The 56,614-nt window shown below is 66.7% G+C and carries 50 protein-coding genes (2 of these 50 only partly in view); 30 read left to right on the plus strand and 20 right to left on the minus strand.

Annotated features, from left to right (window positions below; translation table 11 throughout):
• The 7 genes from C8D03_RS13775 to lpdA form a co-directional block, all read left to right on the plus strand.
• A protein-coding gene (locus C8D03_RS13775) for a TetR/AcrR family transcriptional regulator (protein ID WP_248308463.1) crosses the window boundary here: on the plus strand, positions 1-278 show its 3' end. The gene continues 322 nt to the left of window position 1, outside the view; the window shows 278 of its 600 coding nt (coding positions 323-600); its start codon lies off the left edge, out of view; it ends in the stop codon at positions 276-278.
• Between the two features lie 261 nt (positions 279-539).
• Entirely contained in the window at positions 540-1,502 is a 963-nt protein-coding gene (gene mdh / locus C8D03_RS13780) for a malate dehydrogenase (RefSeq protein ID WP_108046867.1), read from the plus strand.
• A gap of 94 nt (positions 1,503-1,596) precedes the next feature.
• Positions 1,597-2,793 carry an ADP-forming succinate--CoA ligase subunit beta gene (sucC, locus tag C8D03_RS13785; protein WP_108046869.1) on the plus strand — a complete coding sequence of 399 codons (1,197 nt, stop codon included), beginning with the start codon at positions 1,597-1,599 and terminating at the stop codon, positions 2,791-2,793.
• A gap of 9 nt (positions 2,794-2,802) precedes the next feature.
• The gene (gene sucD, locus C8D03_RS13790) at positions 2,803-3,687 is read left to right on the plus strand and encodes a succinate--CoA ligase subunit alpha (RefSeq protein WP_108046871.1); all 885 of its coding nucleotides are present in this window, start codon (positions 2,803-2,805) and stop codon (positions 3,685-3,687) included.
• A gap of 130 nt (positions 3,688-3,817) precedes the next feature.
• Positions 3,818-6,775 carry a 2-oxoglutarate dehydrogenase E1 component gene (locus tag C8D03_RS13795; protein ID WP_108046873.1) on the plus strand — a complete coding sequence of 986 codons (2,958 nt, stop codon included), beginning with the start codon at positions 3,818-3,820 and terminating at the stop codon, positions 6,773-6,775.
• A gap of 48 nt (positions 6,776-6,823) precedes the next feature.
• Positions 6,824-8,116, plus strand: coding sequence for a 2-oxoglutarate dehydrogenase complex dihydrolipoyllysine-residue succinyltransferase (gene odhB, locus C8D03_RS13800; RefSeq protein WP_108046875.1), 1,293 nt, complete (start codon positions 6,824-6,826; stop codon positions 8,114-8,116).
• A 136-nt stretch (positions 8,117-8,252) separates the two neighbouring features.
• Positions 8,253-9,650, plus strand: a complete 1,398-nt coding sequence (gene lpdA / locus C8D03_RS13805) for a dihydrolipoyl dehydrogenase (RefSeq protein ID WP_108046877.1) — start codon at positions 8,253-8,255, stop codon at positions 9,648-9,650.
• A gap of 110 nt (positions 9,651-9,760) precedes the next feature.
• Here lpdA and folD read toward each other — a convergent pair whose 3' ends face one another.
• The gene (gene folD / locus C8D03_RS13810) at positions 9,761-10,633 is read right to left on the minus strand and encodes a bifunctional methylenetetrahydrofolate dehydrogenase/methenyltetrahydrofolate cyclohydrolase FolD (RefSeq protein ID WP_108046879.1); all 873 of its coding nucleotides are present in this window, start codon (positions 10,631-10,633) and stop codon (positions 9,761-9,763) included.
• A gap of 175 nt (positions 10,634-10,808) precedes the next feature.
• On the opposite strand from folD, the gene C8D03_RS13815 reads away from it, so the two are divergent.
• The 5 genes from C8D03_RS13815 to C8D03_RS13835 all read left to right on the plus strand — a co-directional run bounded on the left by C8D03_RS13815 (position 10,809) and on the right by C8D03_RS13835 (position 15,920).
• On the plus strand, positions 10,809-12,137 hold the full coding sequence (locus C8D03_RS13815) for a cytosine deaminase (protein WP_248308464.1): 1,329 nt from the start codon (positions 10,809-10,811) through the stop codon (positions 12,135-12,137).
• A gap of 136 nt (positions 12,138-12,273) precedes the next feature.
• Positions 12,274-13,698 (plus strand): FAD-binding oxidoreductase, encoded by a 1,425-nt coding sequence (locus C8D03_RS13820; protein ID WP_108046884.1) that lies wholly within the window; start codon positions 12,274-12,276, stop codon positions 13,696-13,698.
• 2 nt (positions 13,699-13,700) lie between these two features.
• Positions 13,701-14,282 carry an NAD(P)H-dependent oxidoreductase gene (locus C8D03_RS13825; protein ID WP_108046886.1) on the plus strand — a complete coding sequence of 194 codons (582 nt, stop codon included), beginning with the start codon at positions 13,701-13,703 and terminating at the stop codon, positions 14,280-14,282.
• Between the two features lie 117 nt (positions 14,283-14,399).
• Positions 14,400-14,882 carry a MarR family winged helix-turn-helix transcriptional regulator gene (locus C8D03_RS13830; protein ID WP_108046888.1) on the plus strand — a complete coding sequence of 161 codons (483 nt, stop codon included), beginning with the start codon at positions 14,400-14,402 and terminating at the stop codon, positions 14,880-14,882.
• A 120-nt stretch (positions 14,883-15,002) separates the two neighbouring features.
• A complete protein-coding gene (locus tag C8D03_RS13835; RefSeq protein ID WP_248308465.1) occupies positions 15,003-15,920 on the plus strand; it encodes a DMT family transporter in 918 nt (305 codons plus the stop codon).
• A 68-nt stretch (positions 15,921-15,988) separates the two neighbouring features.
• On the opposite strand, the gene C8D03_RS13840 is transcribed toward C8D03_RS13835, so the two are convergent.
• From C8D03_RS13840 to C8D03_RS13850, 3 genes are all read right to left on the minus strand, one after another.
• Positions 15,989-17,986: a potassium transporter Kup gene (locus C8D03_RS13840; protein WP_108046892.1), complete on the minus strand. Its 1,998-nt coding sequence runs from the start codon at positions 17,984-17,986 to the stop codon at positions 15,989-15,991.
• Positions 17,987-18,092: 106 nt separating this feature from the next.
• The gene (gene ispG, locus C8D03_RS13845) at positions 18,093-19,367 is read right to left on the minus strand and encodes a flavodoxin-dependent (E)-4-hydroxy-3-methylbut-2-enyl-diphosphate synthase (RefSeq protein ID WP_108046894.1); all 1,275 of its coding nucleotides are present in this window, start codon (positions 19,365-19,367) and stop codon (positions 18,093-18,095) included.
• 25 nt (positions 19,368-19,392) lie between these two features.
• Positions 19,393-19,908, minus strand: a complete 516-nt coding sequence (locus tag C8D03_RS13850; RefSeq protein WP_248308466.1) for a Fur family transcriptional regulator — start codon at positions 19,906-19,908, stop codon at positions 19,393-19,395.
• Between the two features lie 145 nt (positions 19,909-20,053).
• Here C8D03_RS13850 and C8D03_RS13855 point away from each other — a divergent pair, with 145 nt between their 5' ends.
• From C8D03_RS13855 to C8D03_RS13865, 3 genes are all read left to right on the plus strand, one after another.
• Positions 20,054-20,839: a 3-hydroxybutyrate dehydrogenase gene (locus C8D03_RS13855; RefSeq protein WP_108046898.1), complete on the plus strand. Its 786-nt coding sequence runs from the start codon at positions 20,054-20,056 to the stop codon at positions 20,837-20,839.
• On the plus strand, positions 20,836-21,906 hold the full coding sequence (locus C8D03_RS13860) for a patatin-like phospholipase family protein (protein WP_108046900.1): 1,071 nt from the start codon (positions 20,836-20,838) through the stop codon (positions 21,904-21,906). The genes C8D03_RS13855 and C8D03_RS13860 overlap by 4 nt, the downstream gene beginning before the upstream one ends.
• A gap of 96 nt (positions 21,907-22,002) precedes the next feature.
• The gene (locus C8D03_RS13865) at positions 22,003-22,416 is read left to right on the plus strand and encodes a DUF3830 family protein (RefSeq protein ID WP_108046902.1); all 414 of its coding nucleotides are present in this window, start codon (positions 22,003-22,005) and stop codon (positions 22,414-22,416) included.
• 145 nt (positions 22,417-22,561) lie between these two features.
• On the opposite strand, the gene ybaL is transcribed toward C8D03_RS13865, so the two are convergent.
• From ybaL to C8D03_RS26170, 3 genes are all read right to left on the minus strand, one after another.
• Positions 22,562-24,286, minus strand: coding sequence for a YbaL family putative K(+) efflux transporter (ybaL, locus tag C8D03_RS13870; protein ID WP_108046904.1), 1,725 nt, complete (start codon positions 24,284-24,286; stop codon positions 22,562-22,564).
• A 173-nt stretch (positions 24,287-24,459) separates the two neighbouring features.
• Positions 24,460-24,780 (minus strand): polyhydroxyalkanoic acid system family protein, encoded by a 321-nt coding sequence (locus C8D03_RS13875; RefSeq protein ID WP_108046905.1) that lies wholly within the window; start codon positions 24,778-24,780, stop codon positions 24,460-24,462.
• A 170-nt stretch (positions 24,781-24,950) separates the two neighbouring features.
• A complete protein-coding gene (locus tag C8D03_RS26170; RefSeq protein WP_146170174.1) occupies positions 24,951-25,163 on the minus strand; it encodes a hypothetical protein in 213 nt (70 codons plus the stop codon).
• Between the two features lie 290 nt (positions 25,164-25,453).
• Between C8D03_RS26170 and C8D03_RS13880 the strand changes: the two genes are divergently transcribed.
• Positions 25,454-26,101: a hypothetical protein gene (locus C8D03_RS13880; protein ID WP_108046907.1), complete on the plus strand. Its 648-nt coding sequence runs from the start codon at positions 25,454-25,456 to the stop codon at positions 26,099-26,101.
• 134 nt (positions 26,102-26,235) lie between these two features.
• On the opposite strand, the gene C8D03_RS13885 is transcribed toward C8D03_RS13880, so the two are convergent.
• Positions 26,236-26,538, minus strand: coding sequence for a hypothetical protein (locus C8D03_RS13885; RefSeq protein WP_108046909.1), 303 nt, complete (start codon positions 26,536-26,538; stop codon positions 26,236-26,238).
• Positions 26,539-26,769: 231 nt separating this feature from the next.
• On the minus strand, positions 26,770-27,024 hold the full coding sequence (locus C8D03_RS13890; RefSeq protein WP_108046911.1) for a hypothetical protein: 255 nt from the start codon (positions 27,022-27,024) through the stop codon (positions 26,770-26,772).
• A 303-nt stretch (positions 27,025-27,327) separates the two neighbouring features.
• Here C8D03_RS13890 and C8D03_RS13895 point away from each other — a divergent pair, with 303 nt between their 5' ends.
• The 8 genes from C8D03_RS13895 (at position 27,328) to C8D03_RS13930 (ending at position 36,694) form a co-directional block, all read left to right on the plus strand.
• Entirely contained in the window at positions 27,328-28,317 is a 990-nt protein-coding gene (locus C8D03_RS13895) for an NAD-dependent epimerase/dehydratase family protein (RefSeq protein ID WP_108046913.1), read from the plus strand.
• On the plus strand, positions 28,314-29,075 hold the full coding sequence (locus C8D03_RS13900; protein WP_108046915.1) for an SDR family oxidoreductase: 762 nt from the start codon (positions 28,314-28,316) through the stop codon (positions 29,073-29,075). The genes C8D03_RS13895 and C8D03_RS13900 overlap by 4 nt, the downstream gene beginning before the upstream one ends.
• A gap of 27 nt (positions 29,076-29,102) precedes the next feature.
• Positions 29,103-30,542, plus strand: coding sequence for an FAD-dependent oxidoreductase (locus tag C8D03_RS13905; RefSeq protein ID WP_248308467.1), 1,440 nt, complete (start codon positions 29,103-29,105; stop codon positions 30,540-30,542).
• Between the two features lie 93 nt (positions 30,543-30,635).
• Positions 30,636-32,243 (plus strand): ABC transporter substrate-binding protein, encoded by a 1,608-nt coding sequence (locus C8D03_RS13910; RefSeq protein WP_108046920.1) that lies wholly within the window; start codon positions 30,636-30,638, stop codon positions 32,241-32,243.
• Positions 32,244-32,415: 172 nt separating this feature from the next.
• Positions 32,416-33,447 carry an ABC transporter permease gene (locus C8D03_RS13915; RefSeq protein WP_108046922.1) on the plus strand — a complete coding sequence of 344 codons (1,032 nt, stop codon included), beginning with the start codon at positions 32,416-32,418 and terminating at the stop codon, positions 33,445-33,447.
• Positions 33,448-33,670: 223 nt separating this feature from the next.
• Entirely contained in the window at positions 33,671-34,519 is an 849-nt protein-coding gene (locus C8D03_RS13920; protein WP_108046925.1) for an ABC transporter permease, read from the plus strand.
• 3 nt (positions 34,520-34,522) lie between these two features.
• Positions 34,523-36,289 (plus strand): dipeptide ABC transporter ATP-binding protein, encoded by a 1,767-nt coding sequence (locus C8D03_RS13925; RefSeq protein ID WP_465246443.1) that lies wholly within the window; start codon positions 34,523-34,525, stop codon positions 36,287-36,289.
• 81 nt (positions 36,290-36,370) lie between these two features.
• Positions 36,371-36,694: a hypothetical protein gene (locus tag C8D03_RS13930; RefSeq protein WP_108046927.1), complete on the plus strand. Its 324-nt coding sequence runs from the start codon at positions 36,371-36,373 to the stop codon at positions 36,692-36,694.
• Positions 36,695-36,763: 69 nt separating this feature from the next.
• Here C8D03_RS13930 and C8D03_RS13935 read toward each other — a convergent pair whose 3' ends face one another.
• The 6 genes from C8D03_RS13935 to C8D03_RS13960 form a co-directional block, all read right to left on the minus strand.
• Positions 36,764-37,750: an OmpA family protein gene (locus C8D03_RS13935; RefSeq protein WP_181300968.1), complete on the minus strand. Its 987-nt coding sequence runs from the start codon at positions 37,748-37,750 to the stop codon at positions 36,764-36,766.
• A 121-nt stretch (positions 37,751-37,871) separates the two neighbouring features.
• Positions 37,872-38,669, minus strand: coding sequence for a 5-deoxy-glucuronate isomerase (gene iolB, locus C8D03_RS13940; protein WP_108046931.1), 798 nt, complete (start codon positions 38,667-38,669; stop codon positions 37,872-37,874).
• A gap of 107 nt (positions 38,670-38,776) precedes the next feature.
• A complete protein-coding gene (gene iolE / locus C8D03_RS13945) occupies positions 38,777-39,661 on the minus strand; it encodes a myo-inosose-2 dehydratase (RefSeq protein WP_108051637.1) in 885 nt (294 codons plus the stop codon).
• 55 nt (positions 39,662-39,716) lie between these two features.
• Positions 39,717-41,567 carry a 3D-(3,5/4)-trihydroxycyclohexane-1,2-dione acylhydrolase (decyclizing) gene (gene iolD / locus C8D03_RS13950; protein WP_108046933.1) on the minus strand — a complete coding sequence of 617 codons (1,851 nt, stop codon included), beginning with the start codon at positions 41,565-41,567 and terminating at the stop codon, positions 39,717-39,719.
• A 166-nt stretch (positions 41,568-41,733) separates the two neighbouring features.
• Positions 41,734-43,668, minus strand: coding sequence for a bifunctional 5-dehydro-2-deoxygluconokinase/5-dehydro-2-deoxyphosphogluconate aldolase (locus tag C8D03_RS13955; RefSeq protein ID WP_108046935.1), 1,935 nt, complete (start codon positions 43,666-43,668; stop codon positions 41,734-41,736).
• Positions 43,669-43,822: 154 nt separating this feature from the next.
• Complete coding sequence (locus C8D03_RS13960; protein WP_465246471.1) at positions 43,823-44,683, minus strand: MurR/RpiR family transcriptional regulator; 861 nt, start codon at positions 44,681-44,683, stop codon at positions 43,823-43,825.
• Between the two features lie 214 nt (positions 44,684-44,897).
• Between C8D03_RS13960 and C8D03_RS13965 the strand changes: the two genes are divergently transcribed.
• The gene (locus C8D03_RS13965) at positions 44,898-45,644 is read left to right on the plus strand and encodes an aspartate/glutamate racemase family protein (RefSeq protein WP_108051639.1); all 747 of its coding nucleotides are present in this window, start codon (positions 44,898-44,900) and stop codon (positions 45,642-45,644) included.
• A gap of 179 nt (positions 45,645-45,823) precedes the next feature.
• On the opposite strand, the gene C8D03_RS13970 is transcribed toward C8D03_RS13965, so the two are convergent.
• The 3 genes from C8D03_RS13970 to C8D03_RS13980 form a co-directional block, all read right to left on the minus strand.
• Positions 45,824-46,627, minus strand: a complete 804-nt coding sequence (locus tag C8D03_RS13970; RefSeq protein ID WP_108046939.1) for an SDR family NAD(P)-dependent oxidoreductase — start codon at positions 46,625-46,627, stop codon at positions 45,824-45,826.
• A 94-nt stretch (positions 46,628-46,721) separates the two neighbouring features.
• Positions 46,722-47,741: a TRAP transporter substrate-binding protein gene (locus C8D03_RS13975; RefSeq protein ID WP_108046941.1), complete on the minus strand. Its 1,020-nt coding sequence runs from the start codon at positions 47,739-47,741 to the stop codon at positions 46,722-46,724.
• A gap of 107 nt (positions 47,742-47,848) precedes the next feature.
• The gene (locus C8D03_RS13980; RefSeq protein WP_108046943.1) at positions 47,849-49,717 is read right to left on the minus strand and encodes a TRAP transporter large permease; all 1,869 of its coding nucleotides are present in this window, start codon (positions 49,715-49,717) and stop codon (positions 47,849-47,851) included.
• A 337-nt stretch (positions 49,718-50,054) separates the two neighbouring features.
• On the opposite strand from C8D03_RS13980, the gene C8D03_RS13985 reads away from it, so the two are divergent.
• The 3 genes from C8D03_RS13985 to C8D03_RS13995 all read left to right on the plus strand — a co-directional run bounded on the left by C8D03_RS13985 (position 50,055) and on the right by C8D03_RS13995 (position 53,646).
• Positions 50,055-50,888, plus strand: coding sequence for an IclR family transcriptional regulator (locus tag C8D03_RS13985; RefSeq protein WP_108046945.1), 834 nt, complete (start codon positions 50,055-50,057; stop codon positions 50,886-50,888).
• A 210-nt stretch (positions 50,889-51,098) separates the two neighbouring features.
• On the plus strand, positions 51,099-52,727 hold the full coding sequence (locus tag C8D03_RS13990) for an acyl-CoA synthetase (RefSeq protein WP_108046947.1): 1,629 nt from the start codon (positions 51,099-51,101) through the stop codon (positions 52,725-52,727).
• A gap of 64 nt (positions 52,728-52,791) precedes the next feature.
• Entirely contained in the window at positions 52,792-53,646 is an 855-nt protein-coding gene (locus C8D03_RS13995) for a PCC domain-containing protein (protein ID WP_108051641.1), read from the plus strand.
• A gap of 120 nt (positions 53,647-53,766) precedes the next feature.
• On the opposite strand, the gene C8D03_RS14000 is transcribed toward C8D03_RS13995, so the two are convergent.
• Together C8D03_RS14000 and C8D03_RS14005 are read right to left on the minus strand one after the other, a co-directional pair.
• Positions 53,767-55,395: an acyl-CoA synthetase gene (locus C8D03_RS14000; RefSeq protein ID WP_108046949.1), complete on the minus strand. Its 1,629-nt coding sequence runs from the start codon at positions 55,393-55,395 to the stop codon at positions 53,767-53,769.
• Complete coding sequence (locus C8D03_RS14005) at positions 55,395-55,844, minus strand: MaoC/PaaZ C-terminal domain-containing protein (RefSeq protein WP_108046951.1); 450 nt, start codon at positions 55,842-55,844, stop codon at positions 55,395-55,397. The genes C8D03_RS14000 and C8D03_RS14005 overlap by 1 nt, the downstream gene beginning before the upstream one ends.
• Before the next feature lie 192 nt (positions 55,845-56,036).
• On the opposite strand from C8D03_RS14005, the gene C8D03_RS26965 reads away from it, so the two are divergent.
• Entirely contained in the window at positions 56,037-56,159 is a 123-nt protein-coding gene (locus C8D03_RS26965) for a hypothetical protein (protein ID WP_282568595.1), read from the plus strand.
• Positions 56,156-56,614: the 5' portion of a beta-keto acid cleavage family enzyme gene (locus C8D03_RS14010; RefSeq protein ID WP_108046953.1), read on the plus strand. 423 nt of this gene lie beyond the right edge of the window; only the first 459 of its 882 coding nucleotides appear in the window; it begins with the start codon at positions 56,156-56,158; its stop codon lies off the right edge, out of view. The genes C8D03_RS26965 and C8D03_RS14010 overlap by 4 nt, the downstream gene beginning before the upstream one ends.

Below are 56,614 nucleotides of genomic sequence, written 5' to 3' on the forward strand. Positions count from 1 at the left end.
TGTCCCAGGCGGTGGCGAAACGCCACGCGATCAGCCGGCGCAACCGGGCCCGGGTGCGCGCCCTGTTCGAGCGCGTCGTCGACGAAGGCATCGCGTCGGGCACCTTCGAGCCGCGCGACCGCGACCGGGCGATCGCCTTCATCATCGACGCGACGCACCGCTTCATCCATCCTGCGGCGCTGGAGCTGGATGCCGACGTGCCACAGGCCTCGATCGACATTCGGCTGTCGACGCTGATCCGGGTGATCCTGCGGGTGCTGGGCAGCGGCATCGTCTGATAATTTCTGTAACGAATTACATCTTCTGTAAATTGTAACTGCGCACTTCCCGTGCAATTGTGGAGCCCAGACGAGGGCGGTGCCAACCAAGCTCTTGAAAACGTTTGCGGAGAGGCCAGTTGAGCGAAGAGGGTTTCGCTTGCGCGGGCGTTTCCGGCAAAGTCGGGCAAGGGTTGCGGCAAAAGGGCCTCTTGGGCCAAAGGAACCCACGGTTTCGCCGGTTCTCCGGCATTTCGCAGCGTCAGGACAAAGGACTAGGCAATGGCCCGTAAGAAGATCGCCCTCATCGGGGCCGGCCAGATCGGCGGCACGCTGGCCCACCTCGCCGGTTTGAAGGAACTCGGCGACATCGTCCTGTTCGATATCGCCGACGGCATACCGCAGGGCAAGGGCCTCGACATCGCCGAGTCCGCCCCGGTCGACGGCTTCGACGCCGGTTACAAGGGCACGTCTTCCTATGAGGACATCAAGGGCGCCGACGTGATCATCGTCACCGCCGGCGTGCCCCGGAAGCCCGGCATGAGCCGCGACGATCTGATCGGCATCAACCTGAAGGTGATGAAGGCGGTCGGCGAGGGCATCAAGACCTACGCCCCCAAGGCCTTCGTGATCTGCATCACCAACCCGCTCGACGCGATGGTCTGGGCGCTGCAGAAGTTCTCGGGCCTCAAGCCCAACATGATCTGCGGCATGGCCGGCGTGCTCGACTCGGCCCGCTTCCGCCACTTCCTCGCCGACGAGTTCAAGGTTTCGGTCAAGGACGTCTCGGCCTTCGTGCTCGGTGGCCATGGCGACGATATGGTGCCGCTGGTGCGCTACTCCGGCGTCGCCGGCATCCCGCTGCCGGACCTCGTCAAGATGAAGTGGACGACGCAGGAGCGCATCGACGCCATCGTCGACCGGACCCGCAAGGGCGGTGGCGAGATCGTCAACCTGCTCAAGACCGGCTCGGCCTTCTATGCGCCTGCCGCTTCCGCCATCGCGATGGCGGAGAGCTATCTCAAGGATCAGAAGCGCGTGCTGCCGGCGGCCGCCGCGCTCAAGGGCCAGTACGGCGTCAGGGACATGTTCCTCGGCGTGCCGGTGGTGATCGGCGCCAAGGGCGTCGAGCGCGTCGTCAAGATCCGCCTCAACGGCGCCGAGAAGGAGATGCTGGCGAAGTCGGTCGCATCCGTGCAGGGCCTGATCGAAGCCTGCAAGGCCATCGATTCGTCACTGGCGTGATCTAGAACGGGTGGCATGAGGGCGCGCGACCAGCGCGCCCGTCATCCCCGCCCGGCATTCGCCAGACCCAATTCGTTCCAGGGAAACCGAGCACATGAACATCCACGAATACCAGGGCAAGGCCGTCCTCAAGGAGTTCGGCGCGCCCGTCTCCGCCGGCTTCCCGGCTCTGACGGTGGCGGAGGCGGTCGAGGCCGCCAAGAAGCTGCCCGGGCCGCTCTATGTCGTGAAGTCGCAGATCCATGCGGGCGGTCGCGGCAAGGGCAAGTTCAAGGAGCTCGGACCCGACGCCAAGGGCGGCGTGCGCCTGGCCAAGTCGGTCGAAGAGGTCGAAGCCCACGCCAAGGAGATGCTCGGCAACACGCTGGTGACGGCGCAGACCGGCGAAGCCGGCAAGCAGGTCAACCGACTCTATATCGAGGACGGCTCGGACATCGAGAAGGAGTTCTACCTCTCGGCGCTGGTCGACCGCACGACCTCGCGCGTTGCCTTCGTCGTCTCGACCGAAGGCGGCATGGACATCGAAGCCGTCGCCCATGACACGCCCGAGAAGATCGAGACCTTCTCGGTCGATCCGGCGACCGGCATCATGCCGCATCATGGCCGCTCGATGGCCCGCATCCTGGGCCTGACCGGCGACCAGGCCAAGCAGGCCGGCGCCGTGCTCAGCCAGATCTATACGGCGTTCGTGTCCAAGGACATGGACATGCTGGAGATCAACCCGCTGATCGTGACGACGCAGGGCCAGATCAAGTGCCTCGACGCGAAGATCTCGTTCGATTCCAACTCGCTCTACCGTCATCCCGAGATCGTCGCGCTCCGCGACACCACGGAAGAGGACGAGAAGGAGATCGAGGCTTCGAAATATGACCTCGCCTATATCGCGCTCGACGGCACGATCGGCTGCATGGTCAACGGCGCCGGCCTCGCCATGGCGACGCTCGACATCATCCAGCTCTACGGCGAAAGCCCGGCGAACTTCCTCGATGTCGGCGGCGGCGCCAGCGAAGAGAAGGTCACGGCGGCGTTCAAGATCATCACCGCCGATCCGAAGGTGAAGGGCATCCTGGTCAACATCTTCGGCGGCATCATGAAGTGCGACGTCATCGCGCGCGGCGTCATCGCCGCGGTGAAGGCTGTCGGCCTTCAGGTCCCGCTGGTGGTGCGCCTCGAGGGCACCAACGTCCAGGAAGGCAAGGACATCATCTCGTCCTCCGGTCTCAACGTCATTCCCGCCGACGACCTCGACGATGCCGCGCAGAAGATCGTGGCCGCGATCAAGAAGGCTTGAGGAGAAACCATGTCCATCCTGATCGACAAGAACACCAAGGTCATCTGCCAGGGTTTCACCGGCAAGAACGGCACCTTCCACTCCGAGCAGGCGATCGCCTATGGCACGCAGATGGTCGGCGGCACATCGCCCGGCAAGGGCGGTTCGCTTCATCTCGGCCTGCCCGTCTTCGACAGCGTGTTCGAGGCGAAGGCGAAGACCGGCGCCACGGCGTCCGTCGTCTATGTGCCGCCTCCGGGCGCGGCGGACGCGATTTGCGAGGCGATCGACGCCGAGATTCCGCTGATCATCTGCATCACCGAGGGCATTCCGGTGCTCGACATGGTCAAGGTCAAGCGTTCGCTCTCGGGCTCCAAGTCGCGCCTGATCGGGCCAAACTGCCCGGGCGTCGTGACCGCGGGCGAGAGCAAGATCGGCATCATGCCGGCCAACATCTTCAAGCCGGGCTCGGTCGGCATCGTCTCGCGCTCCGGCACGCTGACCTATGAGGCGGTGTTCCAGACCACGCGCGAAGGCCTCGGCCAGACCACCGCCGTCGGCATCGGCGGCGATCCGGTCAAGGGCACCGAGTTCATCGACATGCTGGAGATGTTCCTGGCCGACGACGCGACCAAGTCGATCGTGATGATCGGCGAGATCGGCGGGTCGGCCGAGGAAGATGCGGCCCAGTTCATCAAGGACGAGGCCAAGCGCGGTCGCAAGAAGCCGATGGTCGGCTTCATCGCCGGTCGCACGGCGCCTCCGGGCCGCCGCATGGGCCATGCGGGCGCGATCATCTCGGGCGGCAAGGGCGGCGCCGAGGACAAGATCGCGGCCATGGAAGCGGCCGGCATCCGGGTCTCGCCCTCGCCGGCGCGCCTTGGAAAGACCTTGGTCGAGGTGTTGAAGGGCTGAGGCAAGGCAGGGGCGTCATGGTCGGGTGTGACCCGGCCATTTTGCCCCGCCGGACCTCCTAAAAGATGCTCGGCCTTGGGCCGAGCATGACGGCAAGACGAAGCGGCAGGTAGGAAGGCAGGACGACATCATGGCTCGCCAGGACATCAACGAGGCTCTCGCGCAGACGGGTTTCCTCTATGGCGGCAACGCGGCCTATATCGAGGATCTCTATGCCCGCTACCAGGCCGATCCCAAGTCGGTCGACGAGCAGTGGCAGGGCTTCTTCGCCGGGCTGAAGGATGAGGGCTCGGCCATCATCCAGAACGCCAAGGGCGCTTCCTGGAAGAAGCCCAACTGGCCCATCGTCGCCAACGGCGATCTGGTCTCCGCCCTGGACGGCAACTGGGCCGTGGTCGAGAAGGTCGTCTCCGACAAGCTCAAGGGCAAGGCCCAGGCCGCCGGCGCGACGATCTCGGCCTCCGACGTGCAGCAGGCGACGCGCGATTCCGTGCGCGCGATCATGCTGATCCGGGCCTACCGCATGCGCGGCCATCTCCATGCCAAGCTCGATCCGCTCGGCATCGAGCAGGTCAAGGACCCTGAAGAGCTGTCACCGGCCGCCTTTGGCTTCACCGAGGCCGACCTCGACCGCAAGGTCTTCATCGACAACGTGCTCGGCATGGAGTTCGCCACCATCCGCGAGATGGTTGCGGTGCTCCAGCGGACCTATTGCAGCACGGTCGGCATCGAATTCATGCACATCTCCGACCCCGAGCAGAAGGCCTGGCTGCAGGGCCGGATCGAGGGGCCCGACAAGGAGATCGCCTTCACCAAGGAAGGCAAGAAGGCGATTCTGAACAAGCTCGTCGAGGCCGAGGGCTTCGAGAAGTTCATCGATCTGAAGTACACCGGCACCAAGCGCTTCGGTCTCGATGGCGGCGAGGCGCTGATCCCGGCGCTGGAGCAGATCATCAAGCGCGGCGGCGCGCTGGGCGTGCGCGACATCGTCTTCGGCATGGCGCATCGCGGCCGCCTCAACGTGCTGACGCAGGTGCTGGGCAAGCCGCATCGCGCGCTGTTCCACGAGTTCAAGGGCGGTTCTTTCGCGCCCGACGACGTCGAAGGCTCGGGCGACGTGAAGTACCATCTCGGTGCCTCGTCGGACCGCGAGTTCGACGGCAACAACGTCCACGTCTCGCTGACCGCCAACCCGTCGCATCTTGAGATCGTCGATCCCGTCGTGCTCGGCAAGGTCCGCGCCAAGCAGGACCAGTTCGGCGACATCGTCGAGCGTTCCAAGGTGCTGCCGCTGCTGCTGCATGGCGATGCGGCCTTCGCCGGCCAGGGCGTCGTGGCCGAGTGCCTCGGCCTGTCCGGGCTGAAGGGCCACCGCACCGGCGGCTCGATCCATTTCATCATCAACAACCAGATCGGCTTCACGACCTATCCGCGCTATTCGCGCTCGTCGCCCTATCCGTCCGATGTGGCGAAGATGGTCGAGGCCCCGGTCTTCCATGTGAACGGTGACGATCCGGAAGCGGTGGTCTTCGCCGCCAAGGTCGCGATCGAGTTCCGGCAGAAGTTCCACAAGCCGGTCGTGGTCGACATGTTCTGCTATCGCCGCTTCGGCCATAACGAGGGCGACGAGCCGGGCTTCACCCAGCCGCTGATGTATCGCAAGATTCGCGCTCACAAGACGACTCTGGAGCTGTATTCGGCCAAGCTCGAGGCCGAGGGCGTGATCAAGCCTGGTGAGGTCGACGAAGTTCGTGCGGCCTGGAAGGCGAAGCTCGAGGTCGAGTTCGAGGCCGGCCAGGCGTTCAAGCCGAACAAGGCCGACTGGCTCGACGGCCGCTGGGCCGGCATGAAGGCGATCCGCGCCGACGAGGACGACCCGCGCCGCGGCGCGACCGGGGTCGATGCCGCCGTGCTGAAGGAGATCACCGAGAAGATCACCTCGGTTCCGCCGGGATTCAACGTCCACAAGACGATCCAGCGCTTCCTCGACAACCGCCGCAAGGCGGTCGAGACCGGCAAGGGCATCGACTGGGCGACCGCGGAGTCGCTGGCTTTCGGCTCGCTTTTGCTCGACGGCAATCCGGTGCGCCTCTCGGGGCAGGATTGCGAGCGTGGCACCTTCTCGCAGCGCCACTCGGTGCTGATCGATCAGGAGACGGAAGCCCGCCACACCTCGCTGAACCATATCCGCGACGACCAGTCCCGCTACGAGGTCATCAACTCGATGCTCTCGGAGGAGGCGGTGCTCGGCTTCGAGTATGGCTACACCCTGTCGGAGCCGAACGCACTGACCTGCTGGGAAGCGCAGTTCGGCGACTTCGCCAACGGCGCTCAGGTCGTGTTCGACCAGTTCATCTCGTCGGGCGAGCGCAAGTGGCTGCGCATGTCGGGCCTCGTCTGCCTGCTGCCGCATGGCTATGAAGGCCAGGGGCCGGAGCATTCCTCGGCCCGGCTGGAGCGCTTCCTGCAGATGTGCGCCGAGGACAACATGCAGGTGGCGAACTGCTCGACGCCGGCGAGCTACTTCCACATCCTGCGCCGCCAGCTCAAGCGCGACTTCCGCAAGCCGCTGATCCTGATGACGCCGAAGTCGCTGCTGCGCCACAAGCGCTGCGTCTCCGACCTCAGCGAACTGGCCGAGGGCTCAACCTTCCACCGCGTGCTGCATGACGACGCCGAGCGCGGCAACTCGACGACCAAGCTGGTCAGGGATTCGAAGATCCGCCGCGTCGTGCTCTGCTCGGGCAAGGTCTATTTCGACCTGCTGGAGGAGCGCGAGAAGCGCGGCATCGACGACGTCTACCTGATGCGCGTCGAGCAGCTCTATCCGTTCCCGCTGAAGTCGCTGGCGCAGGAGCTGTCGCGCTTCAAGGGCGCCGATGTGGTCTGGTGCCAGGAGGAGCCGAAGAACATGGGCTCCTGGACCTTCGTCGAGCCCTATCTCGAATGGGTGCTGGGCCATGCCGGCTCGAAGCCGAAGCGTCCGCGCTATGTCGGCCGCCCGGCCTCGGCCGCGACCGCGACCGGCCTGATGTCGAAGCATCTCGCCCAGCTCAACGCCTTCCTGGACGAGGCCTTCGCGGGCTGATCTCCGGGCATCCGAACGCCAGACTAAGACACGAAACAGAGGCCTGACATGGCGACCGAAATCCGCGTACCCACCCTCGGCGAATCCGTCTCCGAGGCGACCATCGGCAAGTGGTTCAAGAAGCCGGGCGACGCCGTGAAGGCCGACGAGCCTTTGGTCGAGCTCGAGACCGACAAGGTGACGCTCGAGGTCAATGCACCGGCGGCCGGCGTGCTTGGCGAGATCGTCGCCAAGGAAGGCGATACGGTCGGGGTCAGCGCATTGCTGGGGATGATCTCGGCCGGCGACGGCAAGGCTGCCGCTCCGGCTGCCAAGGCCGAGGAGAAGAAGGCGGATACGGCTGTGGCCCAGGCCGCTGGCAAAGCCGGCGAGGCGACCGCCGCCGCCGCCGAAAAGAAGACTGGCGAGGTCGCCGGCGACACCCAGATCAAGCCCGCGACCAAGGCCGCCGATTCCGGCCCGGCCGTCTCGCGCCTGGCGGCCGAGAGCGGGGTCGATCCCTCGACCGCCAATGCCTCGGGCAAGGATGGTCGCGTCACCAAGGGCGACATGCTGGCTGCGATCGCGACCGGCCCGGCCGTGGCCGCCTCGGCGCCGGCCGCTCCCGTGCAGGTCCGCGCACCGTCGGTTGCCGACGACGCCTCGCGCGAAGAGCGCGTCCGCATGACCAAGCTGCGCCAGACCATCGCGCGCCGCCTCAAGGAAGCCCAGTCCACCGCGGCGATGCTGACCACCTTCAACGAGGTGGACATGTCGGCGGTGATGGCCCTGCGCAACCAGTACAAGGACGTGTTCGAGAAGAAGCACGGCGTGAAGCTCGGCTTCATGGGCTTCTTCGTGAAGGCCTGCGTCCAGGCGCTGAAGGACGTGCCTTCGGTCAATGCCGAGATCGACGGCACCGACATCATCTACAAGAACTATTATCACATCGCGGTGGCGGTCGGGACCGACAAGGGCTTGGTCGTGCCGGTGGTGCGCGATGCCGATGCGCTCTCGATCGCTGGCGTCGAGAAAGAGATCGGCGCGCTCGGCAAGAAGGCCCGCGACGGCGCCCTCAAGATCGAGGACATGCAGGGCGGCACCTTCACGATCTCGAATGGCGGTGTCTACGGCTCGCTGATGTCGACGCCGATCCTGAACGCGCCGCAGTCGGCGATCCTCGGCATGCACAAGATCCAGGAGCGCCCGATGGTCGTCGGCGGCCAGATCGTGATCCGCCCGATGATGTATCTCGCGGTCAGCTACGACCACCGCATCATCGACGGCAAGGAGGCGGTGACCTTCCTCGTCCGCATCAAGGAGGCGCTGGAGGACCCGGCGCGACTCGTCCTGGATCTCTGATCGCGTCTGACGCGATCGGCTTTGCCGTCATGCCCGGGCCTGCCCCTGGCATCCACGACTTTCCTTCCTTCCGGCCGTCGAAGACGTGGATGGTCGCGACATGCCCGACCGTGACGGGCGCTGAGAGGCTTTAGTGATGTCCTACGATCTCGTCGTCATCGGAACCGGCCCCGGCGGCTATGTCTGCGCCATCCGCGCCGCCCAGCTCGGCCTCAAGGTCGCCGTCGTCGAGAAGCGCAAGACCCATGGCGGCACCTGCCTGAATGTCGGCTGCATCCCGTCCAAGGCACTGCTGCATGCCTCCGAGATGTTCGAGGAGGCATCGCATACCTTCCCGAGCCTCGGCGTCGTGGTCGGCAAGCCCAAGCTCGATCTGAAGCAGATGCTGGTCCACAAGCAGGAGACGGTCGACGCCAACGTCAACGGCGTCGCCTTCCTGCTGAAAAAGAACAAGATCGAGGCTTTCACGGGCATTGCCAGCATTCCGTCTGCCGGCAAGGTCGTGGTCACGGCCGCGGACGGCAAGACGCAGGAACTCGAGACGAAGAGCATCGTCATCGCCACCGGCTCCGAGGCCACCGGCCTGCCGGGCGTGGAGATCGACGAGAAGACCGTCGTGACCTCGACCGGCGCGCTGGAGCTGACCGCCGTGCCGAAGGAACTGGTCGTCGTCGGCGCCGGCGTGATCGGGCTCGAGATCGGCTCGGTCTGGAGCCGGCTTGGCGCCAAGGTCACGGTCGTCGAATATCTCGACCGCATTCTGCCGGGTATGGACGAGGAGATCGCCAAGCAGTTCAACCGCATCCTGCAGAAGCAGGGCTTCGAGTTCATCCTCGGCTCGAAGGTGACCAAGGTCGAGACCGGCAAGAAGGGCGCGACCGTCACGGTCGAGCCGGCCGCAGGCGGCGAGGCGAAGACGCTCTCGGCCGATATCGTGTTGGTCGCGATCGGCCGCCGGCCGAACACGGATGGGCTCGGGCTCGATGCGGCCGGTGTCGCGACCGAGCGCGGACGCGTCGTCATCGACGATCACTTCAAGACCAATGTCGCCGGCATCTACGCCATCGGCGACGTGGTGCGCGGGCCGATGCTGGCGCACAAGGCCGAAGACGAGGGCGTCGCCGTGGCCGAGATCATCGCCGGCAAGGCCGGCCATGTGAACTACGGCGCAATTCCGGGCATCGTCTACACGGCGCCGGAAGTCGCAGCGATCGGCAAGACCGAGGAAGACCTCAAGGCCGCGGGCGTCGCCTACAAGGTCGGCAAGTTCCCGTTCACGGCGAATGGCCGCGCCCGTGCCATCCGCCACACCGACGGTTTCGTGAAGGTCCTGGCGGATGCCGCGACCGACCGCGTGCTCGGCTGCCACATCATTGGCCCCCATGCCGGCGATCTCATCGCTGAAGTCACGGTTCTGATGGAGTTCGGCGGTTCGTCGGAGGACCTCGCCCGCACCTGCCACGCCCACCCGACGCTGTCGGAAGCGGTCAAGGAAGCGGCGATGGCGGTGGAGAAGCGCCAGATCCATATGTGATCGGGCTGCGACGTCATTCTCGGGCTATGCGAAGCATCGACCCGAGAAACTCTTCCGGGAAAAGCGCCTTCCCGTCCTGAGATGGTCGGGTCAAGCCCGACCATGACGGATTAGCTGCCGCGCCGCGCCTTGAACGCAGTCAGCGTGTTGCGCAGCAGGCAGGCGATGGTCATCGGGCCGACGCCGCCCGGCACCGGCGTGATCGCGCCCGCGACCGTGACGGCCTCTGCGAAATCGACGTCGCCTGCAAGCTTGCCGTCCGGCATGCGGTTGATGCCGACATCGATGACGGTGGCGCCCGGCTTGATCCAGTCGGCCTTGACGAAAGCGGGGCGGCCGACGGCCGCGACGACGATGTCGGCGCGGCGCACCACGGCCGGAAGGTCGCGCGTGCGGGAATGGGTGATAGTCACGGTGCAATCGGCCTGGAGCAGCAGTTGCGCCATGGGCCGGCCGACGAGTTCGGAGCGGCCGATCACCACTGCCTCCAGGCCTGACAGCGAGGGCAGGACCCGCTTCAGCAGCAGCATCGAGCCGAGCGGCGTGCAGGGGACGAGCAGATTCTCTCCGCTTGCCTTGCCGCCGGCGAGGCGCCCGGCATTGATCGGGTGCAGGCCATCGACATCCTTGGCCGGGTCGATGGCGTCGATGATGGCGTCGGTGTCGAGATGCTTCGGCAAGGGCAACTGCACCAGGATGCCGTCGACCGCGTCGTCCGCATTGAGTTCGGCGAGCTTCGCCAGCAGGTCAGCCTGGCTGGTGTCCGCCGGCAGGCGATGGGCGACCGAGTTCATGCCGGTCTCGGCGGCGAGCTTTTCCTTGGAAGCGACATAGACGCGGCTCGCCGGATCGTCGCCGACGAGGACGACGTGCAGGCCGGGCACGAGGCCGCGCGCGGCCTTGATGGCGGCGACCTCGGATGCGATCCCGGCGCGCAGTTCGGCGGCGATGGCCTTTCCATCGATCAGGGTGGCCTGCGACATGGGGCGTCTCCATCGGCGGGGAGCCGCCCTCATGCGCGATCGGCGGGCGCACGACAAGTCCGGATGCGACGCCTGCTGTCGCAGCTGCGTCGCCCGCTTGCCCGCATCCGTGGCGGCCGGTATCGATCGTGCATGAGGCTGCGTGCATAAGCCTGCCGCTGGAGACACCGACCCCGTGACGACCGGTTTCGCAGCGATGCCTTCCTCGGCCAGCTATCGCCTGACCCGTGCCCGCGCTCCGCTGTGCCTCGTCGATGCGGGAGGCCTCGCGGCCGACCGTGACGGACTCGCATTGATCGATATCGCGGTGGAGGCGGGGCGGATCGCCTCGATCCTGCCTGCCGGTACGGGGACGCTGGCTGACGGGCCGGCACTCGATCTCGATGGCGGCATCGTGCTGCCGCGCCTCGTCGATGCCCATGTCCATCTCGACAAGGGCCATATCTGGCCGCGCCGGCGCAATCCGGACGGAAGCTTCATGGGCGCGCTGAACAGCGTCATGGCCGACCGCGAGGCGAACTGGTCGGCCACCGACGTGCGGGCCCGGATGGATTTCGGCCTGCGCTGTGCCTTCGCCCATGGCACGGCGGCGGTCCGGACCCATATCGATTCGCTCGGCAAGCAGATCGGCATCTCCTGGCCCGTGCTGGCGGAGCTCAGGGCGGAATGGGCGGGGCGCATCGCGATCCAGGCCTCGCCGCTGTTCGGCATCCAGTTCGCGCTCGACCAAAGCCATGTCCGCGACGTCGTGGCTGCGGTGAAAACCCATGGCGACGGGCTCTTCGGCTGCGTCAGTTACATGATCCCGGAACTCGACGCAGCGCTCGATATCGTTTTCAGCACCGCGATCGAGAACGGCTTCGATCTCGATTTCCATGTCGACGAGACCAATGATCCGCAGGCGCGCTCGCTGGAGAACATCGCCGATGCCGCGATCCGGCATCGCTTCACGGGCAGGATACTGGCGGGGCATTGCTGCTCGCTCGCCGTGCAGGAGCCCGAGGCCGAGGCGCGCATCATCGCCAAGGTCAGGGAGGCCGGGATCGCGGTGGTCTCGCTGCCGATGTGCAACATGTATCTGCAGGACCGTGCGCCCGGCCGCACGCCGCGTTGGCGCGGCGTCACCGCGCTGCACGAGCTGAAGGCGGCAGGCGTGCCGGTGATGATCGCGTCTGACAACACGCGTGATCCGTTCTACGCTTATGGCGATCTCGACCTGATCGAGGTGCTGCGCGAGGGCACGCGCATCCTCCAGCTCGACCATACCGGGAACGACTGGGCCAATGCGGTGGCGCGCACGCCCTCCGCGATCATGGGGCAGGAAGGCAGGGGCGTGCTCTCGCCCGCCGGGCCAGCCGATCTGATCTTGACGCGCGCGCGCGACTGGACCGAGTTCTTCGCGCGCCCGCAGGCCAACCGCAGCGTCCTGGTCGACGGGCGCGCCATCGACACGACGCTGCCGGACCATCGCGAACTCGATCATCTGATGGGCGGGCGGTCGTGATGTCGACCTCGCCTGCCATCCTGCGTCGTCATGGTCGGCCTTGTGCCGGCCATCCACGCCTTCCTCCGGCGACGGCGGTGTTCAAGACGTGGATGCTCGGCACAAGGCCGACCATGACGGCAGAGGCCAGCTATCCATGACCAGCCGCTACGACATAGCTGCCCTCAAGGCCTGGCTCTCCGGCATTCGCACGGAGGAAAATCCTGCGCTGGTGAAGCAGAAGAGCCGCGACTTCTTCTGGTATTCGCCGGTGCTGAAGCGCCAGCTTGACCATGTCACCGCCGATATCGTCGTCGCGCCGACGAGCGAGGCGCAGGTGCTGGAGACGCTCGCCGCCTGCCATGCGCTCGGAATTCCCGTCACGCCGCGCGGCACCGGGACGGGCAATTACGGCCAGGCGATGCCGCTTTCGGGCGGCGTGCTGCTCGATCTGTCCGGCTTCAACAAGGTCATCGAGATCGGCCATGGCCGCTATGTCGCCGAGCCCGGCGCGGTGATGGCGCGGATCGACGAGGAGACGCGAGCCCATTCGCGGCAGGAGCTCAGGCTCCACCCCTCGACCTATCAGACCGCCTCGATCGGCGGCTTCATCGCCGGCGGCTCGGGCGGTGTCGGGTCGATCAAATGGGGTGGCCTGCGCGACTGGGGCAACATCGTCCGCCTCAAGGTCGCGACGATGGAGGCCAGCCCGCGCATCCTCGAACTCGCCGGCGAGGATTTGCACAAGGTCGCCCACGCCTACGGCACCAACGGCATCGTCACGCAGGTCGAGATGCCGCTGGCGCCGGCCTATGACTGGGTCGACGTCATCGTCGGCTTTCCCAGCCTGCGGGCGGCGGCCGAATTCGCCAATCAGCTCGGCGAGCAGGACGGTCTGGCGCTGAAGAACCTCTGCGTCGTGGCTGCGCCGGCGCCGCACGACTATTTCCTGCGCCATCGCAAATTCCTGCCGCGGGAGAGCCATCTGGTGATCGTGATGGTCGCCGATTTCGCGGTCGAGTCGCTGTTGGCTTATGCGCGCCGGTTCAGGGGAGCGGAGCTGCTGCTGCGCTCGGACAGGCTTTCAGCCGAAGATGCCAAGGGCCTGCCGCCGGCTTACGAACTCGGCTGGAACCACACGACGCTGCGGGCGCTCAGGGTCGACCCTGCTATCACCTATCTGCAGGTGCTCTACCCGTTCCCGAACCAGATCGAGCTGATCGACCGAATTCATGCCCGTTTCGGCGACGAGGTCGTCTGCCATCTCGAGTTCGTCCGTTTCGACGGCAAGGTTACCTGCTTCGGCCTGCCGCTGGTGCGCTTCACCACGGAGGAGCGGCTGGACGAGATCGTGGCGATCCATGAGGAGATGGGTGCGCCGATCTTCAACCCGCATCGCTACACGCTGGAAGAGGGCGGCATGAAGCAGACCGACGAGGCGCAGCTCGCCTTCAAGCGCGAGGCCGACCCGCAGGGGCTGCTCAACCCCGGCAAGATGATCGCCTGGGAGGACCCGTCCTATGACTGTCGGGCGGGCGGCACCTTCCTGTTCCGCAGTCTGTCGGAAGCCGGGGTCGGCTAAGCATGCGTGTCCTCGTGCTCTACGCCCACCCCAATCCCGAGAGTTTCGGCGCGGCGCTGCACGATGCGGTCGTCGCGGGCCTGCGCGCGGCCGGTCACGAGGTCGATGACTGCGACCTTTATGCGGAGGGCTTCGACGCCGTTTTGAGCCGCGAGGAGCGCGTCGGCTATCATGACCTCGACAACAACACGCGCCCGGTTGCCGGCCATGTCGCGCGGCTGCAGGCCGCGGAGGCACTGGTACTGTGTTTCCCGGTGTGGAATTTCGGCTATCCGGCGATCCTCAAGGGCTTCTTCGACCGCGTCTTCCTGCCCGGCATTTCGTTCAAGCTGGTCGATGGCAAGGTCAGGCCCAATCTCTGGAACATCCGCAAGCTAGCGGCGGTGACGACCTATGGCGGCTCGCGCTGGCGAGCTTTGTTGATGGGCGATCCGCCGCGCAAGCTGTTTGGCCGTGTGCTGCGGGCGGTCTGCCATCCGACCGTGCGACCGCGCTATCTGGCGCATTACGACATGAACCGCGCCACGCCGGAAACCCGTGCCGATTTCCTGCGGTCGGTCGCGGAAAAGATGCGCGCACTGTGACAGCGGGCCTATGATTGTCATCACGCTGTCATCTTGGCAGGCGAACAGGCAGCCGGCGAAGCGACTTCCTGATCCGCATAAGGATCGAGCCCAGGACCGAGCTAAGGACCGAGCGAGATGACCAAGGCACTCGAGAAGAGCGTGGGCCGGGCCTTGCTCGTCACGGCGCGGCTGCATCGTGCGCGGATGGGGGAAAGGCTGAATGCGCTCGGCCTCTTTCCCGGGCAGGAGCAGGCGCTGAAGGCCTTGCAGCCGGCGCCGATGACGATGGGCGAGCTTGCCACGCTGCTCCGGGTCAAGCCGCCGACGGTGTCCAAGACGATCGGGCGGCTGTCATTGCAGGGGCTGGTGACGCGCGAGGGGGGCGGCCGCGACGGCCGGCTGGTTCAGGTCGCGCTGACGGAGGTGGGCCACAAGACGGCCGCTGCGCTCGATGCCGTCTGGACGCAGGTCGAGGACGAACTGCTCGACAAGCTCGACGCGAAGGAGCGCAAGCAGCTCCGCAAGCTGTTGCGCAAGGCTGCGAAGGGGCTGTCGAAGGCGGGCGTCGAGGTCGACGACCCGGATGCGGATGGCGACGAGGTCGACAGCGACGCCTAGAGACCGTTTCGTGCGCTCTCCTGACGGGCGCATGGAGTGCATGCGTTCAACCACTGGTCAGGGGCGCTAAATCGGTTAAATCTGGTCCGGTCATTCTCTCCGCGCATGACGGGAACTGCCTTGCCCGCCGCCACGTCTCATCTCCCGGAGACACGCCGGTCGCGTCTGATCGCGATCGGCCTGATCTGCGGCGCCGTGCTGTTCTTTGCCCTGCTCGATGCCAGCGCAAAATGGCTGTCGGGCCATATCGACCCGATGCAGGCCGTTTTCGCGCGCTATGCCGGCAGCATGGCTCTCGTGTTGATGCTGCTCAACCCGTGGAGCCGCCCGGGCGTGCTGCGGACAAAGCGGCCCTGGCTCCAGGGCATCCGCTCGCTGCTGCTGCTGGGTTCGACGGCGCTGAACTTCGTCGCGCTCAAATATCTTCAGCTCGCGGAGACGGTCTCGATCATGTTCGCCGGGCCGCTTCTGGTCGCGCTCGTCGCAGGCCCGATGCTGGGCGAGTGGCCCGGGCCGCGCCGACTGGCGGCGATCGCGGTCGGCTTCCTCGGCGTGCTGGTGATCACGCGGCCGGGGCTGGGCGTCATGCATCCGGCGGCTTGGCTCAGCGTCTTCGGCTGCATCTGCTACAGCTTCTATGCGCTGGCGACCCGGCAGCTCGCCGCCTACGATCCCCCGGAGACGACGATGGTGTATTCCGGCGTCGCCGGCACCGTGGCCATGCTGCCGCTGATCCCGTTCGTCTGGTCGACGCCGGAGACGCCGCTGGTCTGGGCGGTGATGCTCGGCACCGGGCTGATCGGCGGCTTCGGGCACTGGCTGCTGATCCTGGCGCATCGTCTGGCGCCGGCGACCGTGCTCGCGCCGTTCATCTATTCGCAGATCGTCTGGATGATCCTGCTCGGCTGGTTCGTCTTCGGCCAGTTCCCGGATGGCTGGACCTTCGCCGGCGCAGCGATCGTGATCATATCGGGGCTCTACCTGCTCTATCGCGAGCGGGTCAGGAAGCTGCCGGACGCGGCGGCGCGGATCGACTAGAGCATCGGCCCCGCGCATCTCCTGAAAGAAATGCTCGGGGCAGGCCCGAGCCTGACGTATCGGCTCGCTCAGACCGTGACCTGGGTGCCGACCTCCACGACGCGGCCGGTCGGGATCTGGAAAAAGCTCGTCGCGTCCGTCGCGCTCTTGGTCAGCGAGATGTAGAAATTGTCCTGCCAGACCGGCATGCCCGATTGCGGCGAGGCCTTGATCGAGCGGCGCGACAGGAAGAACGAGGTCGACATGATGTCGAACTTGAAGCCCTGCTTGCGCAGGATCGCCAGCCCCTTCGGCACGTTCGGGCTCTCCATGTAGCCATAGACCATGTCGACGCGCCAGAAATCGTCGGTGATGCGCGAGAGGCGCACGCGCTCCTCGTCGGGGATGCGCGGCGTGTCGGCCGAGCGCACGGTCAGGATGACGTTGCGTTCGTGCAGCACCTTGTTGTGCTTGAGGTTGTGCAGCAGCGAGGCCGGCGCGGTCTCCGGGTCGCTGGTCAGGAAGACGGCCATGCCCTTGACCCGGTAGGGTGGGCTCTTGGAAAGCATGCCGACCAGTTCCAGCAGCGGCACGTCGGTCTTGCGGGTCTTGTCGAAGAGGATCTTGGTGCCGCGCACCCAGGTCCACATCAGGACGATCAGCACCGCCGCCATCATCACCGGCACATAGCCGCCGCTGAAGAGCTTCAGCATGTTGGCAGCGAAGAAGGCGATATCGATGACGAGGAAGGGGGTGATCACGGCGATCGTCGCCGTGAGCCCCCAGCGCCAGCCCTTCCAGATCACGATGAAGGCGAGCAGCGAATCGACCACCATCGCGCCGAAGACGGAGATGCCATAGGCGTGCGACAGGTTCGACGAGGAGCGGAAGGTCCAGACCAGCAGCAGCACGACGATCAGCAGGATCGCGTTGATGCGCGGGATGAAGATCTGACCGGAGGTCTGCTCCGAAGTGTGGCGGATCTCGAGGCGCGGCAGCAGGCCGAGCTGCACGGCCTGGCGGGTCAGCGAGAAGGCGCCGGTGATCACGGCCTGGCTGGCGATGATCGTCGCGATCGTCGCCATGATGACGAGCGGCAGGATGAAGCCCTGGGGCGCCAGCTTGTAGAACGGGTTGTCGATGGCTGTCGGGTCGGAGAGGATCAGCGCGCCCTGGCCGAGATAATTGAGCCAGAGGGCCGGAAAAACGAGCCAGATCCAGGCGCTGCGGATCGGGCCGCGGCCGAAATGGCCCATATCGGCATAGAGCGCCTCGGCGCCCGTCACCGCCAGGCAGACCGAGCCGAGCACGGCAAGCGATACGCCCGGATGATCGAAGAAGAAGCGCAGGCCCCAATAGGGGTTGATCGAGGCGAAGACGCCGAGATCGTCGGCGATGTGGTAGATGCCGAGGCCGGCCAGGGTCAGGAACCAGACCATCATCACGGGTCCGAAGAAATTCGCGACCTTCTCCGTGCCCCGGCTCTGGACCAGGAAAAGGGCGATCAGGATGCCGGAGGCGATCGAGACAACGTATTCGTCGAGCGCCGGCGTGACCAGCTTGATGCCCTCGACGGCGGAAAGGACCGAAATCGCCGGCGTGATCACCGCATCGCCATAAAACAGCGCCGCGCCGGCCATGCCGAGGAAAAGCACGACGCCGCCGCGCATCCGCCCGAGCGCGCGCTGCGCCAGCGCGACCAGCGTCAGCGTGCCGCCTTCGCCGTTGTTGTCGGCACTGAGCAGCAGCACGACATATTTCAGGGTCACGACGACGACGAGCGACCAAAGGATCAGCGACAGCACGCCGATGATGATGCCGCGCGGGATCGGTGTGTTCAGAAGCAGATCGACCGAGCCGCCATGGCCGCCCGAGGCGGCTCCGGTGGCGGCCAGGACGGTCTCTCGCAGCGCGTAGAGCGGACTCGTGCCGATGTCGCCATAGACGACGCCGAGCGCACCCAGAGCGAGCGTCGCGTAGCTGGCATGGCTGTGGCCCTGCCGGGAAGCGCCGCCGTGCCCGTCATCAAGGCCGAAACGCGAATCCTCCGGCTTCGGGGTCGGGGGATTCGTCTGGTCATGCCCCATAGGGGATCTCCGCGCGCGCTGCGATGCAGCGAAAGGCCGGGGCCTCTAACACAATGCCGAGAGCGCGCAAAGGCGCTGTCGTGCATTCAGTGCAAGGCAAGGAGGCTCACTCGGCCGCATCGGCGCGCCCGCCATAGCGCCGTGCCACATAGTCGTCGACCATCGTCTTGAACTCGGTGGCGATGCCCGGTCCGCGCAACGTCTTGACCTTCTTGCCGTCGACGAAGACGGGCGCCGTCGGTTCCTCGCCCGTTCCCGGCAGGGAAATCCCGATATCGGCATGCTTGGATTCGCCCGGGCCGTTGACGATGCAGCCCATCACCGCGACGTTCAGGCCCTCGACGCCGGGATAACGGGTCTTCCAGTCCTGCATCGAGCGGGCGATCCAGTCCTGGATGTCGCGGGCGAGTTCCTGGAAGACGGTCGAGGTGGTGCGGCCGCAGCCGGGGCAGGCCGCGACCTGAGGCACGAAGGCGCGGAAGCCCATGGTCTGGAGGAGCTCCTGCGCCGTCTTGACCTCGAGCGTGCGGTCGCCGCCGGGCTCGGGCGTCAGCGAGAAGCGGATCGTGTCGCCGATGCCCTCCTGCAGCAGGATGCCGAGCGCGGCCGAGGAGGCGACGATGCCCTTGGAACCCATGCCGGCCTCGGTCAGGCCGAGATGGATGGCGTAGTCGGACCGGCTGGCCAGCATGCGGTAGACTGTAATCAGGTCCTGCACGCCGGAGACCTTGGCGGAGAGGATGATCTTGTCCTTGCCGAGCCCGATCTCCTCGGCCCGGACCGCCGAGAGCAGAGCCGACTGCACCATCGCCTCGCGCATGATGGCGCGGGCGTCGAGCGGACGCGGCAAACGGGCGTTCTCGTCCATCAGCGCGGTCAGCAGCTCCTGATCGAGCGAACCCCAGTTGGCGCCGATGCGAACGGCCTTGCCATGCCTGATCGCGAGCTCGACGATCTGGCCGAACTGCCGGTCCTTCTTGTCCTTGAAGCCGACATTGCCGGGATTGATGCGGTATTTCGCCAGCGCCTCCGCGCAGGCCGGATGATCGGCCAGCAGCTTGTGGCCGATATAGTGGAAATCGCCGATCAGCGGCACGTCGATGCCGACACGATCGAGCCGCTCCCGGATTTTCGGCACGGCGGCGGCCGCCTCGTCGCGATCGACAGTGATGCGGACGAGCTCGGAGCCCTGACGGGCCAGCGCGGCCACCTGGGCGACGGTCCCGGCGATATCGGCGGTGTCGGTGTTCGTCATCGACTGGACGACGATCGGTGCGCCGCCGCCGACCGCGACGTGGCCGACCATGACCGGCACGGTCAGGTGACGCGCCAGCGGCCCCGAGCGCTCGGCGTCCAGGCACGGAAAGGCCCGCTCGTTCATCGGAAGCGCCCCGCTCTGACGCCGATCATGTCTGCGCGTTCCGGCAATGCTCGCAGTGGCCGACGATCTCGACAACCTGATGCGACGGAGAGAATTGCCGCGACTGGGCGATGGCGGCAACGGCTTTCTTCATGGCGGGCGAGGAATCCTCGTCGACGCCGCCGCAGGCCTCGCAGATCAGGAAGGCGACGACCTCGTCGGCGCCATGGCCATGCAGGCAAGCGATATAGGCGTTGCGCGAGGAGAGCCGGTGGACGAAGCCCTGCTCGACCAGGAAGTCGAGCGCGCGATAGATCGAGATCGGCGCGAGGCGGCGCCCGCCCACCGGCGAGATCCGGTCGGCGAGATCATAGGCGCCGACCGGGCGATGGTCGGCATGGAGCGCTTCAAGCGCCTTGGCGCGGATCGGCGTCAGGCGCAGGCCGCGCTCGCGGCAGATGCGCTCGGCCCGGGCCAGCGCCTCGGCCGCATGGGCTCTGTGGTCATGCGCGTGACGGCAGACGGCGTCGTCATGGTCGGCATGCACGTGATTGTCGTGCACGTGGAGATCTGGCTGCATTGTGGTCATGTTGCGTTGCAATGGGACATCGGGCAACGTGCCGCCTCGGCTCGATAGGGTCTCGGCGTTGCCCGTTCGGACCTGAACCTAAGCATTTTCTCATCGATTGTCAGGAGCCTTGAAGCCGATGTTCCTCAAAGACCGCGCGGCCGCCATCACGGGGTCGACCTCCGGCATCGGGCTCGCCTATGCGCGCGCCCTCGCCAAGGAAGGCGCCCATCTCGTCATCAACGGCATCATGCCCCCGGCCGAGGCCGAAACGCTGCGTGCCGAACTCGCAAACGAATTCGGCGTGAAGGTGCTGTTTTCGGCAGCCGACATGACGAAGCCGGACGAGATCGCGGGCTTCATCGCGCAGGCCGAGGCCGAATTCGGCGCGGTCGACATCCTCGTCAACAATGCCGGCATCCAGTTTGTGTCGCCGATCGACGAATTCCCGATCGCGAAATGGGACCAGATCATCGCGATCAACCTGTCCTCGGCCTTCCATACGACGCGTGCGGCGCTGCCGAAGATGAAGGAAAAGGGCTGGGGCCGGATCATCAACACGGCCTCGGCGCATGCCTTCGTCGCCTCGCCCTTCAAGTCAGCCTATGTCGCCGCCAAGCACGGTATCGCCGGTCTGACCAAGACGGTGGCGCTTGAGGTCGCGACCAGGGGCATCACCGTGAATGCGATCGCGCCGGGCTATGTCTGGACGCCGCTGGTCGAAAAGCAGATCCCCGACACGATGAAGGCGCGCGGCCTGACCAAGGAGCAGGTCATCAACGACGTGCTGCTGGACGCGCAGCCGACCAAGGAGTTCGTCACGGTCGAGCAGGTGGCGGCGCTGGCCGTGTTCCTCTGCACCGACGCGGCGAAGTCGATCACCGGCACGACGCTGCCGATGGATGGCGGCTGGACCGCAGCGTGACCGGGCGCAAGAAGGCCCCCGGCCACCTCGTCGGGCTCGCCGGTCCGAAGGCCGACAAATCGGTCTCGCTTGCCCTCCAGGGCGGCGGCGCGCATGGCGCCTTCACCTGGGGCGTGCTCGACGCGATCCTTGAGGATGGGCGGCTCGCCATCGAGGCGCTGTCGGGCACCAGCGCCGGCGCGATGAATGCCGTTGTGCTGGCCGAGGGCTGGATCGAGGGGGGCGCCGACGGGGCGCGCGGGAAACTCGAGGCCTTCTGGCGGGCGATCAGCGTCGACGGCAAATATGGCGGCTCGGAGCGCTCGCTGATCGACACGATGCTGGGTGCCTGGGGCGGTGCCAACGGTGTGCCGCCCGGGATGATCTGGTTCGAGATGTTCTCGAAGGTCGCGAGCCCCTACGACATCAATCCGCTCAACATCAACCCGCTGCGCGGCGTGATCGCCGACCTGATCGATTTCGACAAGGTCAGAGCCTGCACGGCTGTGAAGCTCTTCATCGCGGCGACGAATGTCCGCACCGGCAAGATCAGGCTGTTCAACGGACCGGAACTGTCGCCGGACCATCTTATGGCCTCGGCCTGCCTGCCGATGCTGTTCCAGGCGGTCGAGATCGGTGGGGAAGCCTATTGGGACGGCGGCTATATGGGCAATCCGGCGCTGTTCCCGCTGTTCTACGAGGCGGCAGGCGACGACATCCTGCTGGTCCAGATCAATCCGCTCCTGCGCAAGGACCTGCCGACGCGGGCGCGCGACATTCAGGACCGGCTGAACGAGATCACCTTCAACGCCTCGCTCCTGCGCGAGCTGCGCGCCATCGACTTCGTCAACCGGCTGGTCGATGGCGGCAAGCTGGCCAAGGACGAATACAAGCGCGTGCTGATGCACCGGATCGATGGTGGCCCACCGCTGGCGGAAATGACCTCGTCCTCGCGGCTCAATGCGGATTGGGATTTCCTGCTGAAACTGCGCGACATCGGCCGCGCGGCGGCACGGCGCTGGCTGAAGCGCAATTACGATGCGATCGGCAAGATCGGGACGCTCGACCTGAAGGCGGCGTTTTCGTAGAGACCACGTCGAAGCTCCGGTGGCAGCCATCCGGAGACAGTCTCAGACGCCGGCCATCGCCTTCCCCGCGCCACCGAACGGAAAGACCTCCGCGCCATGTCCAAGCTCATCGTCACTGCCGGCCCCTTCACCTTCGAGGGCAAGCTCGAACTGGAAGCCGCGCCAAAGACCTGTGCCGCCTTCCTTCGCCACCTCCCCTTCGAAAGCAAGATCGTGCATGTGCGCTGGAGCGGCGAGGGCGTCTGGATGCCGCTCGGCGATCTCGATTTCGGCGTCGGCTACGAGAACAACACGGCTTATCCGGCGCCGGGGCACGTCATCCTGTATCCCGGCGGCGTCAGCGAGACCGAGATCCTGCTCGCCTATGGCGGCGTGCAGTTCGCCAGCAAGGCCGGCGTGCTCTCGGGCAACCACTTCCTGACGCTGACCTCGGGGCTTGAAAATCTCTATGCGCTCGGACGCAAGACGCTCTGGGAAGGCGCGCAGGAGATCAAGTTCGAACTGGCTTGAGGTCCTTGGGCGCCAAACCACCGCGTCATCCCGGACGTAGCGAAGCGGAGCTCCGGGATCCATCGTAGACCGCCTGAGCCTTCCGATGGATCCCGGGGCAAGCCCGGGATGACGGGGTGTGGTTCCGTGCGCGAAACGAGTGGCCTCAGGCCGGCTGGGGCTCTGCCGCCGGCGGCGGCTCCTGCGCCGCGCAGAGCGCCAGCATGGCGCGGGCTATCTCGGCCTCGCCCATGATCGTCAGCGTCGCGCCGCATTTCGTCAGATGCGCGACCTCGGCATCGGAATGGGCCCGAGCGATGATCGGCAGCGCCGGATTGTCGCGGCGCGCCTGCTCGCAGACCTGCCCCGCCTCGAAGCTCTGGGGGATCGCGACGAAGAGCCGCCGCGCCCGGCCGAGACCGGCCGCGGCCAGCACGGCGGGGTCGGCGGCGTTGCCGAGGAGAAGCTCGGCTCCGTCGCGCTTCGCGGCAGCGACGGCGTCGCCCTGTTCCTCGATCACCAGCAGTTTCTCGCCTCGCGCGATCAACCCGGCGCCAAGCAGGGCGCCGACGCGGCCATAGCCGACGACGACCATGTGGTCTTCCAGGCTGGTCGGTACGATGTCGAGATCGGGCTTTGCAGCCGCTGCGGGTTTGGCGGGGTCCGGCTTCGCGCCGGCCGGGCTCGCCTCGGCGGCGAAGCGATCGACCAGCGCAAACAGAACCGGGTTGAGCAGAATCGAGAGGATCGCGCCCGCAAGGATCAGGTCGCGGCCTTGCGGAGGCAGGATCGCCAGCGAAACGCCGAGCCCGGCCAGGATGAAGGAGAACTCGCCGATCTGCGCCAGCGAGGCCGAGATCGTCAGAGCCACCGCATTGGATCGGCCGAAGGCGCGCACGATCAGCCAGGCGGCGAGCGTCTTGCCAAAGAGGATGATCGCCAGCGTCGCCAGCAGCGGGCCCGGTGCGCGCAGCAGGATCGCGGGGTCGAACAGCATGCCGACCGAGACGAAGAACAGCACCGCGAAGGCATCGCGCAGCGGCAGGGATTCCTCCGCCGCGCGTTGGCTCAGCGGCGATTCGCTCAAGATCATGCCGGCGAAGAAGGCGCCCAGCGCAAAGGAGACGCCGAACAGGCTGGCGGCGATAAAGGCGACGCCGAGCGCGACCGCCAGAACAGCGAGCCGGAAAAGCTCGCGCGAGCCGGTATGGGCGACCCAGTGCAGCACCCAGGGGATGACGCGCCGGCCGACGACGAGCATGAAGGCGATGAAGGCGACGACCTTCATCAGCGTCAGCCCGAGAACGCCCCAGAGGCCGAGATCGAACTGGCTCGACCAGGGAGCCGGAACGCCCGGGCGTGCGCCATTGATCGCATCGGCGACGGCCGGGATCATCACCAGCGCCAGAACCATGGCGAGGTCCTCGACGATCAGCCAGCCGACTGCGATCTTGCCCTTGTCGCTCTGGACCAGCCGCCGTTCCTGCAGGGCGCGCAGCAGCACCACGGTGCTCGCGACCGACAGGGCCAGGCCGAAGACGACGCCCGCGACCCAGGTCCAGCCAAGCAGAAGCCCGAGCCCCGTACCGAACAGCGTCGCGACGCCGATTTGTACGAGTGCGCCGGGAACCGCGATCGCCTTGACCGAGAGCAGATCCTTCAGGGAAAAATGCAGGCCGACGCCGAACATCAGCAGGATGACGCCGATCTCGGCCAACTCATTGGCGAGGTTCTGGTCGGCGACGAAGCCCGGCGTGAACGGGCCGACCGCGACGCCGGCGACGAGATAGCCGACCAGCGGCGAGATGCGGAATCTCTGGGCGAGAGCCCCGAAGACGAATGCAAGGCCGAGGCCCGCGACGAGGATGGCGATCAGCGGGCCGTGATGCATGGGTCTCCCAAAAGGATGCGCGACGAAAGGCGAATGGCGGGGCGTGCACGACCATGCCGGCTGAATCCGGCGATTTCAACCGCGGGGCTGTCGCACCAGGCATTTTTGCGCCGGTGCTGGAGCGCGCTGCCAGCCCCGCGCAAGCGCCGCACGGCTTCGGCCATGCGGCGCTGTCAGGCCTTGGGCTTCTCCAGCAGGATTTGCCCCTGTTTCTCGACGCCGATCTTGAGCTTCTCCGCGAAGACGGCGAGGACCCAGGGCAGCATCATTTCGACGCGGACCAGCGCCGGCTCGACGTCGAGCCGGCCGCGCACGGTGTAGCCAAGCGCCGCGACCCCGAAATGGAGGCTGTCGCCTTCCCAGCGCTCCTCGACGAGTTGCATCTTCACCATGCCGAGCCGGTCGCGAATGCGATCGACGCCCTCGCGCAAGCGCGTCACTGCACCTTCGCGGCCGAGATCGTGAGAGACGGTAATGCTGACGGGCTTGGCCATGATGCTCCTTGCGCGAGCCGGACTGCGGCAGGCCTATGAATGGTGACGGAAGCGGCGGATTTCCAGACCGGCCCGCCGGGCGCGGCCTGCGGGCACTCACCCCAAACGAAACCGGCCGGCGCGATGGGGACGCGGCCGGCCGGGTGTTGTTCGGGCTTGCTCGAGCCGGGTCAGGCGTCGCGTTCGTGCAGACGCCGCTGACCCCGCTCGGTGATGCGCCAGCGCTCGCCGGCGGCTTCGACGAGGCCGCGCCTCTTGAGGACCTGAAGCATCGACACGTCGAAGACGAAATGGCGGGTCTGCTCCTCGATGCTTTCGAGAGCGATCCATTCAGGATCCGACATCACGCATGGATGCCGGATGAGGAGGTGCTGTGCTTCCATTGAGCGTCTCCTGCGTAGGCTAGGGGATCGAGCATCGATCTCGCATGTAATCTTGGCCGTGTCGTGACTGCGGTCGGCGGATCGATGGCGGGAACGTTTCCGGTTTTTTCCTGCCTAGGCCTTCTCGCTTTTTGCGGGGCTTTCTCGTTTGTGCGCGGAACTCTCACGCCGGTGCCTCGTTCACTGACCGACAGTTCGGTCCCACAGGGCGCCGGCCGGGCAGGGCTGGCGACAGGGGCCGACGAAGAACCCCTGCTCACGACCGCGCCCGCATAATAGGAGAGTCCACAATGGCGACCATGAACAGCTTTCCGCCCGACGTTCCCAAGGATCGCGACGAGGTCCGCGACGACATCGAGGGTGCCGCCGCGACGGTGCGCGCCAAGGCGTCGCATCTGGCGGACAAGGCGACCGAGACCGTCCGCGACGGCTATTACCGTGCCAGGGACGCGATCACCGAGACCGACCCGGTCGAACTCGCGCGCGAAGGCGGTGAAGCGGTCAGAGGGGCCGTGGAGCGTCATCCGCTGGCGGCGTTCGGGCTGGGCGCGCTCAGTGTCGGCCTGATCGCATGGGCCAGCCTGCGCGGCTCGTCTTCCTCGCGCTTCGAGCGTTACGAGCCGGATTACGGGCGCTGGAGCCGCCTGCTGCAAAGCTATGGCAGCGATGCCGCGGAGAGCGGCGAGAGCGCGCTCAAGAGTGGCGAGAAATGGCTGCGCAGCAATAGCGGCGTCGCCCGTGACTATGCGCGCGACTATGCCGGCCAGGCACGCGACTACGCCGATTACGGTGGGCGGATGATCGCCAAACGCGCCGAGCGCGAGCCGATCGCCGCCCTGCTCGGTGTCGGCATCGCCGTCTATTTCATCGGTTCGCTGCTGGCGTCGTCGGCGGTGAGCGAGCCGGCGCCGGCCCGCAAGCGCACAACCAAGCGCTGACAGGGAGCAGGCCCAGGCACGCTATCCCCACGCCTGCCATTTCGCGAGTTGAAACGAAAAAGCCCTGCCGCATCGCTGCGGCAGGGCTCTTTTGTGAGGTCGACCGCTGCCTCAGGCAGCCGTCGCGCCTGATCTCACCACCAGTAGCCGCCACGGCGACCGTAATAGCCGCGGCCGTAATAGCCGCGATCGGCCGAGGCTGCGATCGCACCGCCGATAACGCCGGCGGCGACACCAGCCGCCACTGCGTTGCCGGTCTCGTTCGAAGCGCGGCGGTTCTCAACATAGTTCGCGGAGCGGCACTGCTGGTAGGCGCGGGTGCCGGGGCGGAAGCCTTGCGATTCGCAGGTGATTTCGGCGTCGGCAAGCGACTCCTGCGCAGTCTGGCAGCCGGCGAGCACGGCCGCCATAGCCCCGACAATCAGAATTGTACGCATTTCTTGTCCCTTTTTGCAGCCTCCCAACGGCTGCTCGGGACTAAAATGCAGGAGCCCTGAGAGGTCAAGCGAAACAGCGGTCGTTGGGTTAAATCCGTGTGCGAAGTTGCTGCAATACTGCGGCAATCGCGGACGGGGGAGACCTTCGGTGGCCTCCTGGAACCGACGGCCCGGGACAGGCCGGTGGCGTTAGACCGCCGCTCCCCCGGCCGTGCCGGTGATGCCTTCCGGTCAGGCCTTGCGGGCGGGCTTCTCGGTAGGCTTGCCCGAGCGCGTGAGGCTCTCGATCTCGAGCGGCGGCATGCCGGATTTCTCGGCGATGAGACGGTCCTGTTCCATGATCGCGTCTCGCGCCGGTTCGTCGCCGTCGAGGCCGCCGAGGAGGGCGGTCGGGACACGGCGGTTGGAGCGGCGCGAGCCATCGACATAGAGGACGTCGAACATCACGAATTCGGCATCGAGCGGCTTTGATTTCTTGCGGGCCATGGCAGGCTCCCTTTCGAGATGGGCAGAACCGGCGCCCGCTTGGCGTGGTCGCGAAGGCGCGTCGCGGGGATCGCGCACGGCGCAGGCGAAAAGCGGGACCGGAGGATGATGGGGGACGCCTAGACCATGGACGGTCGCTGTGCAATCCGGCCCGCCCTGTCGAAACCGCTGGCGACCCCGCACGTTCCCGACTTGCCGACGACCGACCAAGTCTCTTAGCTCGTGCGCAGAGGCCGGCCTGACGAGGTGCCGTTCTTGCAGGTGCTGTCGTGAAGCAAGCATTGTCGTGAAACGAGTGGTATCGTGAAAATCCTGATCTTCGGCGGCTCCGGCTTCGTCGGACTCAACCTCGCCGAGACCATGTTGGGGGCGGGGCATGAGGTCGTGGCCTTCGATCGCGCGCCGGTGCCCGAGAGGGCCGTCGCGGCGTTCGCCGGGTTGCCAGGCCGCTTCGAGACGCGGCTCGGCGATGTGACGGACGAGGCTGCCGTCGCCGCAACGGTGCAGCTCGGAACCGATCTCGTCGTGATGGGCGCGGCGATCACCGCCGGGCGCGAACGCGATGCGCGCGAGCCTGCGACGATCCTCGAGGTCAATCTGCTGGCGCAGGTGCCGATCCTCGCAGCCGCGCGGGCGGCCGGCGTGCGCCGGGTCGTCAATCTCAGTTCGGCCGCCGCCTATGGCGCAGCGGGCGAGCGTGTCGACGAACTCACCGAGGACACGCCGGGCGATCCGGTCGGCCTCTACGCCATCACCAAATGGGCGAGCGAGCGCATCGGTGCGCGGCTCGGCGATCTCTGGGGCCTCGATGTCGTCAGCCTGCGGCTCAGCGGCGTCTTCGGCCCCTGGGAGCGCGCGACCGGCGTGCGCGACACGCTGAGCCCTCATTGCCAGATCCTGGCGGCGGCAGCGGCCGGCGAGCCGGCGATCCTGCCGAGGCCCGGCCTGCGCGACTGGATCTATGCGCCCGATGTCGCCGCCGCGGTACTGGCGGTCGCGGAGGCACCGACGCTCGGCCACGGCGTCTACAACGTCTCGACCGGAAGTTGCTTCACCCTGCTGGACTGGGGCCGGCGGCTGGCTGCCTCCTTCCCGGGCTTCGTCTGCCGGCTGGCCGAGCCTGGCGAGGCGGCGACGATCGATTTCCACGGGCCGTCCGACCGGGCGCCGCTCTCGGTTTCGCGGATCGCGTCCGATCTGGGCTGGCGGGCGGCGACGGAGGGGCTTGATTCCGCCGACAGGCTCGCCGCTTGGTGGCAGGCACACGGGCGAAGCGGAGAGGGCGGACCATGAAGCTCGAAGGGAAGGTCGCTCTCGTCACCGGCGCCGGTTCCGGGATCGGGCAGGCGATCGCGCTGCTCTTCGCCAGCGAAGGGGCGAGGCTGGCGCTGGTCGACCGGGACGAGGCGGGCGTCGGGGAGACGGCCGCCCTGATCGTGGCGGCGGGCGGAGATGCGCTGGTGCAGAGCGGCGATGTCGGTCTGCCAGACTGCGCCGATGCGGCCGTGGGTGCCTGCGCCAGCCGTTTCGGCGGGATCGACGTGCTGGTGACGGCGGCCGGATTCTCCTGCGGCGGCACGGTGACGACGACGGCCCCCGAGGATTGGGATGCGGTATTCCGTGCCAATGTCGGCGGTACCTTCCTGTTCGCGCGGGCGGCGATCCCGCAGATGAAAGCGCGTGGCGGCGGCGCGATCGTGACCTTCGCCTCGCAGCTCGCGCTTGCCGGCGGGCGCGGCAACAGCGCCTATATCGCCGCCAAGGGCGCAATCCTGAGCCTGACGCGGACCATGGCGCTCGACTATGCAGCCGACCGCATCCGCGTGAATGCGATCGCTCCGGGCGCCATCGACACACCAATGCTGCGCCGCAGCTTCGCCCGCCATGCCGAGCCCGAACCGGTGCGGGAGGCCTCGCGCAGCCGCCACGCGATGAAGCGTTTCGGCCGGGCCGAGGAGGTCGCGCAGGCAGCCCTGTATCTCGCCAGCGATGCCTCCTCTTTCAGCACCGGCACGACCTTGGTGGTCGATGGCGGCTGGCTGGCCGCCTGAACAGGTCGGCAAGGAGAACTGTCCGGCATGAACGCTGCATCGGGCGCCGCCATGAAACATGATGGTCTTTCCGTTCTCGAAAGCCGGATCGCGGCCGATCTCGACCGTACGGCGCATCCGCGCGCGCCCTGGCTCAAGCCCGTCACAGGCCCGGACGGCACGACGGCCCATGACGTGATCATCGTCGGCGCGGGACAGTCCGGACTTGCCACGGCGTTCGGGCTGCTGCGCTCGCGGGTCGACAACATCCTCGTGCTCGACAAGGCGCCAGCCGGGCAGGAGGGGCCGTGGCGCTCCTATGCGCGGATGCACACGCTGCGCAGCCCGAAGGACTTCACCGGCCCAGACCTCGACATGCCGAGCCTGACCTACCAGTCATGGCACGAGGCGAAATTCGGTCTCGAGAGCTGGCAGGAGCTGACCCTCATCGAGAAAGGGCATTGGGCGGATTATCTCGACTGGTTCCGCCATGTCGTCGGCATCCCCGTGCGCAACGAGGCGGAGGTGGTCGATATCGCGCCGGCCGGCGGGTTGCTGGCGGTGACCATTCGCAGCGGCCGTGGAAAGCAGATTCTGCATGCCCGCAAGCTGGTGCTCGCGACCGGGCAGGAGAGCATGGGCGACTGGAGCCTGCCGGCCCCGATCGCGGCGCTGCCGCTGTCCCGGCGCGCGCATTGCGCCGAGCCGATCGATTTCGCTGCGCTGGCAGGCAAGCGCGTCGCCGTGATCGGCGCCGGCGCCTCTGCCTTCGACAATGCTGCGACCGCGCTCGAGGCAGGGGCTGCCGCGGTTGACCTGTTCTGCCGCCGGCCCGAGGCGCAGGTTGTGCAGCCCTATCGCTGGCTGACCTTTCGCGGCTTCCTGCGCCATCTCGGCGATCTCGACGATGCCTGGCGCTGGCGCTTCATGAGCGCTATCCTGGCGCTGCGCGAGGGCTTTCCGCAGGCGACCTATGACCGCTGCGCAGTCCATGACGCCTTCCGGCTGCATCTCGGCGCGCCCGTGCTGAGCGCCGTCGACGGGGCGGGCGGAGCCGAGCTGGTGGTGCCATCGGGCTCGGTCGACGTGGATTTCGTGATCTGCGCAAGCGGCATCGACATCGATCTTTCGGCGCGGCCGGAGCTCTCCCGTTTCGCCCGCAACATCGCCTCATGGGCCGACCGCTACACGCCGCCCGAGGCCGAGCGGGACGACCGGCTCGGCCGCTTCCCCTATCTCGGCGACGACTATGCGCTGGCCGAACGCGTGCCGGGCGCGACGCCCTGGATCAGCGACATCCACCTGTTCAGCATTGCCTCGACGATGAGCTTCGGCGCGTCCGGCTCCTCGATCAACGCGATGACGACGGCGGTGCCGCGCCTCGTCTCGGGGTTGACGCGCGGGCTGTTCCGCGCCGATGTCGAGCGGCTGTGGGACGAGTTCCGGGCCTATGACGAGCCGCAGGCGGTCGTGCGGCCCCCAGCCTGACGGGCGCTAGAGACGGCAAGGCATGGCACCGTGCTTGCATCCCGTTCCGTTCGGAACCAACCTGTCGATTGCGTTCAAGAAAAGGGGAAAAGCATGACCATCGTACGGATGACCTGCCTGGCGGTGGCGCTCCTGAGCTCGACAGCCCTGCCGGTTCTGGCCCAGACCCGCGCCGAGACGCTGCGCCACGTCACTGGCGCCGCGATCAACACGCTCGACCCGAACATCCCGGGCTCGACCCGCGAGGCCTTCGGCCTGTCGCTCCTGACCTATGACCGTCTGCTCTCCTTCGGCAAGAAGCAGCTCGACGGCAAATGGGTCTTCGACCTCGACAATTTCCGTGGCGAACTCGCCGAGAGCTACAAGTTCAGCCCCGACGGGCTGAAGATCACCTTTGCCCTGCGCAAGGACGCCAAGTTCCATGACGGCACGCCCGTCACGGCCGAGGACGTGAAGTGGTCGCTCGACCGTGCCGTCACCGCAAACGTGCTCGGCAAGGGCCAGCTCCTGACAGGCTCGCTGACCAGTGCCGACCAGTTCAAGGTGATCGACGCCCACACCTTCGAGGTGACGCTGCCGAAGCCCGACAAGCTCGCGCTCGCCAATCTCGCCGTCGTCTATCCGGTGATCTTCAACTCCAAGCTTGCCAAGTCGAAGGCCACGCCTGAAGACCCCTGGGCGCTGGCCTGGCTGAAGGAGAACACCGCCGGTTCCGGCGCCTATATCATCGAGAGTTTCAAGCCCGGCGAAACCACGATCCTGCGCCGCAACCCGGACTGGAACCGCGGTTCGGCCGAGAAGCTGGCGAGCTTCAAGCGCATCATCACCCAGACCATCCCCGAGGCCGCGACCCGCGCCAACCTCGTCGAGAAGGGTGATGCCGACATCGTCATCGACCTGCAGGCGACCGATGCCGCCGATCTCGAGAAGAAGGGCAAGCTCAAGGTCATCTCGACCCCGCAGTACAACTCGATCACCTTCGTCTCGTTCAACAACCAGATGGCGCCCTTCGACAAGCTCGATGTGCGCAAGGCGATCGCCTATACGCTGCCCTATGACGACATGTTCAAGGCGGCGCTTTTCGGCCGCGGCGCGCCGCTCTATGGCGCGAACTGGGCCGATGGCAAGGCGCCGACGGGGGCGATCTTCCCGATCCCGCAGCCGCTGAAAACCGACCTGGCCGAAGCCAAGAAGCTCCTGACCGCGGCCGGTTTCCCGGACGGGTTCTCGACCACCTTCTCGTTCAATGTCGGCCAGGCCAGCACGGCCGAGCCGATGGCGGCGCTGCTCAAGGAATCGCTCGCCAAGATCGGCATCAAGGTCGAGATCCAGAAGCTGCCGGACGCGCAGATGTCGACGCTGATCAACGAGAAGAAGGTGCCGTTCTTCACCGAGGGCATCGTCGCCTGGCTGCCCTCGATGGATTACTTCTATCGCAATTTCTATATCGGCCCGATCCGCTGGAACTACGCCTCGCTGAACGACGAGAAGATCACGGAATGGGCGCAGGCCGCCCGTTTTGAGCCGGACATGGCGAAATACGCCGCCTTGGGCAAGGATCTGAACACGCGGCATTTCGAATTGATGCCGCAGATCCCGCTCTGGCAGCCCTCGCAGGATGCGGTGATGGCCTCGTCGATCGACGGCTATGTCTACCAGTTCCATCGGCAGATCGACTTCCGCGACCTCAGCCGGAAGTGAGGCGGTCTGGCGGTTTTCTGTGAACCTGTCGGTCGTCCCGGGCGTAGCGAAGCGAAGACCCGGGACCCATTCCGGAGCGCTTTTCGGCTATGCTCCGGAATGGGCCCCGGATCGGTGCGGCTTCGCCTCTTGTCGGGGACGACCTTGCGGGTGTGAGTAAGCAGAGATCGGAATGTCGCAACTCTCCACCACCGCCAAACGGGCCGGCTGGCGCTTCGCTTCGTCGCTGCCGGCGCTATTTGGCGTGCTCGTCTTCACCTTCCTGCTGATGCGCGTGCTGCCGGGCGATCCGGCGGTGTTCTTCGCCTCCGGTCCCAGCGCCGGCAAGGAGGAGATCGAGATGATCCGCAAGCAGATGGGTCTCGACAAGCCCGTGCCGGAGCAACTGGTGCGCTATCTCGGGGATATCGGCTCAGGCAATCTCGGGCGTTCGCTGACGACGGGGCAGCCGGTGCTGGCCGACCTCAAGTCGCGTCTGCCGGCCTCGCTGGAACTGACCTTCTCGGCATTGCTGATTGCGCTGCTGACGGCGATTCCGCTCGGCGTCGCCGCGGCGTTGCGGCAGGGCTCATGGATCGACCATGTCGTGCGCTTCATCTGCGCGCTCGGCGTCTGCGTGCCGACCTTCGTCTCCGGCCTCCTGCTGATCTACGCGTTCTACTACCTGCTCGGGATGGCGCCCGATCCGACCGGGCGCGTCGACATCTTCACCTCGCAGCCGCCTGTGGTGACGGGTTTCCTGCTGATCGATTTCACGCTGGCCGGCGACTGGGAGGGCTGGCGCGCGGCGGCCGCCCAGCTCGTGCTGCCGGCCTTTACGATGGCGCTGTTCGTGGTGGCTCCGCTGGCGCGGATCACGCGCGCCGCGATGCTGGCCTCGCTCGGCAGCGATTTCGTACGCACGGCCCGCTCGCTCGGTCTGCCGCCGGCCAAGGTGATCGTCACCTACGCGCTGCGCAATGCGCTGCTGCCGGTCCTGACCATCGCGGGCATCGTGTTCTCGACCATGCTCGGAGCCAATGTGCTGGTCGAGAAGGTGTTCTCCTGGCCGGGTGTCGCCTCCTATGCGCTCGATGCGCTGCTGGCGTCGGACTATGCGCCGGTGCAGGGTTTCGTGCTGCTGATGGCCTCGATCTTCGTCGTGGTGAACCTGACCGTGGACGTGCTCTACGGCATCGCCGATCCACGGGTTTCGGTCGAATGAGTGCCGTAATGACTTCAGGCAAGGGCTCGTTCCCCTCCCCCTCGTGGGGAGGGGTCAGGTGTGGGGGGCGGAAAGCCGGAGCGGGCGGCTTGCCCAGCCAATGCCTCATACCGGTGCAGCGTCTCCCTCGCTGTCTCGCCAAGCGGCACGCCCCCTCTCTCCAACTCTCCCCCACAAGGGGGGAGAGGGCGCGTTGCGGCAGCGGCACTGCGGGAGCCTTGTCGTGACCTCTGCCACGCTGCGCCACACCGTCTGGATCCTGCGCGGCAACCCGGTCACGGCCGTTGCCGCCGCCGGGGCCTTCCTGCTCTGCCTGCTGGCGGTGATCGGCCCCTGGATCGTTCCGTTCGATCCGATCGCCTCGGACGTGCCCAACGCTCTGCAGCCGCCGAGCGCGAAGTATTGGGCCGGCACCGACCAGCTCGGCCGCGACGTGTTCAGCCGGCTGGTCGTGGCGGCCAGGCTCGATCTCGCCATTGCGGCCTCGGCGGTGACCTTGTCCTTTGCGCTCGGTGCGGTGGTTGGGGCGCTCTGCGGCTATACCGGCGGGCGGCTCGACCGCTATGTCGGGCGCTTCGTCGACGTGCTGATGGCGTTTCCGCTGTTCGTGCTGGCGATGGCGATGGTGGCGGCGCTCGGCAACCGCGTCGAGAACATCGTCATCGCGACCGCGATCATCAACCTGCCGTTTTATATCCGCTTCGCGCGGGCCGAGGTGAATGTCCGGCGCAATGCCGGCTGGGTCGAGGCCGCGCGTGCCAGCGGCGACAGCCATGTCTCGGTGGTGCTGCGCTTTCTCCTGCCCAATGTGCTGCCGGCGATGGCCGTGCAGGTCTCGCTCAATCTCGGCTGGGCGATCCTGAATGCGGCGGGGCTGTCCTTCATCGGGCTCGGCGTTTCTGCACCGACGCCGGAATGGGGCATCATGGTGGCGGAAGGGGCGCGCTTCATCTCGACCGGAAAATGGTGGCTGGTCGCCTTTCCGGGGCTGGCGCTGATGCTGACCGTGCTGTGCTTCAACCTGCTCGGCGATGGTCTGCGCGATATCCTCGACCCGCGCATGCGGACGTGATGCATGACGATGGCTGACGGCGGGCCGCTGCTCGCGATCGAAGATCTGCATGTGACGTTCTCGACAAGGCGCGGGCTGGTCGAGGCGGTGCGTGGCGTTTCCTTCTCCGTGGCCGCTGGCGAGACACTCGGCGTCGTCGGCGAGAGCGGGTCCGGCAAATCCGTGACGGCCTTCGCGGTGACGCGGCTGCTCGATGCGTCGGGCCGCGTCAGCCAGGGTCGCATCCGCTTCGGTGGCGAGGACATCACCAAAGCCTCGTCGAAGCAGTTGCGCCGCTTACATGGCGCGGCGATCTCGATGATCTTCCAGAACCCGCGCGGCGCGCTGAACCCGATCCGTACGGTCGGCCAGCAGATCGCCGACGCGCTCAGTGCCCATGAGCGGATCTCGGCCGGAGAGGGCCGGGCGCGGGCGCTCGACCTGCTCAAGGCCGTGCTGATCCGCGACCCCGAGAAGCGGCTCGACGCCTATCCGCACGAACTCTCGGGCGGCATGTGCCAGCGCGTCATGATCGCAATGGCGATCGCCTGCGAACCGAAGCTGCTGATCGCCGACGAGCCGACGACCGGCCTCGACGTCACCACGCAGAAGACGGTGATGGACCTGCTTGCCAGGATCACCGCCGAGCGCGACATGGCGATGATCCTGATCACGCATGATCTCGGTCTCGCCTCGCGCTACTGCCAGCGCGTCTGTGTGATGGAGCAGGGCAAGGTCGTCGAGGAGGCACAGCCGCTGGCGCTGTTCAGCGCGCCGCAGCACCCCTATACCCGCCGCCTCGTCGCGGCCTCGCCGACCGCGACCTCGAGGATTGCCGATCTCGCGCCATTCTCGGACATCTGTAGCCCTCATCCTGAGGAGGTCGCGTCAGCGGCCCTCTCGAAGGATGGTCCAGTGGTCTCGGAGCCTCCTGGAACATCCTTCGAGACGCGATCTTCGATCGCTCCTCAGGATGAGGGCTCACGGGGAACAAGGCGCCCACCCGGCACACCGCTGCTGCTCGAGGTGCAGAACCTCGTGAAGCGCTACGACCGAGGCGTCGTCGCCGTGAACGACGTCTCGTTCTCTATCAGGGCGGGCGAGAGCCTCGGCCTCGTCGGTGAATCCGGATCGGGCAAGAGCACGATCTCGCGGCTGGTCTGCCGGCTGATCGACGCCAGCGAGGGCGAGATCCTGTTCGACGGGCAGGCGATCGGTACGCAGGCGGCGCGCGATTTCCATCGCTCGGCCCTGCGCAAGGACATCCAGATCGTCTTCCAGGACCCGACCGACAGCCTTAATCCGCGCTTCAACGCCTTCGACTGCATCGCCCACCCGCTGCGGCGCCTGCTCGGGATGAAGGATGGCGCCTCGCTCTCCGCCCGTGTCAGCGAATGCGCCGAGCGCGCCGGCCTGCCGAGCGCTTTGCTGGAGCGTTTCCCGCACCAGCTCTCGGGCGGGCAGAAGGCGCGCGTCGGCATCGCGCGCGCCATCGCCTGCCGGCCGCGCCTGCTGATCCTCGACGAGCCGACGGCGGCGCTCGATGTCTCGGTGCAGGCGGTGATCCTGCAACTGCTCGACCGTCTGCGGCGGGAGGACGATCTGGCGCTACTCTTCGTCAGCCATGACCTCAACGTGGTGCGGATGATGTGCGAACGCACCGTGGTGATGCAGAACGGGCGGATCGTCGAGCAGGGCGAGAGCCTCGCACTGTTCAGCCAGCCCCAGACCGACTATGCGCGGACGTTGCTCGAGGCCGTGCTGCATCTCGGCGGGCCGACCGCGCGCTGAAATCGCTTCGCGGACTTGAAATCGCGACAAAGCGGCGGATCATGACGGCTGCTTTTGTTATCGTCACAGGACAGGCTCCCGATGTCGCACCGTTTCCTGCTGCTGCCCGCGCTGCTCGTGCCAGCCCTGATGCTCGGCGCCTGCGCGGTTCCGACTTCGCGCTCGAACATCGTCGTGCTGACCGACAACAAGGGGGTGGTCGAGCCCTGCAAGCAGATCGGCGAGATCGATGGCGCCTCCGAGATGCACGCGATCCTGGTGCTCGACAAGGCGCGCGATGCGGCCCTCGCCCGGCTCAAGATCCGGGCCGCCGATATGGGCGGGACCCATGTCCTGACCCCGGTCGCCGACATCAAGTGGAAGGGCCCCTCGACCGCGGGGACCGTCTACAAATGCGGGGCGTGACGAGCAGGTCGCTCTCTGGTCGTGAGATTTCCGGGACAAGCCGGGAATGACGCTCTGGAGCCGAGCGCTTCAGCGCTTGACCAGCTCAACCCTGCGATTGAGTGTGCGGCCGGCCTCGTCGGCATTGGAGGCGACGGGTTGGCCGAGGCCCTTGCCGAGCGGGTTCAGCCGGGCACGGTCGATGTCGTAGCGCAGCGACAATTCGGCGACGACCGCGAAGGCACGCATGTCCGAGAGCTTGAGATTGTGGCCGGCGCTGCCCTGATTGTCTGTGTGGCCGAGGACATCGAGCCGGAGGCCCGGATTCTTCTTCAGCAGGTCGGCGATGGCGGCGAGCTGGGGCTGGGATTCCGGCTTGATCTCGGCTTTGTCGACATCGAACAGGATACCGTAGACATTGCTCCTGCCGTTGTCGTTCAGCTCCCGGCCGAGCTGGTTGGCATCGGTGAGCTTGATCATGCCGGTGTCCATCTTGCCGGTCTCGATCATCCGGGCGATCACGACGCGGCCGCGGTTGGCATCGTCGGAAAAGGCCAGGCTGGCATGTACGGCGCCGGCTGGCCGCTTCAGCTTTGCATAGAGATAGCGGCCATTGCCGTTGCCGAAGAAGTTGCGGACGTAGTCGCCGAGCTGGAGCTTGGGGAGGTCGGTCCTGCCGTCGAGGGCGAGGCCCAGGAAGAGGCCCGGATAACCCTGCCTCTCGGTGAAGCAGTCGCCGGCTTCTGTCGAACAGATGAAGCCGATCTCGAAGCCCTTCGCCTTCAGGCTCGCTTCGTAATTGCGCAGCGCCTCGAGGCTCGTGCGGCCCTCCGGCAGCTTGTAGTAGAGCGTGAAGACCTTGCCCTCGACCAGCTCCCAGCCCGGGCCGCGCTGCTCCGTCTTGGTCCGCTCGGCGAAGGGGCCGGTGATGATGCGGGCCTCGTCATAGGCATCGACCTTGTAGCCGACCTGCCTGGAATCGGCATAGCGCCCGAGAAGGGGATGATCCTGTGCGAGGGCAGCGGAGGGAGCGAGCCAGGAGAGCGCGAATGCGAGCAGGAGACGGAGCGTCTTCATTGATGCCTTCCGCAAAGGCCGCGGGAGAGCTCCGATCGAAGACGAAAGGCGACCCGGACCAGCTTGCCGACGATGGCGGGCCCGCTGCGCGGTCGCATCCTTCATTTGAAGGATAAGTGGCTCAGAGCTTCGTCAGCCACGCATGCTCGGCGGCATTGTGAAACTTCCAGGTCCGCTTCGGCCCGGCCATGACATTGAGATAATAGAGATCGTAGCCGTGGCAGGTGGCGCAGGGGTGGTAGCCCTTCGGCACCAGCACGACGTCGCCATCCTCGATCGCCATCGCCTCGTCCAGGCTGCGGTCGTCGGTGTAGACGCGCTGGAAGCCGAAGCCCTGCGGCGGGTTGAGGCGGTGGTAATAGGTCTCTTCCAGATAGGATTCCCGAGGCAGGTCGTCCTGGTCATGCTTGTGCGGCGGGTAGCTCGAGGTGTTGCCGGCCGGCGTAATCACCTCGACGACGAGCAGAGAATCCGCCGGCTCGTTCTCGGGCAGGATGTTGGTGACGTGGCGGGTGTTCGTGCCCTTGCCGCGCACTTCCTGGCCGAGATCGTCGGGGCCGATGACGCGCACCGGCAGACCGCCGTTCAGGCCGGGTGCCGTGCAGACCGCCAGTTCGAGATTGGTCGTGGCGGTGACCGCCCAGTCGGAGCCCTGTGGAACATAGACCGACCAGGGCTTGCCTTCGAAGGGCGACATGCGTTCGCCGAGTTCGCCCAGAGCCTGGCCGCCGGCCGACGCATCGCCCTTGCCCGTGACGAAGACGAGGCAGGCCTCGCGATCGCCGGTCGGTGTGGAGACTGTCTCGCCGGGCTTCAGGCGGTGCAGGTCGAAGCCGACATAGCTCCAGCCGGCGCTTTGCGGCGTGACATGGCTGACATGGCCGAGTGTGCCCTGGGGCTTGACCAGAAGGTGGGACATGGTTGGCTTCCTATCCAATGCGAGCGTCATGCCCGGGCCCGGCCAGAGCATCTCCTGAACGCGATTCTCGGGTCTGCGCTTCGCTCCGCCCGAGAATGACGGGGTATTCAGCCCAGCCCCGCTTCCTTGATGAAGCGCGAGAGGTTGGTGTGGCCGAGCTTCGCGTAAGTCGCCGGCTCGGCCTTCTTCGGGTCCTGCTCGGCCTCGACGACAATCCAGCCGGAATAGCCCTTCAGCTCCTTCAGCACGCGGACATAATCGATCAGACCGTCGCCCGGCACGGTGTAGACGCCGGCGAGCACGGATTCGAGGAAGGACCAGTCCTCCTTGTTGGAGCGCCACATCACCGCCTCGCGGATGTCCTTGCAATGGACATGGTGGATGCGGGGCTTCCAGTGGCGGGCGATGCGGGCCGGGTCGCCGCCGCCCCAGGTGGCGTGGCCGGTGTCGAGCAGCAGGCCGACGGCCTCGCCGGTCACCGCCATGAAGCGGTCGATCTCGGATTCGGTCTGGACGATGGTGCCCATATGATGATGGTAGACGAGCTGGAGGCCGTATTCGGCCTTCACCGCTTGCGCGAAGTTGGTGTAGCGCGCCCCGAAATCGGCCCAAGCCTCCTTCACCAGCACCGGGCGAGCGGAAAGCGGCTTGGCGATGTCGGAATGGATCGCGTTCGAGGTCTCGGCCGCGATCAGCACGGTGCAACCCATGTCGCGCAGCAGGGTGGCATGGGCCTTCACGGCGTCCATCTCCGCGGCGACGTCGCGGACCAGCAGTTCCGTCGAATACCAGCCAGAGACGAGTGCGTGGCCATGCGCGTCAAGGATCCGCTTCAACCTGGCCGCCTCGCGCGGGAACTTGTTGCCGAGCTCCATGCCGGTAAAGCCGGCTGCGTGCGCTTCGCTCAGGCAGGTTTCGAGCGGGATGTCGCCGCCGATCTCCAGCATGTCGTCATTCGACCAGCCGATGGGGTTAGCGCCGATGCGGATCATGTCGTTGGTCTCTCGATGTCTCGTCGGATAGGTCGTCATTGCGACGGCGATTGCATCAGTCGCCGATACGCTGCCGTTGCCGGCTGGCGTCGTAGTTCGCCCGCGCCTCGCGTACCTGAGCCCGCTCGCTGACCTCGGGCACCGCCACGTCCCACCAGGTGCCGCCGGCGCCGGTCGAGATCAACGGGTCGGTGTCGATGACGAGGACCGTGGTGCGGGCGTTGGTCTTCGCCCGGCCCAGCGCGGTTTCAAGTTCGGCGATGGAGGCCGCCTTCAGCGCGATCGCGCCCAGGCTCGCGGCATGGGCGACGAAGTCGATCTCGGGCAGCGTCTCGTGACGGGCATCCTTCAGCAGGTTGTTGAAGGAGGCGCCGCCGGTCGCGTTCTGGAGGCGATTGATGCAGCCGAAGCCCCGGTTGTCGAGCAGGACGATGGTGAGCTTCAGGCCGAGCATCACCGAGGTCGCGATCTCGGAATTCAGCATCAGATACGAGCCGTCGCCGACCATGACGACGACCTCCTTGCCGGGCCGCGCCATCTTCGCGCCGAGCCCACCGGCGATCTCGTAGCCCATGCACGAGAAGCCGTATTCGCCGTGATACGAACCGGGCGGGCCGGCCTGCCAGAGCTTGTGCAATTCGCCGGGCAAACCGCCGGCGGCATGCAGCAGTATGACGTCCGAGCCGAGCGTGCGCTGGACGGCGCCGATGACCTGCGCGTCCGAGGGCAGGGCGGCGTTGCTGGCGGCGGTGACCGCGTCGGCCGCCTTGCGCCAGTGGGCCTTGCCGGCCCTGGCGTTGTCGGTCCAGCTCTCGGGGGCCTGCCAGTTGCCGAGCGCTGCGAAGAGTTCGGTCAGCCCCTCGCGGGCGTCGGCGACCAACGGCAGGGCGCGGTGCTTGCCGGCATCGAACGCCTGGACGTTGAGGCCGATGATCGCTTTCCGAGGGGCGTCGAACAGCGACCAGGAGCCGGTGGTAAAATCCTGCAGGCGCGTGCCGACGGCGAGGATCAGGTCGGCTTCCGCTGCGAGGCGGTTGGCGGCCGTGGTGCCGGTGACGCCGATCGCGGCCATGTTGAGGGGGGCGTCATCGGGCAGGGCCGACTTGCCGCCTTGCGTCTCGCAGACCGGGATGCCGGTCGCGGTCGAGAAGCGGGCGAGGTCGTCGCAGGCGCCGGAATAGAGCACGCCGCCGCCGGCGACGATCAGCGGCTTCTTCGCGCTCTTGAGGGCGGATGCTGCGGCTTGAAGTTCGGTGCGGTCCGGGCGCGGGCGACGCGGCGTCCACAGGTGCTCCTCGAAGAAGCCCTCGGGATAGTCATAGGCTTCGGCCTGCACATCCTGGCAGAGCGCGAGCGTCACCGGGCCGCATTCGGCCGGGTCGGTTAGCACCTGCATGGCGCGTGCGAGTGCCGGGATGATCTGCTCGGGGCGGGTGATGCGGTCGAAATAGCGCGAGACGGGCTTGAAGCAGTCATTCGCCGAGACGGTGCCGTCGCCGAAATCCTCGACCTGCTGGAGTACGGGGTCGGGGATGCGGCCGGCGAAGACGTCGCCCGGCAGCAGCAGCACGGGCAGGCGGTTGACATGGGCCAGCGCGGCGGCGGTGACGAGGTTGGTCGCGCCCGGGCCGATCGAGGTGGTGGCGGCCATGAAGCGGCGGCGCATATAGGCCTTGGCATAGGCGATGGCCGCATGGGCCATGGCCTGCTCGTTATGGGCGCGGAAGGTCGGCAGGCGCTCGCGCTCGTGCCAGAGCGCCTCGCCCAGGCCCGCGACGTTGCCATGGCCGAAGATCGCCCAGACGCCGCCGAAGATCGGCAGGCGTTGTCCGTCGATCTCTGTCATCTGGCGGCTGAGATAGCGCGTCAGCGCCTGCGCCATGGTGAGGCGGATGGTGGCGGTCATTTCGGGTTCCGAATCTCTGCGACATAACCGGATGTCATCCCGGGCGACCGACGGGAGACCCGGGATCCATTCCGGAACCTCACCTGCAAATGCTCCGGAATGGATCCCGGATCTCCGCTGCGCTGCGTCCGGGATGACCCGCGCGGGTATAGGACTCGCATGAAAGCTATGCCGCCTTGCGGCCGCGCGTGGCAAGCCAGAGGTCGGTCAGGGCGCCGAAGCGCCTCGCCATGTCGGCGATGGCCGCCTCGTCGTCCAGCTTGCCCGAAAGCCAGCCCTCCGCCGCCGACATGAAGATGGTGCGGCCGACAGCGAAGCCTTTGACGATGGGGGCAGAGACGGTCGCGGCGAAGCCGGCCTCCAGTTCCGCCTGCGGAGCGTCGAGGCCGAGCAGCAGCACGCCGCGGCACCACGGATCGTGCTTCGCGATGGTGCTCTCGATCGCGCTCCAGGCGGCGGGCGAGGCCTGCGGTTCGAGTTTCCACCAGTCCGGCTTGATGCCGAGCGCGTAGAGTTCCTGCATCGCACGGGCGATCGTGTCGTCAGCGAGCGGGCCGTTCCTGCCGGCGATGATCTCGATCAGCAATTCGCGGCCGACCTTGCGGGCCGCCTCGAACAGGCCGCGCAGCTTCTCCTGCTGGGCCTGCTTCAGGCCCGGCTCGTCGTCAGGGTGGTAGAAGCACAGCGCCTTGATGCAGTGGTCGACCGGCCATTCCGGCAGGAGCGAGCCGATGTCCTGACTGGTCTCGAAACGGAACGGCCGCGAACCCGGCAGTTCGACCGGACGGCCGAGCCAGGAGAAGGAGTGGCGGGCGAATTCGAACATCGCCTCGCGGCCATGCGTCTCGTCGAGCAGCATGCCGTAGCCCGGCCGGTCATTGGCGACGCGGGCGGCGGCCTTGACGGCGAGGACCTTGAAATCGCGGATGCGGGCGGGATCGGCCCCGACCTTGCGGGCGACGTCCTCCAGCTGCGAGCGATGGTCGCAGGCCAGCGCCATCAGCGAGGGGATCTCGCGGCGGCGCGTCGTCGCCCAGTGGATGTGGCTGATCGCCTCGTCCTTGCGCAGCGCCCGGTGCGGACTGCCGTTCTTCAGGAAGTATTGCAGCTCCGCGAAGGTCGGGCTCTCGGACGAGCAGAGCAGACGCGAAACCGCAAAGGCGCCGCAGGCGTTGGCCCAGGTCGCGGCGGTCTGGAGGCTCTCGCCGCCGAGCCAGCCGCGCAGGAAACCGGACATGAAGGCGTCGCCCGCGCCGAGCACGTTGTAGACCTCGATCGGGAAGCCCTTGCCGATGATGCCGGCTTCGAGATCGTCGGGGATGTCGCCGTCATAGACGACGCAGCCCATCGGGCCGCGCTTGAGGACGAGGGTGGCTGAAGACAGCGCGCGGATGGTCTTCAGCGCGGATAGAAGCTCGCTTTCGCCCGAGGCGATCAGGACCTCTTCCTCGGTGCCGACGATCAAATCGCAGCCCGGCAGGACGGTCTTCATCCGGGCCGAGACGGCGTCCGAGGCGATGTAGCGATTGTCGCCCTCGGCATGGCCGGCCAGTCCCCAGAGATTGGGGCGGTAGTCGATGTCGAGCACGACCTTGCCGCCCTGCGCGCGCATCAGGCGCATCGCCTTGCGCTGGGCGGCCTCGGTGTTGGGCTTGGCGAAATGCGTGCCGGTGACGACGACCGCGCGCGCGGTGGCGAGGAAGCCTTCGTCGACGTCGTCTTCCTCCAGCGCCATGTCGGCGCAGTTCTCGCGGTAGAACAGCAGCGGGAAGGATGTGTCGCTCTCGACCGAGAGGATGGCGAGCGCCGTCAGCCTTGTCGGGTCGGTCTTCAGCCCGTCGAGGTTGACGCCCTCGCGGCCGAGCTGCTCGCGCAGGAAGCGGCCGAACTGCTCGTTGCCGACGCGGGTCAGCAGGGCCGAGCGCAGGCCGAGGCGGGCGGTGCCGATCGCGATATTGGCCGGGCAGCCGCCGACCGATTTGGCGAAGCTGGTGACGTCCTCGAGCCGCGAGCCGATCTGCTGGCCGTAGAGATCGACCGAGGCGCGGCCGATGGTGATGACGTCGAGCGCCTGCGCTGGTCCGCTTTGCGGTCCCGCCATGTGTTTCTCCCGGGTTTCCGTGCCCTTGCCATACCCATGGCCCACCGGTTGCCCAAGGCTCCGGTGGTGCTTCGACTATGCAATGATAATTCTATGGATCAGTCAATTCGGAACGTATGTTCCTGAATGCTTTATCCCGTCCCGGGCGGGCAGGCTAGCCCCTGGGGCGGTCCTTGCCGGGTTTGCGGTCGCGCCTTGCGTCGCCGATGCCGACGCTCAGGGCCATCGACAGGGCCATCGTTGCCGAAAGAGTGCGGAACCCGCCGAAATCGGCCTCCGCGACCTCGAACCAGATCGTCGCGAACTGGACCAGCGGCGAAAACGCGCTGTCGGTAATGGCAATGACCGGGACATTGCGCTCGGAGAGCACGCGCGCCTCGTCGATCGTCTCCGAGGCATAGGGCGAGAAGCTGACCGCCAGCGCGATGTCGCGCCTGGTGGCAAAGGACAGAATCTCGGGGGTGAGACCCGCAGCCGATTCGACGAGCTGGTTGCGGACGCCGAGCTTGCCGAGGGCATAGGCCATGTAGCTGGCGACCGGATAGGAGCGGCGCCGCGCGAGAATGTAGATCGTCTCGGCGCCGGCCAGCGCCGCGATGGCGCGGTCGAGGGCGGCTTCGTCGAGCGAGCGGGCCATCAGGTCCAGCGAGGTGCCCGACGCGGTCAGGAAGCCCTCGAGAATGCGGTGATTGGCACCGTTGCCGCCGACGTCGGCGCGCAGCGCGCTCAGGCGTTCCTCATAGCTCGAATTGCGCTCGCGCAGGCGCTCGCGGAAGACGGCCTGCAGGCTGGTGAAGCCGTCGAAGCCGAGATGCTGGGCAAAGCGCACCAGCGTCGAAGGCTGGACGCCGGCCGCGACCGCGATGCTGGCGGCGGTGCCGAAGGCAATCTCGTCGGGATTGTCGAGCGCATAGGCGGCGACCTGGGCGATCCGCTTCGGCAGTGACTGGCGGCGGCCGAGGATCAGCGTCCGCAAACCGTCGAAATCGCGTGGCAGCGCGTCGACCGTCCCCATCTCCATCAAAAACGTCTCCCGGCGGCTGGAACGCGCATGCCCGTTCTGGCAGCACGGGCGAAATGGATCAAGTGTTCCAGCGATGGAATTATGGCGTCATCCCGGCCTAGGCGCAGGATGAGGGCCATGGCTCGGCCGGGCTGGCATGGCCGGGCCGGTTGTGGCACGCCGCATGCTCGTCGCGCACCGCTCGCATCGCCATGGAACCACGATCATGAAGATACTGCTGCTCAACCCCAATACCAGCGAGAGCCTGACCACGCGCCTGGTCGACGCCGCCGCGCAGGTGGTGGCGCCCGGGACCGAAATCGTGCCGGCAACGGCGCCCCGCGGCGTGCCCTATATCTCGACGCGGGCCGAAGCGCAGATCGGCGGAGCGATCGCGCTCGAAATGCTGGCCGAGCGGGCGGGGAGCTATGACGCGGCGGTGATCGCGGCCTTCGGCGATCCCGGCCTGTTTGCGGCGCGCGAACTGTTCGAGGAGCCGGTCGTCGGCATGGCCGAGGCCGCGATGCTGACCGCCTGCATGCTCGGTCGACGCTTCGCCATCGTCACCTTCGCAACCGCGCTCGGCCCCTGGTATCAGGAATGCGTCGAGATGCACGGCATGACCGCTCGCTGCGCCGGCATCCGCATGCTGGACGGGGCCTTCCGCTCGATTTCCGCGGTGCAGGAGGAGAAGGAGGACCTGCTGGTCGCGCTCGCCAACGATGCGGTCGCGAGTACGCAGGCCGATGTCGTGATCCTCGCCGGCGCGCCGCTGGCGGGGCTGGCGGCGAAAGTACGCGAGCGCATACCGGTGCCAGTGATCGATCAGGCGCAGGCGGCGGTGAAGCAGGCTGAGACGCTGGCGCTGCTGCGCCCGTTCAAGGCGCGGCAGGGCAGTTTCCAGCGGCCGGCGGGCAAGGAGAGCACGGGACTGCCGGGCCCGCTCGCCGACTGGATTGCGCGGCGAGGGTGAGCGTCGGGCAAAGTCCGGCGGGTTCTCAGCCCTCATCCTGAGGAGCGATCGTCAGATCGCGTCTCGAAGGATGTTCCAGTCTTCTCGGAGCCTCTTGGATCATCCTTCGAGACGCCGCTTCGCGGGTCCTTAGGATTAGGGCTGAGGGGAGGATCCAAAGGGTGGGAGGTTGGCGAACCTCAACCCATCGTCCCGACCGAGCAGGTTTGGCCGCCATCGACCGGCAGGCAGACGCCGGTGATGAATTTCGCCTCGTCCGAGGCGAGGAAGACTGCCGCGTTGGCGATGTCCCATGCGGTGCCCATCTTGCCCATCGGTACGAGCGCGTCGCGGGCCGCGACCATCTCCTCGGCAGAGGCGTATTGTCCCGAAATCTGCTTGTAGATCATCGGCGTGTCGATCAGCCCAGGCATGATGCAATTGGCCCGGATGCCCTGCCGCGCATATTGCATGGCGAGCGCGACCGTCGCCTGGTTCACTGCCGCCTTGGTCGCGTAATAGGCGAAATAGGGGTAGCCGACCCAGCGGATCGCGGCGATCGAGGAGATGTTGACGATCGCGCCGCCGCCACCCGCCAGCATGTGCGGGATCACGGCCTTGGAACAGCGATAGACGGGGCCGAGATTGAGATCGAGCGCCGCCTTGAACTGCTCCTCGGAGAGTTCGACCGGCCCGCCCATATGGGTCACGCCGACATTGTTGTGCAGGATGTTGATGCGGCCGAAGCGCGTCATCGTGGCGGCGACGGCGGCATCGATCGAGGCCTGCTGCGTGACGTCGGCGGTGAGCGCAATCGCGATGCCACCCTCGCCATTGATGATCGCCGCGGTCTCGTCCGCGGCGGCCTGGCTGATGTCGATGCAGGCGATGCGGGCGCCCTCGCGGGAAAAGGCGACGGCCGCCGCCTTGCCGTTGCCCCAGCCCGGCCCCGAGGAGCCGGCGCCGAAGACGATGGCGATCTTGCCCTTGAGCCGGTCGGCCATGGTGACGCTTCTTTCGTATCGCGGTGGAACCGCGCCGTCATCCCGGGCGACCGCAGGTCGCTCCGGGATGACGGCGCGGGTGTTGCGAAGGACCTCAGCTCAGCGAACCGCCGACGGCCTTTTCGAGGATGGCCCAGGCTTCGTCGCCATACTTCTTCTTCCACTCGGCGTAGAAGCCGGCCTTGCGCAGGGCGTCGCGGAAGGGGTCCGCCTTGGCCTCGTTGATGACCATGCCCTTGGAAGCGAGGTCGCCCTGCAGCCCGGCATTGAGCTTGGCGACGTCGGCGCGCTCCAGCTCGGCGGCGGCGTTGAGGTTCTTGGCGACGATGGCGCGCAGATCTTCCGGCAGGCGCTCCCAGGCACGCTTGTTGCCGAGGAACCAGAAGCCGTCCCACATGTGGTTTGTCAGCGAGAGATACTTCTGAACCTCGAAGAGCTTGGCGGTGGAGATGATCGCGAGCGGGTTCTCCTGCCCATCGACGATGCCGGTCTGCAGCGCGGTGTAGACCTCGGCGAAGTTGATGCTCGCCGGTGCCGACTGGAAGGCGGTGAACATCGATGTCCAGAGCGGCGAAACCGGCACGCGGATCTTGAAGCCCTTGAGGTTGTCAGGGGTGTTGATCGGGCCCTTCGAGCTCGTCATCTGGCGGAAGCCGTTGTCCCAGATCTTGTCCATGACGACGAGATTGGCCTTGCCGATCTGGCCGCGGACATAGGCGCCGAGCTCGCCATCCATCGCCTTCCAGACGGCGTCATAGTTGGGGAAGGCGAAGCCGATGCCCGAGACCGAGGCGTTGGGCACCAGCGTCGAGAGGATCAGCGGCGAGAGCGTGAAGAACTCGACGCCGCCGGAGCGGACCTGGCTCAGCATGTCGGTGTCGGAGCCGAGCTGGTTGTTCGGGAAAATCTGGATCGCGACGCGGCCCTTGGTCTCGGCCTTGATCTTCTCGACCGCCTCGTTGGCGCGGATGTTCATCGGGTGCGCGAGGGGTAGATTGTTGGCGTATTTATAGCTGAATTCGGGAGTCTGCGCGGAGGCGGAGCCGATATGGAAGGAGCCGATCGCGGAGGCGGCGGCTGTGCCCTGCAGCAGGGTGCGGCGTGAAATCGTCATGGTCGTTTCTCCCGGAAATATGTTGTCGTTCGTGAATCTGCCCGGTCATTGCCGGGAAGCTGGTCTTGCGGTCGATGCTGGCTTGCTGCCGGTGTCGTGTTTCTCCCTCACAGCACCCAGGTCGAGATGCTCGGCACGACCGCGATGATGACGAGGCCGGCCAGCAGCGCGATCAGGTAGGGCCAGATCGCGCCCATCGCTTCGTCCGGCGAGACGTTGCCGATCTTGCAGGCGATGTAGAAGCCGATGCCGATGGGCGGCGTCATCAGGCCTATATTCATCGCCGTGACCACCACCATCGAATAATGCACGTCGTTGATGCCGAGATTCTTGGCGATCGGGAACATCAGCGGCGCCATCAGCACGATCGCCGGCAAGCCCTCGAGCACGCAGCCGAGGATCATGAAGACGACGATCGTCACCGCCATGAAGGTGAGCCAGCCGCCGGGCAGGCCGACCATGAAATGGGCGAGGTCGCGGGCAAAGCCGGTCTGGGTCAGGGCCCAGGCCATGGCCAGCGCGGTGCCGAGGATCATCAGGATCGCGCCGGACAAGGCGGCGGTCTCGACGAACATGGCGTAGAACTTCTTCGGACTGATGCCGCCATAGAGGATCATGCCGATGACCAGCGCGTAGAGCACCGCGATGGTCGAGACCTCGGTCGCGGTGGCGACGCCGCCGCCGACCGCGCCGCGGATGATGAAGGGCAGGACCAGCGCCGGCCCCGCGATCAGGGCGGTGCGGCCGATGACGGCGAGCGAAACGCGGCGCACGCCCTTCAGATCCTCGCCCCGCGCCTTCCAGCGGGCGAGCACGGCCAGTGCCAGCAGCAGCACCATGGCGATGGCGAAGCCGGAGTTGAACAGGCCCGCGATCGAGACGCCGGCGACCGAGCCGAGCACGATCAGCACGATCGAGGGTGGCACGGTGTCGGCCATCGCGGCACCTGTGGCGAGCAGCGCGATCAGTTCCTTGGGCTGGTAGCCGCGCCGTTTCATCTCCGGGAAGAGGGCCGGCGCCACGGTTGCCATGTCGGAGACCTTCGAGCCCGAAATGCCCGAGACCAGGAAGAGCGAGCCGAGCAGCACATAGGACATGCCGGCGCGGACATGGCCGAGCATCGAGGCGAGGAAATCGACGATCGCCTTGCCCATGCCAGTGGCGTCAAGGACGCAGCCAAGCAGCACGAAGATCGGCACCGAGAGCAGGATGATGCTCGACATGCCCTCGTCCATGCGGCCGACCATCACGATCATCGGGACGCTGGTGGAGAAGGCGAGGAAGCAGAGCGTGCCCATGCCGAAGCAGAAGGCGATCGGCACGCCGGCAATGAGGCAGAGCGCGACGACGCCGAGCAGGAAGATCAGGATGTTGCCGTAGCCCAGCCCCTTGAAGTTCGGCGTCAGCAGCCAGAAGGCGATCCCGATGATGACGACCAACGCCGTGGCGAGGACGAGATCGCGCAGCGTCGAGGTCCGGACCGCATGGCGGAGCGCCAGCAGCGTCATCAGGATGATGCCGGTGGCGATGGCCGAGACGCGCCAGCTATTGGGGATGTTGAGGGCGGCGGAGGTGACGAAGCTTTCCTCGATCGCGTAGTCGATCGCCGGATAGACCATCGCCAGCAGGAAGGCCGCGACCACCAGAAGCGCGAAGGTGTTGGCGAAGCCGCGCAGGCGTTCCGGCATCATGCCGACGAAGAGCGTCAGCCGCAGATGCTCGTTGCGGTCGATGGCGATGGCCGAGCCCAGCATGGCAAGCCAGAGGAAGGAGATCGAAGCGACCTCGTCGACCCAGATCACGGGCAGCGAGAAGACGTAACGCGAGGTCACGCCGAGCAGCAGCACGCCGATGATCAGGGCAACGAGCGCGGCCGCGACGACCTCGACCGGGCGCATGATCGGGGAGCCCGGACGGACATCCTCGAGTTCCGAAACGGCTGCGGGAAGGGCGATGCTGTCGGCGATGTCGACCATGGTTCGGCTCAGCCGCGAGCGGCGGTGCAGGGCATGGCGCCCATGGCGTGGGCCAGCGGCGCGGTCGCGGGCAAGGAGCCGGCGCCCTTGCGGGTTGCCTGCATCGACATCGGTTCGTCCTCCCATGCGCGTCGATCTTGTTGGCTTGTCAGGCAGCCGTCGACGCGGTCCATACTGTGACCGAAATCACATCATGTTGGCGCGGAGATTACACGAGAGAGACTGCATTGCAATCCGGAATGGGGCGATCTAGGCTCCTACAACAAGAACAAGGTCCATATCGTGGATCGGGCTTGAGGAAGCCAAGGTGGGACAGTTCAACGAGGTGCGTGCCGGGATGTCCGGTTCGCAGAGCGTCGACCGCGCTCTGCGGCTGCTCGCGCTGATCGGCCGCGAGCCGGCCGGCGGGCTGTCGCTTGCCGAGATCGTCACGGGCAGCGGCCTCAACAAGCCGACGGCGCGCCGGCTGCTGCTGGCGCTGATCCGCGCCGGTCTCGTCGAGCAGGAGCCGCTATCGCGGCATTACTGCCTTGGCGAGGAAGCTTTCGTGCTCGGAGTCCTGGCGGCGCGTCGGCACGGGCTGCTCGAACTCGCGATGGACAGCCTGCGCCGACTCTCCGACGTCACCATGGATACGAGCTTCCTGACGATCCAGCGCGAGAACTACGCCGTCTGCCTGCATCGCGAGGAAGGCACCTATCCGGTGCGGACCCATGCGCTGCAGGCCGGTTCGCAGCATCCGCTCGGGGTCGGAGCGGGGTCGCTTGCCATGCTGGCGGCGCTGCCTGACGATGATGTGGACCGCATCGTCGCGGCCAATGCGCCGGTGCTGCTGTCGCACTATCCGGGCTTCCCGCCGGAGCTCGTCAGGGGCGATCTCGCTTTGGCACGGGAGCGTGGCTTCGCCGTCAATCCGGGCAGGCTCGTCGCCAGTTCCTGGGGTATCGGCGCGGCCTTCCTGTATCCCGACGGGCGTGTCGCCGGAGCACTCAGCCTCGCGGCGATCGACAGCCGCATGCAGCCGGCACGGCAGGAAGAGTTGGCCGGCCACCTCGCGCTGGAGGTCGCCCGGATGGAGCGCCTGCTCGGTGAGATGTTCGTCTCCGGGCGCAAGACGACGAGCCGCGTCGGCCGGCCAGCGGCCGTGCAGCCTGAGGCGAGGCGTGCGTGATGGGGGGCGGCGTTCCGGTTCGAAATTCTGCTGGCCCGATCTTCAAGGCGCGAGTCGTCCCGGGCGGAGCGAAGCGCAGATCCAGGACCCATGCCGGAACGGCTCAGGAATGGGTCCCGGGTCTCCCTCCGGTCGCCTGGGACGACGGCGCGGATGGTCTGCGGTCCAAGAAAATAATCCAATCACCCGCTCGCCATAGGAGCGCCTGACATGACTGCACCGACCTCTTCCCCTCCCTCCGGCGGCGTCGTCCCGATGACGCGCCGGGTGATGAATCTCGGCCATATCGTCGCGCAGAACGCGCGCCGGCTCGCCGGCCATCCCGCCTTCATCTGGGGGGAACTGACATTGAGCTGGGCACAGCTCGACGCGCAGGTTTCGGCGCTCGCGGCCGGTTTGCGGGCGCGCGGCATCGGCAAGGGCGATCGCATCCTGGTCCATTCCAAGAACTGCGACGCGATGTTCGTCTCGATGTTCGCGACCTTCCGGCTCGGCGCCGTCTGGGTGCCGACGAATTTCAGGCTGCTGCCGGACGAGGTCGCCTATCTCTCGACCTCTTCGGGAGCGAGGGCCTTCCTCTGCCACGGCGATTTTCCCGATCATGCGGCTGCGGTCGCAGCGTCAGGTCCCGCCCCGGAGTTCGCCTGGCGGATCGGGCCCGGCAGCTTTGGGGAAGACGAGGTCGGTGCCGTGATCGGGCGCCACATGGGCGAGCGCGTCACCGACGTCGCGGTCGAATATGACGACCCCTGCTGGTTCTTCTTCACCTCCGGCACGACCGGGCGTTCGAAGGCTGCCGTGCTGACCCATGGCCAGATGGGATTCGTCGTGACGAACCATCTTTGCGATCTCGTGCCGGGCACGAACGAGGCCGATTCCTCGCTGGTGGTGGCGCCGCTCTCGCATGGCGCCGGCGTGCACCAGCTGATGCTGGCGGCGCGCGGAGCGGCGACGATCCTGCTGCCGACGGAGCGCTTCGACATCGACGAGGCGTGGCGGCTGATCGCGCGGCATCGCGTCACCAGCCTGTTCACGGTGCCGACGATCCTGAAGATGCTGGTCGAGCATCCCGCGGTCGATGCCCACGACCATTCCAGCCTGCGCTACGTCATCTATGCCGGCGCGCCGATGTATCGCGAGGACCAGAAGCGTGCGCTCGCCAAACTCGGGTCGGTGCTCGTGCAGTATTTTGGGCTGGGCGAGGTGACCGGCAACATCACCGTGCTGCCGCCCGCGCTGCACGATCCCGATGACGGACCGAATGCGCGCGTGGGAAGCTGCGGCTTCGCGCGCACCGCCACGCAGGTGCAGATCCAGGACGATCAGGGAGACGAGGTCGAGACAGGCGTGCAGGGTGAGATCTGCGTCATCGGCCCGGCCGTGTTCGCCGGTTATTACGACAACCCGGAAGCCAATGCGAAGTCGTTCCGGAAGGGCTGGTTCCGCACCGGCGATCTCGGCCATATGGATGAGCAGGGCTTTGTCTACATCACCGGCCGCGCCTCGGACATGTACATCTCCGGCGGCTCGAACATCTATCCGCGCGAGATCGAGGAGAAGATCCTGACCCATCCGGCGATCGCGGAGGTCGCGGTGCTCGGCCTGCCCGATCCGGTCTGGGGCGAGATCGGCGTCGCGGTCTGCGTCTGCCGGAACGGGAAGACGGCGAGCGAGGCCGAGATCACCGGCTTCCTCTCGGAGAAGATCGCCCGCTACAAGATGCCCAAGCGCTTCTTCTTCTGGGAGGCGCTGCCGAAATCCGGCTATGGCAAGGTGCCCAAGCGGCTCGTCCGGGACGAGCTTGAGGCGCGGGGCGAACTCGACTGGCTCCGGCCATGATCGGGAAAAATGGTATGCGGCCTTCTGTCCGATCATGGCCGCGATCAATAGGGAGCGTCACGTCGTGAGGCGGATCGAACAGCCTGGACCGGCCGCGCCACTGCGCATCCAGTGGGTGGAGTGCCACGGCCGGCGTTTCGAGATGACGCTGCAGCCGGGGCTGACCCTGCTGGAATCGGTCCGGCGCGGCTTTGCAGCGGCCGGCTTCACCAGCGGTGTGGTGCGGGTCGGCGGTCTGGCGCTCGCACCCTTCGCCTATGTGATGCCGGCCTTGTCGCAGACGCCGGAGCATGCGGCTTTCTACAGCGAGATCTTCCGTCCCGCGGGCATTGCGCGCGTTGAGACCGGGGCGATGACCTTCGGCCTGCGCGATGGGGCGCCGTTCTTCCATTGCCATGCGCTCTGGAGCGAGGCCTCGGGCCAGCGTAGCGGCGGCCATATCCTGCCGGACGAGACGATGGTGGCCGAGGCGATCACGCTGCCGGCGGTCGGGCTCGACGGCGCGGGCTTCGTGGCCGAGCACGACCCCGAGACACATTTCAAGCTGTTCGGGCCGGTCCAGGCCGATCTGCTGGGCGCGACGCGGGAGGGTCGGTTCTTCGCGCTGCGGGTGCGGCCGAACATCGACCTCGCCGGGGCGCTGGAACAGTTCTGCCGTGAGCGCGGCGTCAGCCGCGCCACGATCCATGGCGGCGTCGGCAGCACGATCGGCGCGCGCTTCGAGGATGGCCGCTTCGTCGAGAATTTCGCGACGGAGGTCGCGATCGAGGCCGGTCATATCATCGTCGAGGCAGGGCAGGCGACATCCGAGATCGATGTGGCACTGGTGGACTATACCGACGGGATGGCGCAGGGCCGGCTCCGGCGCGGCGACAATCCGGTGCTGATGACCTTCGAGCTGGTGCTGGAGGCGGGTTAGGCTGGCGTCATTCTCGCGTGTGGCGAAGAGGAGGCCCGAGAAACTCAGGCCGCATCGTGCGCGAGAGCCTTCTTGGGCTGGAGATGCTCGAGGCAAGCCCGAGCCTGACGATCCCGTCCTTCAACGGGCCTGTTTCCGCTCGACTTCCCGATCGCGCAGGTCCTTGCGCCTGATCTTGCCGGTCGCCGTCATGGGCAGCTCGGTGACGAACTCGATCTCGCGGGGATACTGGTAGGCGGCGAGGCGCTGGCGGACGAAGGCCTGGATTTCGGCGGCGAGCGCGTCCGACGGCGCGTTGCCCGGTTTCGGCATGACGAAAGCCTTGACCACCTCCGTGCGCACCGGGTCGGGACTGCCGACGACCGCGACCATCAACACGGCGGGATGGCGGATGATGCAGTCCTCGATGTCGCCGGGGCCGATGCGGTAGGAGCCCGAGGAAATGATGTCGTCGTCGCGGCCCTGGAACCAGAAATAGCCGTCGGCGTCGCAAGCGCCGGTGTCGCCGGTGACGAGCCAGTCGCCGACGAATTTGGCTGCCGTCGCCTCGGGCTGGCGCCAGTATTCCAGCATCATCACCGGATCGGGCCTTGCGACCGCGATCAGGCCCTGTTCGCCGGCCGGCCGTTCCTCGCCTTCGGCCGAGATCACCGCGACGCGGTGGCCGGGCACGGCGCGGCCCATCGAACCCGGCACGACCGGAAACAGGCTCGCGCAATTCGAGACGATCAGGTTCGCCTCGGTCTGGCCGTAGAATTCATTGACCTCGAAACCAAAAGTTTGCCGGCTCCAGGCCAGCATATCGGCGCCGAGCGTCTCGCCACCGGTGCCGATGGAGCGCATGGCATAGTCGAAGCGCTCGCGCGGCCGCTCGACCTGCCGCATCAGCTTGAGTGCTGTCGGCGGCAGGAAGGCGTTTCGCACCTTGTGCCGTGCCATCAGGTCGAAGGCGGCTTCCGGATCGAATTTTCGGGCGCGCGAGGCGAGAACCGGGACGCCGAAATAAAGGCTCGGCAACAGCACGTCGAGCAGCCCACCGGCCCAGGCCCAGTCGGCCGGGGTCCAGAACAGGTCGCCCCGCTGAGGAAAGAACTCCTGCGGCAGTTGCACGCCCGGCAGATGGCCGAGCAAGACGCGGTGGGCGTGGAGCGCGCCCTTGGGTTTTCCGGTGGTGCCGGAGGTGTAGATGATCAAGGCGGGATCGTTGGCGCCGGTGTCGACGGGCGCGAAATCCCTGGAGGCTTTCGCCATCTCGGCATGGAGGTCGAGATGGCCTTCGCCACCGATGACGAAGATGTGCCGCAGATCGGGCAGGGCGTCACGGATCGTCTCGATCTTGGCGATGTTCTCCGCGTCGGTGATCAGGGCACTGGCGCCGCTGTGCTGGAGGCGATGTTCGAGCGCGTCCGGCCCGAACTGCGTGAACAGCGGCAGGGCGATGGCGCCCATCTTGTAGATCGCCATATGGGCCATCGCCGTTTCTGGCCGCTGCGGCAGCAGGATGCCGACGCGCTCGCCCGGCGCGACACCGTGACCGCGCAGCATGTTGGCGATGCGGCTGGAGCTGCGTTTGAGCTCGTCGAAGCTGATCGTGGCGATGCCCGTGTCCGGATCCTCGTAGATCAGCGCCGGTCTGCCGCTGCCGTCGGCATGACGGTCGCAGGCGGCGACACCGATGTTGAAGCGGCCGGGAATTCGCCAGGCGAAGTGCGCGGCGGTCTCGGCATAGGTTGCACGGCGCTCCAGCATCAGCCCTGCTCCGGCCGGCGCTTCATCAGCAGCTTGAGATGCCCGGTCTGAACCTGCTCCCCGCGCTGGTTGAAGACGTCGAGCTGGAGCGTCACCACGCCGCGGTCGGGCTTTCGCGATGGCTTCCGGTCGACTGCCGTGACAACGGCATGGACGGTGTCGCCGATTTTCACCGGGGCCGCGAAGGACCAGTGCAGGTCGAGCAGGCCCATGGTCGTGGCGTCAATCAGGTTCTGCTGCGACATCAGGCCAATCGCCATCGCCAGCGTCAGCGGGCCATGGGCGATGCGCTCGCCGAACGGGGTGTCGGCGCAGTATTCGGCATCGACATGAAGCGGGTTGAAATCGCCCGAAAGGCCGGAGAACAGGGTAATGTCGCCCTCGCCGACGGTGCGGCCACGCGTGACGATGCGCAGCTCGGGCGTGAAATCCTCGAAATAAAGGCCCATCGATGCGTCCCGTCCCTCGCGTTTTCGTTTTGACGATTAGGCGCGCGTTCGGCGGCCGCTGACAATATCGCGGGGCTGCCTTTTTTGCTCACGCCGGGCTTGCATGGATGCCGCGGCGGGACGACGCGAATGGGCTGACAGATTGCGCCGCTTCCGTCTTACACTTGGTAGAACAGCGCCTGGGAGAGCGTGATGAACGAGATCGGCAAGGTGGGAGCTGACGGCGCCACCGTCCTGCAGACCGACAAGACCGGCAGTCCGCTCGGGCTGACACGCTGGATACGCGACAACTGGCCGAAGGACATTCCGGCATGACAACCCCGATCTGGATCGAGGCGGCGATCAACGGGCCGTGGGGCAAGGAGCGCCAACCCGGCATTCCGATCGCGATTGCCGATATCGTCGCGGACGGGGTCGCTGCCGTGGAGGCCGGTGCGGCGATCGTGCATCTGCATGTCTATGACGTCGAGACCGGGCGGCAGCGCGACGACTGGGAGCTCTATGCGCGGGCGATCGAAGGCATCCGCGCGCAGGTCGACGCGATCGTCTACCCGACCATTCCGATCCTCGGCTCGGGCTATGCCGGGGATATGATCGGCTCCGGCCGCTACACCCATCTCGAGGAACTGGCGAAGCGCGGCCTCGTCGAATGGGGCGTGCTCGATCCCGGCTCCTGCAACTGGACGACCTTCGCAGGCATCCCGGATGGCGAGCCGGGCTTCATCTACCAGAACCCGGGCGAGCATATCCGCGAGGGCATGGAGGTGGCG

The organism is Bosea sp. 124 (assembly GCF_003046175.1).
In the GTDB taxonomy this organism is placed as follows: Bacteria; Pseudomonadota; Alphaproteobacteria; order Rhizobiales; family Beijerinckiaceae; genus Allobosea.

Excerpts from the sequence above, each read along its gene's own strand:
- C8D03_RS13900 (WP_108046915.1), top strand. The coding sequence starts at position 28,314 with ATGAAGCTCGAAGGGAAGGTCGCTCTCGTCACCGGCGCCGGTTCCGGG.
- C8D03_RS13885 (WP_108046909.1), bottom strand. The coding sequence starts at position 26,538 with ATGCGTACAATTCTGATTGTCGGGGCTATGGCGGCCGTGCTCGCCGGC.
- C8D03_RS13880 (WP_108046907.1), top strand. The coding sequence starts at position 25,454 with ATGGCGACCATGAACAGCTTTCCGCCCGACGTTCCCAAGGATCGCGAC.
- sucD (WP_108046871.1), top strand. The coding sequence starts at position 2,803 with ATGTCCATCCTGATCGACAAGAACACCAAGGTCATCTGCCAGGGTTTC.
- C8D03_RS13825 (WP_108046886.1), top strand. The coding sequence starts at position 13,701 with ATGCGTGTCCTCGTGCTCTACGCCCACCCCAATCCCGAGAGTTTCGGC.
- C8D03_RS13890 (WP_108046911.1), bottom strand. The coding sequence starts at position 27,024 with ATGGCCCGCAAGAAATCAAAGCCGCTCGATGCCGAATTCGTGATGTTC.
- C8D03_RS14005 (WP_108046951.1), bottom strand. The coding sequence starts at position 55,844 with ATGGGCCTTTATTTCGAGGATTTCACGCCCGAGCTGCGCATCGTCACG.
- folD (WP_108046879.1), bottom strand. The coding sequence starts at position 10,633 with ATGTCGCAGGCCACCCTGATCGATGGAAAGGCCATCGCCGCCGAACTG.
- C8D03_RS13910 (WP_108046920.1), top strand. The coding sequence starts at position 30,636 with ATGACCATCGTACGGATGACCTGCCTGGCGGTGGCGCTCCTGAGCTCG.
- C8D03_RS13855 (WP_108046898.1), top strand. The coding sequence starts at position 20,054 with ATGTTCCTCAAAGACCGCGCGGCCGCCATCACGGGGTCGACCTCCGGC.
- odhB (WP_108046875.1), top strand. The coding sequence starts at position 6,824 with ATGGCGACCGAAATCCGCGTACCCACCCTCGGCGAATCCGTCTCCGAG.
- C8D03_RS13915 (WP_108046922.1), top strand. The coding sequence starts at position 32,416 with ATGTCGCAACTCTCCACCACCGCCAAACGGGCCGGCTGGCGCTTCGCT.
- lpdA (WP_108046877.1), top strand. The coding sequence starts at position 8,253 with ATGTCCTACGATCTCGTCGTCATCGGAACCGGCCCCGGCGGCTATGTC.
- C8D03_RS26965 (WP_282568595.1), top strand. The coding sequence starts at position 56,037 with ATGAACGAGATCGGCAAGGTGGGAGCTGACGGCGCCACCGTCCTGCAG.
- C8D03_RS13935 (WP_181300968.1), bottom strand. The coding sequence starts at position 37,750 with ATGAAGACGCTCCGTCTCCTGCTCGCATTCGCGCTCTCCTGGCTCGCT.
- C8D03_RS13960 (WP_465246471.1), bottom strand. The coding sequence starts at position 44,683 with ATGGGGACGGTCGACGCGCTGCCACGCGATTTCGACGGTTTGCGGACG.
- mdh (WP_108046867.1), top strand. The coding sequence starts at position 540 with ATGGCCCGTAAGAAGATCGCCCTCATCGGGGCCGGCCAGATCGGCGGC.
- C8D03_RS13875 (WP_108046905.1), bottom strand. The coding sequence starts at position 24,780 with ATGGCCAAGCCCGTCAGCATTACCGTCTCTCACGATCTCGGCCGCGAA.
- iolB (WP_108046931.1), bottom strand. The coding sequence starts at position 38,669 with ATGTCCCACCTTCTGGTCAAGCCCCAGGGCACACTCGGCCATGTCAGC.
- C8D03_RS26170 (WP_146170174.1), bottom strand. The coding sequence starts at position 25,163 with ATGGAAGCACAGCACCTCCTCATCCGGCATCCATGCGTGATGTCGGAT.
- C8D03_RS13985 (WP_108046945.1), top strand. The coding sequence starts at position 50,055 with ATGTCCGGTTCGCAGAGCGTCGACCGCGCTCTGCGGCTGCTCGCGCTG.
- C8D03_RS14000 (WP_108046949.1), bottom strand. The coding sequence starts at position 55,395 with ATGCTGGAGCGCCGTGCAACCTATGCCGAGACCGCCGCGCACTTCGCC.
- C8D03_RS13830 (WP_108046888.1), top strand. The coding sequence starts at position 14,400 with ATGACCAAGGCACTCGAGAAGAGCGTGGGCCGGGCCTTGCTCGTCACG.
- C8D03_RS13905 (WP_248308467.1), top strand. The coding sequence starts at position 29,103 with ATGAACGCTGCATCGGGCGCCGCCATGAAACATGATGGTCTTTCCGTT.
- sucC (WP_108046869.1), top strand. The coding sequence starts at position 1,597 with ATGAACATCCACGAATACCAGGGCAAGGCCGTCCTCAAGGAGTTCGGC.
- C8D03_RS13990 (WP_108046947.1), top strand. The coding sequence starts at position 51,099 with ATGACTGCACCGACCTCTTCCCCTCCCTCCGGCGGCGTCGTCCCGATG.
- C8D03_RS13930 (WP_108046927.1), top strand. The coding sequence starts at position 36,371 with ATGTCGCACCGTTTCCTGCTGCTGCCCGCGCTGCTCGTGCCAGCCCTG.
- C8D03_RS13925 (WP_465246443.1), top strand. The coding sequence starts at position 34,523 with ATGACGATGGCTGACGGCGGGCCGCTGCTCGCGATCGAAGATCTGCAT.
- C8D03_RS13965 (WP_108051639.1), top strand. The coding sequence starts at position 44,898 with ATGAAGATACTGCTGCTCAACCCCAATACCAGCGAGAGCCTGACCACG.
- C8D03_RS13955 (WP_108046935.1), bottom strand. The coding sequence starts at position 43,668 with ATGGCGGGACCGCAAAGCGGACCAGCGCAGGCGCTCGACGTCATCACC.
- C8D03_RS13975 (WP_108046941.1), bottom strand. The coding sequence starts at position 47,741 with ATGACGATTTCACGCCGCACCCTGCTGCAGGGCACAGCCGCCGCCTCC.
- C8D03_RS13840 (WP_108046892.1), bottom strand. The coding sequence starts at position 17,986 with ATGGGGCATGACCAGACGAATCCCCCGACCCCGAAGCCGGAGGATTCG.
- C8D03_RS13970 (WP_108046939.1), bottom strand. The coding sequence starts at position 46,627 with ATGGCCGACCGGCTCAAGGGCAAGATCGCCATCGTCTTCGGCGCCGGC.
- C8D03_RS13865 (WP_108046902.1), top strand. The coding sequence starts at position 22,003 with ATGTCCAAGCTCATCGTCACTGCCGGCCCCTTCACCTTCGAGGGCAAG.
- iolD (WP_108046933.1), bottom strand. The coding sequence starts at position 41,567 with ATGACCGCCACCATCCGCCTCACCATGGCGCAGGCGCTGACGCGCTAT.
- iolE (WP_108051637.1), bottom strand. The coding sequence starts at position 39,661 with ATGATCCGCATCGGCGCTAACCCCATCGGCTGGTCGAATGACGACATG.
- C8D03_RS13980 (WP_108046943.1), bottom strand. The coding sequence starts at position 49,717 with ATGGTCGACATCGCCGACAGCATCGCCCTTCCCGCAGCCGTTTCGGAA.
- ispG (WP_108046894.1), bottom strand. The coding sequence starts at position 19,367 with ATGAACGAGCGGGCCTTTCCGTGCCTGGACGCCGAGCGCTCGGGGCCG.
- C8D03_RS13795 (WP_108046873.1), top strand. The coding sequence starts at position 3,818 with ATGGCTCGCCAGGACATCAACGAGGCTCTCGCGCAGACGGGTTTCCTC.
- ybaL (WP_108046904.1), bottom strand. The coding sequence starts at position 24,286 with ATGCATCACGGCCCGCTGATCGCCATCCTCGTCGCGGGCCTCGGCCTT.
- C8D03_RS13820 (WP_108046884.1), top strand. The coding sequence starts at position 12,274 with ATGACCAGCCGCTACGACATAGCTGCCCTCAAGGCCTGGCTCTCCGGC.